At 61.5% G+C, this 46,315-nt stretch carries 37 protein-coding genes and 2 pseudogenes; 22 read left to right on the top strand and 17 right to left on the bottom strand.

The window, feature by feature from the left end:
* Nucleotides 1–360: 360 nt before the first annotated feature.
* Nucleotides 361–708 (bottom strand): hypothetical protein, encoded by a 348-nt coding sequence (locus AC1DFE_RS21475; RefSeq protein WP_476907882.1) that lies wholly within the window; start codon nucleotides 706–708, stop codon nucleotides 361–363.
* 797 nt (nucleotides 709–1,505) lie between these two features.
* Between AC1DFE_RS21475 and AC1DFE_RS21470 the strand changes: the two genes are divergently transcribed.
* Complete coding sequence (locus tag AC1DFE_RS21470) at nucleotides 1,506–1,946, top strand: hypothetical protein (RefSeq protein ID WP_476907881.1); 441 nt, start codon at nucleotides 1,506–1,508, stop codon at nucleotides 1,944–1,946.
* 620 nt (nucleotides 1,947–2,566) lie between these two features.
* Complete coding sequence (locus AC1DFE_RS21465; RefSeq protein ID WP_476907880.1) at nucleotides 2,567–3,454, top strand: hypothetical protein; 888 nt, start codon at nucleotides 2,567–2,569, stop codon at nucleotides 3,452–3,454.
* Between the two features lie 140 nt (nucleotides 3,455–3,594).
* Here the strand turns inward: AC1DFE_RS21465 and AC1DFE_RS21460 are convergent, their stop codons facing one another.
* Complete coding sequence (locus tag AC1DFE_RS21460) at nucleotides 3,595–4,089, bottom strand: hypothetical protein (protein ID WP_476907879.1); 495 nt, start codon at nucleotides 4,087–4,089, stop codon at nucleotides 3,595–3,597.
* 587 nt (nucleotides 4,090–4,676) lie between these two features.
* Nucleotides 4,677–4,919 carry a hypothetical protein gene (locus tag AC1DFE_RS21455; RefSeq protein ID WP_476907878.1) on the bottom strand — a complete coding sequence of 81 codons (243 nt, stop codon included), beginning with the start codon at nucleotides 4,917–4,919 and terminating at the stop codon, nucleotides 4,677–4,679.
* A 315-nt stretch (nucleotides 4,920–5,234) separates the two neighbouring features.
* On the opposite strand from AC1DFE_RS21455, the gene AC1DFE_RS21450 reads away from it, so the two are divergent.
* The 8 genes and pseudogenes from AC1DFE_RS21450 to AC1DFE_RS21415 all read left to right on the top strand — a co-directional run bounded on the left by AC1DFE_RS21450 (nucleotide 5,235) and on the right by AC1DFE_RS21415 (nucleotide 11,560).
* Complete coding sequence (locus tag AC1DFE_RS21450; RefSeq protein ID WP_476907877.1) at nucleotides 5,235–5,687, top strand: hypothetical protein; 453 nt, start codon at nucleotides 5,235–5,237, stop codon at nucleotides 5,685–5,687.
* Between the two features lie 119 nt (nucleotides 5,688–5,806).
* Nucleotides 5,807–7,236, top strand: a pseudogene (locus tag AC1DFE_RS21445) (IS1380 family transposase).
* A gap of 256 nt (nucleotides 7,237–7,492) precedes the next feature.
* Nucleotides 7,493–8,035, top strand: a complete 543-nt coding sequence (locus AC1DFE_RS21440; protein WP_476907876.1) for a hypothetical protein — start codon at nucleotides 7,493–7,495, stop codon at nucleotides 8,033–8,035.
* Nucleotides 8,036–8,280: 245 nt separating this feature from the next.
* A complete protein-coding gene (locus AC1DFE_RS21435) occupies nucleotides 8,281–8,907 on the top strand; it encodes a hypothetical protein (RefSeq protein ID WP_476907875.1) in 627 nt (208 codons plus the stop codon).
* A gap of 903 nt (nucleotides 8,908–9,810) precedes the next feature.
* Nucleotides 9,811–9,942, top strand: coding sequence for a hypothetical protein (locus tag AC1DFE_RS21430; protein ID WP_476907874.1), 132 nt, complete (start codon nucleotides 9,811–9,813; stop codon nucleotides 9,940–9,942).
* A 293-nt stretch (nucleotides 9,943–10,235) separates the two neighbouring features.
* Entirely contained in the window at nucleotides 10,236–10,472 is a 237-nt protein-coding gene (locus tag AC1DFE_RS21425) for a hypothetical protein (protein WP_476907873.1), read from the top strand.
* A 204-nt stretch (nucleotides 10,473–10,676) separates the two neighbouring features.
* A complete protein-coding gene (locus AC1DFE_RS21420) occupies nucleotides 10,677–10,802 on the top strand; it encodes a hypothetical protein (RefSeq protein WP_476907872.1) in 126 nt (41 codons plus the stop codon).
* Nucleotides 10,803–10,933: 131 nt separating this feature from the next.
* On the top strand, nucleotides 10,934–11,560 hold the full coding sequence (locus AC1DFE_RS21415) for a hypothetical protein (RefSeq protein WP_476907871.1): 627 nt from the start codon (nucleotides 10,934–10,936) through the stop codon (nucleotides 11,558–11,560).
* Nucleotides 11,561–11,685: 125 nt separating this feature from the next.
* Here AC1DFE_RS21415 and AC1DFE_RS21410 read toward each other — a convergent pair whose 3' ends face one another.
* A complete protein-coding gene (locus AC1DFE_RS21410; RefSeq protein WP_476907870.1) occupies nucleotides 11,686–12,219 on the bottom strand; it encodes a hypothetical protein in 534 nt (177 codons plus the stop codon).
* A gap of 151 nt (nucleotides 12,220–12,370) precedes the next feature.
* Here AC1DFE_RS21410 and AC1DFE_RS21405 point away from each other — a divergent pair, with 151 nt between their 5' ends.
* Both AC1DFE_RS21405 and AC1DFE_RS21400 read left to right on the top strand, forming a co-directional pair.
* On the top strand, nucleotides 12,371–12,808 hold the full coding sequence (locus AC1DFE_RS21405; RefSeq protein ID WP_476907869.1) for a hypothetical protein: 438 nt from the start codon (nucleotides 12,371–12,373) through the stop codon (nucleotides 12,806–12,808).
* A gap of 417 nt (nucleotides 12,809–13,225) precedes the next feature.
* Nucleotides 13,226–13,960, top strand: a complete 735-nt coding sequence (locus AC1DFE_RS21400) for a phosphotransferase enzyme family protein (protein WP_476907868.1) — start codon at nucleotides 13,226–13,228, stop codon at nucleotides 13,958–13,960.
* Nucleotides 13,961–15,029: 1,069 nt separating this feature from the next.
* On the opposite strand, the gene AC1DFE_RS21395 is transcribed toward AC1DFE_RS21400, so the two are convergent.
* Nucleotides 15,030–15,656 (bottom strand): hypothetical protein, encoded by a 627-nt coding sequence (locus tag AC1DFE_RS21395; protein WP_476907867.1) that lies wholly within the window; start codon nucleotides 15,654–15,656, stop codon nucleotides 15,030–15,032.
* 890 nt (nucleotides 15,657–16,546) lie between these two features.
* On the opposite strand from AC1DFE_RS21395, the gene AC1DFE_RS21390 reads away from it, so the two are divergent.
* Complete coding sequence (locus AC1DFE_RS21390; RefSeq protein WP_476907866.1) at nucleotides 16,547–18,034, top strand: peptidase M16 family protein; 1,488 nt, start codon at nucleotides 16,547–16,549, stop codon at nucleotides 18,032–18,034.
* Nucleotides 18,035–18,363: 329 nt separating this feature from the next.
* Here AC1DFE_RS21390 and AC1DFE_RS21385 read toward each other — a convergent pair whose 3' ends face one another.
* From AC1DFE_RS21385 to AC1DFE_RS21370, 4 genes are all read right to left on the bottom strand, one after another.
* Nucleotides 18,364–18,570, bottom strand: coding sequence for a hypothetical protein (locus AC1DFE_RS21385; RefSeq protein WP_476907865.1), 207 nt, complete (start codon nucleotides 18,568–18,570; stop codon nucleotides 18,364–18,366).
* A gap of 914 nt (nucleotides 18,571–19,484) precedes the next feature.
* Complete coding sequence (locus AC1DFE_RS21380; protein ID WP_476907864.1) at nucleotides 19,485–19,859, bottom strand: hypothetical protein; 375 nt, start codon at nucleotides 19,857–19,859, stop codon at nucleotides 19,485–19,487.
* Nucleotides 19,860–19,988: 129 nt separating this feature from the next.
* Nucleotides 19,989–23,369, bottom strand: coding sequence for a choice-of-anchor D domain-containing protein (locus AC1DFE_RS21375; RefSeq protein WP_476907863.1), 3,381 nt, complete (start codon nucleotides 23,367–23,369; stop codon nucleotides 19,989–19,991).
* 877 nt (nucleotides 23,370–24,246) lie between these two features.
* Nucleotides 24,247–24,441 carry a hypothetical protein gene (locus tag AC1DFE_RS21370; RefSeq protein ID WP_476907862.1) on the bottom strand — a complete coding sequence of 65 codons (195 nt, stop codon included), beginning with the start codon at nucleotides 24,439–24,441 and terminating at the stop codon, nucleotides 24,247–24,249.
* Nucleotides 24,442–24,533: 92 nt separating this feature from the next.
* Between AC1DFE_RS21370 and AC1DFE_RS21365 the strand changes: the two genes are divergently transcribed.
* On the top strand, nucleotides 24,534–24,665 hold the full coding sequence (locus AC1DFE_RS21365) for a hypothetical protein (RefSeq protein ID WP_476907861.1): 132 nt from the start codon (nucleotides 24,534–24,536) through the stop codon (nucleotides 24,663–24,665).
* Complete coding sequence (locus AC1DFE_RS21360; protein WP_476907860.1) at nucleotides 24,662–24,817, top strand: hypothetical protein; 156 nt, start codon at nucleotides 24,662–24,664, stop codon at nucleotides 24,815–24,817. Before AC1DFE_RS21365 ends, AC1DFE_RS21360 begins: the two co-directional genes overlap by 4 nt.
* Before the next feature lie 15 nt (nucleotides 24,818–24,832).
* Here the strand turns inward: AC1DFE_RS21360 and AC1DFE_RS21355 are convergent, their stop codons facing one another.
* Nucleotides 24,833–25,039, bottom strand: coding sequence for a hypothetical protein (locus tag AC1DFE_RS21355; protein WP_476907859.1), 207 nt, complete (start codon nucleotides 25,037–25,039; stop codon nucleotides 24,833–24,835).
* Nucleotides 25,040–25,325: 286 nt separating this feature from the next.
* On the opposite strand from AC1DFE_RS21355, the gene AC1DFE_RS21350 reads away from it, so the two are divergent.
* The 4 genes from AC1DFE_RS21350 to AC1DFE_RS21335 all read left to right on the top strand — a co-directional run bounded on the left by AC1DFE_RS21350 (nucleotide 25,326) and on the right by AC1DFE_RS21335 (nucleotide 32,181).
* Nucleotides 25,326–28,046, top strand: a complete 2,721-nt coding sequence (locus AC1DFE_RS21350; RefSeq protein ID WP_476907858.1) for a PEP/pyruvate-binding domain-containing protein — start codon at nucleotides 25,326–25,328, stop codon at nucleotides 28,044–28,046.
* A 99-nt stretch (nucleotides 28,047–28,145) separates the two neighbouring features.
* A complete protein-coding gene (locus tag AC1DFE_RS21345; RefSeq protein WP_476907857.1) occupies nucleotides 28,146–29,402 on the top strand; it encodes a hypothetical protein in 1,257 nt (418 codons plus the stop codon).
* A 299-nt stretch (nucleotides 29,403–29,701) separates the two neighbouring features.
* On the top strand, nucleotides 29,702–31,507 hold the full coding sequence (locus AC1DFE_RS21340) for a sensor histidine kinase (RefSeq protein WP_476907856.1): 1,806 nt from the start codon (nucleotides 29,702–29,704) through the stop codon (nucleotides 31,505–31,507).
* Nucleotides 31,504–32,181: a response regulator transcription factor gene (locus tag AC1DFE_RS21335; RefSeq protein WP_476907855.1), complete on the top strand. Its 678-nt coding sequence runs from the start codon at nucleotides 31,504–31,506 to the stop codon at nucleotides 32,179–32,181. The genes AC1DFE_RS21340 and AC1DFE_RS21335 overlap by 4 nt, the downstream gene beginning before the upstream one ends.
* 39 nt (nucleotides 32,182–32,220) lie before the next feature.
* On the opposite strand, the gene AC1DFE_RS21330 is transcribed toward AC1DFE_RS21335, so the two are convergent.
* A complete protein-coding gene (locus AC1DFE_RS21330; protein WP_476907854.1) occupies nucleotides 32,221–32,637 on the bottom strand; it encodes a hypothetical protein in 417 nt (138 codons plus the stop codon).
* Nucleotides 32,638–32,894: 257 nt separating this feature from the next.
* Between AC1DFE_RS21330 and AC1DFE_RS21325 the strand changes: the two genes are divergently transcribed.
* Together AC1DFE_RS21325 and AC1DFE_RS21320 are read left to right on the top strand one after the other, a co-directional pair.
* On the top strand, nucleotides 32,895–34,061 hold the full coding sequence (locus AC1DFE_RS21325; protein ID WP_476907853.1) for a patatin-like phospholipase family protein: 1,167 nt from the start codon (nucleotides 32,895–32,897) through the stop codon (nucleotides 34,059–34,061).
* Between the two features lie 16 nt (nucleotides 34,062–34,077).
* Nucleotides 34,078–34,467: a hypothetical protein gene (locus AC1DFE_RS21320; RefSeq protein WP_476907852.1), complete on the top strand. Its 390-nt coding sequence runs from the start codon at nucleotides 34,078–34,080 to the stop codon at nucleotides 34,465–34,467.
* 68 nt (nucleotides 34,468–34,535) lie between these two features.
* Here AC1DFE_RS21320 and AC1DFE_RS21315 read toward each other — a convergent pair whose 3' ends face one another.
* From AC1DFE_RS21315 to AC1DFE_RS21305, 3 genes are read right to left on the bottom strand one after another with little or no spacing between them, the layout of a single operon-like run.
* Nucleotides 34,536–36,767, bottom strand: coding sequence for an FHA domain-containing protein (locus AC1DFE_RS21315; protein ID WP_476907851.1), 2,232 nt, complete (start codon nucleotides 36,765–36,767; stop codon nucleotides 34,536–34,538).
* A 45-nt stretch (nucleotides 36,768–36,812) separates the two neighbouring features.
* A complete protein-coding gene (locus AC1DFE_RS21310) occupies nucleotides 36,813–38,417 on the bottom strand; it encodes a serine/threonine-protein kinase (protein WP_476907850.1) in 1,605 nt (534 codons plus the stop codon).
* Nucleotides 38,418–38,420: 3 nt separating this feature from the next.
* Complete coding sequence (locus AC1DFE_RS21305; protein ID WP_476907849.1) at nucleotides 38,421–40,079, bottom strand: hypothetical protein; 1,659 nt, start codon at nucleotides 40,077–40,079, stop codon at nucleotides 38,421–38,423.
* Between the two features lie 453 nt (nucleotides 40,080–40,532).
* Here AC1DFE_RS21305 and AC1DFE_RS21300 point away from each other — a divergent pair, with 453 nt between their 5' ends.
* Nucleotides 40,533–42,860: a toll/interleukin-1 receptor domain-containing protein gene (locus AC1DFE_RS21300; RefSeq protein WP_476907848.1), complete on the top strand. Its 2,328-nt coding sequence runs from the start codon at nucleotides 40,533–40,535 to the stop codon at nucleotides 42,858–42,860.
* On the opposite strand, the gene AC1DFE_RS21295 is transcribed toward AC1DFE_RS21300, so the two are convergent.
* From AC1DFE_RS21295 to AC1DFE_RS21285, 3 genes and pseudogenes are all read right to left on the bottom strand, one after another.
* Entirely contained in the window at nucleotides 42,857–44,722 is a 1,866-nt protein-coding gene (locus tag AC1DFE_RS21295) for a glycoside hydrolase family 15 protein (protein ID WP_476907847.1), read from the bottom strand. The genes AC1DFE_RS21300 and AC1DFE_RS21295 overlap by 4 nt on opposite strands.
* 358 nt (nucleotides 44,723–45,080) lie before the next feature.
* Nucleotides 45,081–45,368, bottom strand: coding sequence for a hypothetical protein (locus tag AC1DFE_RS21290; RefSeq protein ID WP_476907846.1), 288 nt, complete (start codon nucleotides 45,366–45,368; stop codon nucleotides 45,081–45,083).
* A pseudogene (locus AC1DFE_RS21285) lies at nucleotides 45,316–45,601 on the bottom strand (ISL3 family transposase); the annotation flags it as partial. The gene AC1DFE_RS21290 and the pseudogene AC1DFE_RS21285, both read right to left, overlap by 53 nt.
* Nucleotides 45,602–46,315: the final 714 nt, after the last annotated feature.

Raw genomic sequence — 46,315 nt, 5'->3', positions numbered from 1 at the left:
TTCCCCTCTATCAGAACGCACTTGCGACGCCTTGTAACGCGATCCTGAAAACACCCGTGAGCACCATCAACTTGGCTAAGCCGCTGGGCGACCGAGAGCTGCTGCACCTTGCCGACCACGGAACAATGCAGAATCCGACGCCCGCACCCTCCCGATGAACCTTTGCGCCAGCGCGGGCCTCTCGATTCCACCCTGACCCTGAGCGAAGAGGACGCCCGCTACGGTGGTCTCCTAGCCCTCCTAAGGTGCGGTCTCCAAAGCTAACCCTTCACGGCACAGTTCGCTAGGTCTAGTCCCCTCGGGAAGGCGAAGCGGTGCATTTCCCAGGCCAGGGTGACGTCGGTTCTTCCCTAGGCGCGATTAACCATTTATGGCTTCGACGACATCGTTGATTCGACGTTTTTCATTCTCCGATAATGGCCATTCGTCCTGGGCGACGGTTAAAAGCAGGCCCCCGGAGTAAATGTCGGGAGAGACACCTGTAACGAGGCCCTGCATGTCTGGGCGCTTGAGCAGCTTCCTACCGACGGTGAACAACTGGGAAATAGAAGCCGTGGTTGTACGGGTGATCACTTGCAGATCGGGAAACTTCGAAGCTACTTCTGCGATTTTTTGACGCACGCCGTCACCGGGCGAAACAACAAAAATCGCTGCTCCTTCGTAGTGCGGGCACAGCGCAACCCCCGTTGTCTGATCCCTGGTGCTCATCAGCGATGGCTTGAAGCGCGTTCCCCAAGGCGCTCACGCTAGGCTTTGCCTCGCCAAACCAAATTTGGCGGCTCGAGTCGTCCCGGATAAAGCAATCGGTTCCGTTCGTCCCACCAACTCCCGACATGCTTGCGGGAGTTGACGCTGCTTCCTTGGCATCCGATGCGGGTGCTTGAGCATTCCCGGCTGGGCCACAGCCCGCAAGTACACCCATGAGTGCAATCATCCAGGCGATTGCTCTCACATGGCGCCTGTTGACCCTGAGCAACTCGGGGGAGCGGTAACGGCGACTCATGTTCGGTTAGTCCCCTCGTACGATGGCCACACATGCCGGATGGCCGAGAAATGTATGCGGAGCATATCGCCAGCTGACACTCCGAACAAGAGTCCGCGTTGACTGCCGGGCGCGCCCGTCGCACAGCACGAGTGGGGCTCCAAGGTCCCTCGCGACCAACCTCAACCGGGCCAACTTGGAAGGTCCAGTCCAATGTGGAACGCTGACCCGGACATGATCTCGTCCGATGCCATGACAACTCCTGCCATTCGACTTAGGACAGTAGGACTACCATGTGGGAATGAAGACGCCGGCGCGATCAACTCTCCCTTCCTGGCTTTCTGAAATGCCCGGTGGAAATGCAAGAACTGAACTCACTGTGTCTGAATTCTTTCCATTGGACTTTCCGGCATTTTGCCGGGTCTTCAACCCTGCCCGCGCTACCGGAGTCGCCAGGAGGTGGACAGAAGTGGCTGGAACGGCCGCCACGATTACCGGTCGGACGCAATGGCAGGATGTAGCCATGCAGCCCAGACCCTCAGAACTGCCCCGCGTGGACCCGATAATGGGCGGCCTTGACTTGGAGGTAGCGACCACATTGGCCTCCATTCTGGGTGAACGCACCAAGACTCCAGATTCTGTCTATTTTCTTGCGTGGGAGGGTTACGCCGATCTGAACGATGCCTACCGCGGCGCGGGCACTATCCTTGGCCCGTACGGCAGGCAAATGCATGTGCGGCATGGTTCGCTTGCAGATGTGGGCGCAGTTGCAGCGGCTCGCGGGACGGACATGCCTCTCTGGTGGATCCCCGAGGACGGTTCCTGGGCAGTCGGCAACGACATCTATGCACGCAGCGTGTACGTAGGGGGATCTGCGGAGTGCATCGACGACATAATCCAGCAACGCGTGCTCGAAAGCATCCGAGTGTCAGCGAGCGATCAAGTCGTCGCCGAGGATTACTAAATTAGCGAGGGTTTGCTGCCCCGATGTCGGTCAGCGGCTCCGCTATGCGATTCGAGGAACGCTAAACGGGAGGCACGTTCCCGAATGTCTGGGTGCGTAGACAGTAGCTGCTTCTGGGGATAGCTTCAGGGCATGGGCGTCCTCTCGCGGCCAGTGAGAAAGCTGGCGGTAACGGCGGTGAGCGCCGTGATGGCGCTGACGGCTGCAGGCTGTACTGCGGAGCCGCCCTCTCCGTCCACGTCGGAAAGTGCGCTGCCGGGAAATATCCCGGCCAACCTTTGGAACCAGGGAACTCCGGACCCTCTTCCCCTCTATCAGAACGCACTTGCGACGCCTTGTAACGCGATCCTGAAAACACCCGTGAGCACCATCAACTTGGCTAAGCCGCTGGGCGACCGAGAGCTGCTGCACCTTGCCGACCACGGAACAATGCAGAATCCGACGCCCGCACCCCTCCAAATGACCCCCACCAGAGTGCTTGCCGGTTACTTTGTTTCCGTCGGTCGATGAGTCTGTGCACTATGGCGAGGAGCTTACCTGTCACGCCCGCCAGCTAACGTCTATCGGGTCATCTGCGGAGCCTTGAGAGCCTTGAGAGCCTTGCGGCCATAATTGCGATCATGGATGGAATTCTTTCGACGCTCGAACTCCGGGACGTGGTCCGGTACTGGTCTGTCCGTCAGTTTCCACGTTTTTGGCACCTCGAGCCGCAGTCATCATCCGTGCAGGAGTTCCTGATTGACGGACAGATCCTCTCGGATGTCTATGACTTGGATCAAGCAATGCCACCGGCGGAGGGAACGGCCCTTAGAACAGACAACCCTGGTCATGCCCTGGCTCAGGTACAACGTCTTTTGGGGCTTGCGGAACCTGATTTCAGCGACGGGCGGGTTGCGTTGCTGGTATGTCCTGGCTGCTTGGAAGCAGGATGCGGAGCGTTGAGCGTTGAGGTTCGCCGAACAGAAAACACGGTCATCTGGGCGGAAGCCGGCTGGCAGGATGACACCGGTGACGCCGATGACGTCAAGCCAGTTCGGGGCCCTCGGACCATCATGTTCGCCCGCAACCAGTACGAATCAGTCCTGGCACAGGCGCTGAGTCGCTGGCAAGGAATTGCAAGCCGTCAGGCCGGGGACAGCCCGGTGCCGGCGCTTATTTCCTACCCCGTATTGGCCGTCGACGAGGAAGGAGCAGTGCACTTCTTCAATGACCGGGAAACACTTGAAGACGTGGCTGAGATGTTCATCCATGGCGAGTTCACTCTGGTCGTTGACGCGCGGGGCATCGAGTACTCCTACGAGGAAGGCGACCTTCCATACATCGAATTGAAAAGTAGCAATCTGGCCAATGCAGCGGACGTGCTTCGGATAGTCGAAGAACGCATGGATTGCCTGCGCTCTCGTGGAGCCCTCCGTCATGCTCCATCCTCGCCGGCGCCACACGGCGATCCGATTAACAGTGATTTCTCGCAGGCCTTCCAACTCGCCCGGGAGTACAACTTGGGCTAGTCGAGGTGGTCCCGCCCTTAGTCGATCAGCTGCGAGACTCCCTCGAAGACGAAGCCAGCGTGGGCTCTAGCACTGTCCCCGCTGCGGGACAGTCCGGCGGGAGCGGCTTGTCCTTGCTGTGAATCCGGTGGTACGACGTGTTAAGGGACGGGTAAAAGCGCCGATTCGACGGCGACAATTTTCTCGCCGTAGCGTCGGTCCATCTTTTTCTGGATGCTCCCGTCGTCGTAAATGACCTTCAAAAAGACGTAGCCGTTTTCGGCTAGCACAGAAAGCCTTGTCGGCTCGGCGGAGTTCAACAGTTCATGCCGGATCTTCCTTAGCTGATCCGCTGTGCCAGCCCCTCGATGCGCTGCATCCCGGCGTGGGTCACTTGGCCCGCGGAGGACATATTCATTGAGGCCGAGCGGCCGTGGAGGTGTTTGCCCGAGTGTGAACGTTTTGCCGTCCCATGTTCCCTGCAGCAGGTAATCACCATGCGTGACCGTCCCCACGGTCGCCGATCCGCTGACCGAGTCCCAGTTCCAGCCGTCGATGACTGGACCCCTGCACGTGGGAGGATCAGACGCCGCTATGTAGCCCAAACAGAATTCGGGCTCTGCGGGTCGCCGTTGAAGCACCGTTCCCTGGCCCATGAGTTCCGCTCCTGCGGTCGAGGACTTCGACGCCTCGACAGTGCCGGTGGTACGGTCGCCTGGTTGAACGGTTGGGGTGCAGCCAGCAAGCACAACGGCGAGACCGCCAATTAACGCGCCTCTGGCAATTCCGCGCCTCCTCATGCCTAAAGTATCGCTCTTGTGGTCCTGAGGAACCACGGGGAGTGTACGGGTCGAAGGCCCACAAGCCGATCCCGTACCGGCCTGTGCTTCAGCCTCGCGAGTTGGCGGCTCGTCGGCCCTTGCGGGGAACGTCGACCGGTCCAGTCTTTGGCAGGGCCGCCCCTTCCGTTCGCGAGTGTCCTAGGAGCTAGGGCGTGGAAAGCTTGTCGAGCATGTCAACCGCCGGGCGCGCTGACTGAAGAGGCAAAAAGCGGGTCAAAGACTAGTCCGCAGAGAATTTTTTCATCCTCCACTCAGTGCCATCTGACAAGGGCACGCAGAGGTAGGTCCGGCGGAAGATGCGGCTCTTGCGCAGAGTGGCCTTCCTCCCACTCAGAAGGAACTCAACGATTTGATACGCGGTTGTTCTCGCGAACTCGAATTGATCTTCCAGCTCGCCCCGATCAACTTATCTCGCCGCCGATCAACTTATATTGAATGAACTGTTCGTCGTACACAATCTCAGGCGCTTCACTACCCAGTACCACCTCGAAAGCGGGCGAATCACGAACCTGAATTTCCATGTACACGTGACGTCCGCGTAGATCAACGGCGCCCTTCAAACCCGCCGGTAATTCCGCAATGATTCGCTGCACTTCGGACACCATCTCTAATAAAGCACCAGGTGCATCTTCCTTATCACTCATCGCCGCGGCCCCCTCCCCTCCGAACGGGTGCGCTTCAATCTCATGCCGCTCATCGTACTGGCGAGAAGTCGGACCACCGCACCGACCAGCGGTCGCCACACAGAGGCGGCCCCGCCTGCGTGGTGATTCACCGGGGTCCAGGTGGGGAACCCTTCATGGCACAGTTCCATAGGTCTAGTCCATAGTCCCCTCGGCGATGCGCCCATTGGGGCACGAGACGAGACCCCAGGGGGTGTCATGTGGCATTTTCGGCCTGCGCTGGGATCCTGTCGGTTATTGACAGCGATAGCGACGGCCGCATGGCAGAATCACCGTGTGGAAACCCCTGAATCCGTAATTGTGGACTGGCCGTCAATCCTTTTCGCGCTTATCGTCGATGCGCTCGTGGTTTGGGGACCGGCGCTTTCGATGTTCTTTCTTATACCAGTGCACCAGGGCTTTGCTGCCGTGGCCATGGTGCTTTTGTTGCTGGTGGCTAATTGGGTCCTATATGCCCGCGGAAACACTTTGGGCACCTATCTTGGCGGCTTCCGACTACAGACTCGACGCCGGCAAGCGCCAGGGCTGACCTATGGACTGGTCCTCACGCTGCTGAGCTTCGCACCCGTCCTCGCCCTTGGATTTCTGCTTGCTGTCAGCTTCACCCCGGGTAACAACGCTTCCGGTTATCTTGGCAGGCCGGACAGCCATCCCATCATCGGACTGCGAACGCATCCGCGGCGATTCCTGCAGGCCGCCGATAATTACTGGCAACGCTGGGCTGACTAGCCCGGGGTTTTCATGGCGCATCGCTTGGCGTGCGTGTTTAAGCAGGGAAAGGGTGCTCTGAACTGGGAAAATAGTGGTTGTCGAGACCGTTATTTGCCGAGCGAGGGAGCACCCTTTCGATGCAAAAGTCTACCCGTGTTTTTCCGTCCCTTCCGGTCACTTTCACCGGCCAGTCGCTGATCTCCCACGCCGGAGTCAGCGTCCTCACCGGGTTCATGGACGCCCTGGGATTCGGCAGGCTCTGCGACGAGCGCCTCGGCCAGTTCGTTCCCTCCGGCGCGAGGCATCGTTCCGGCAGGGTCATCGGATCTCTGGCCGCTATGCTCGCCGCCGGAGGCGAGCACGCCTCGGACCTGGACATCCTGCGTTCCTCACCCGCGGTCTTCGGGCAGCTGCCCTCGAATGCGACGGTGTCCCGGTTCTTTGAACGCACCGTGGCCAATCCGGAGCTGGTCAGCTACGGGTTTGAGACCCTCCCTCGGGAACTGCGCAGCAGGGTCTGGGACGCTGCCGGGGACCGGAACCCGGCCCTGTCCGCGACGGCGGCAGGACCCGCTCATCATCGACATCGACGCGACCCTTGGTGACCTCGCATTCCGATAAGGAGAACGTCGCCGGCACCTATAAAGGCGGTTACGGGTTCGCCCCGTTTATCGCGTCCTGTGATTACGGTGCCGGTCACGGGTCCGGGGAAATCCTCGCGACGGTGCTGCGCCCCGGGAACGCCGGGGCGAACAGCGCCGAGGACCACATCCGGGTCTTCCACACCGCCGCCGCCCAGCTGCCCGAAGGGTTCTTCAACGGCACCGGGGCGCTGGCCGGGGAGAAGGTCCTGGTCCGCACGGACAGTGCCGGGGCCTCACGGAAGTTCCTCTGGCACCTGCACAGCCTCGGCGTGCAGTTCTCCACCAGCTACACCCTCCCGTTCGGCAAAACCCACATGATCGACTGGATCACCAACAAGCAGTACTGGCAGCCGGCACTGGACCAGCACGGGACCGAACGCACCGACGCGTGGGTCATCAACGCCACCGACGTCATCCCGCTCACCGCCTACCCGCCCGGCACCAAACTGTTCCTCCGGGCCGAGCCGCTGCACCCCGGCGCGCAGCCCACGCTGCTCGATACCGACGGGCACCGGATCACCGCACTGCTGACCAACTCAGCGCGCTGGCACGGACCGTTCCTGGACGCCAGGCACCGAGCCCGCGGCAGGTGCGAGAACAGGATTAAGACCCTGAAAAACACCGGCCTGGGCAAGCTGCCGTTCTTCGATTTCGCCGCGAACCAGGCCTGGGCGGACATCGCCGCCCTCGCCTTCAACCTGGTCTCCTGGCTCCAGCTCGCCGCCCTCCCGGACGGCCACCACGCCAAAGCCTGGGACATCAAGCGCTGGCGCTACCGGCTCTTCGCAACAGCCGGGAAAATCATCACCCGCGCCCGCCGCAACCAGTTGCTTCTACCGGAATCAGCGCCCGAGAAAGACCTCCTGAAACTGCTCCTGGAAAACACCGGCCTCCTGAGAGAGCTCCTGCCCGCCCCCGGCTGAGCCCCCGCTGATCCTGTCCCGAGGAGAGCCCATCACCGGACGTGGAACCGGCGCCAACCCCGAAGCGAACCAACGGGCCACACCACACTGCCCGAAAACAGAAAACAACCACCGACCAACCCGCCAACCGCAACCAACGGCCATCACCCGACCTCATGAAAAATCGGGGCTAGGACCATCAACAGAACCTTGAGCGAGCACGACGAGCGGCCATCATTTCCTAGGGCAGAGGTGGCGGAGGGAGCTACTTACGTAAGTGTTTCTGCCCACCTACGCTGATGAGATGGTGGACTGGGAAACGGCCGGTCGAAAGAGCGACCAAAAGTTGTTGCGCGCAATGTTCTGGATTCAAGTCACGCTATGGATGCTGAGTCTTGTGGCCGTGGTTCTCATTTTCTATGGAGCCGACTCCAAGACAAGCGTGTGGGACTTTGCTCCAGGTGTTGGCACGTTGGTCCTGTTCACATTAATGCTGCCCTACACGTACAAACGGTGGCAGCAGGTACGCTTAGGTCCGGTAGATATTCAACCTGTCCGTGCCAGCCCGGAAGTCCAGCGGAGATTCCGCCGGCTCACTTACTACATGATGTTCTTCATGCCAATCGTGCTGGCCTTGAACTTACTGCCGTTCACCACCGAGCCGTGGATCTGGATCAAGGTTGCCATCCTCGGGGCCGGAGTCATCGTTTTGGGCGTTTGGGCCACCCGGTTTTCACTGTGGCAAAGGGACGAATACTGGCGCGAACAAGGCAAGGACCCCAAGCACCCTTGGCGCCCTGCCAAGCCGGACGCTCCATAGTCAAAACACAGTGCCGCGAGTTCGTGCCTTCGGGGAACCTCGGCTGGGACAGTTGGAGAGGTCTAGTCCATGTTGAGCCGCCACGTCGTCATTTGAAGAGATTCTTAAGCTGGGAAGCCGCCCTACTCCGGGCGACGTTTCATTGCGTTGACAACCAGCTGGGTCGGCTTGATACTGCGTTGTAAGCGCTGAATTTTGGCGGGAGCCGATCCGTTTTGCAAGGTTGCAAAGGAGGTCTCGTCGACATGCGGAATTTTTCGCCGCTCCTGGTAGCGGCGCTCGTCGGTTTGTCCCTGACCGGATGCTCTGAGCCGTACCTGACGAACACATCTGGCCACGAACAGGAACAACCGATTCAGACGAAGTCGGCGAAGGAACTGGGCATTCGACTCTATATAGAACCGTCGTACAAGGGACAAGCCAGTTCGCAATTGAATGTGATCAGTGACAAGATCCGCGACTACATCGCTAAGTATCCGGAGGTCTTTTCAGGAGGTTCCTTTTCGTCCGATTCCTCACAGGTAATGATTGGTGTATCGCAGCCTGATCATCCGGCGGCGTCAGGTTTTGAGGAGCTAGCCAATAAGCTGGACCCCGGACGGCAACGCGTGCTCACAAAGCCCGCGAAATGGTCTTGGTCTGAACTCGACGAACTGAAGAACATCCTGGTCCAGGAATACCTCGCGCAGAACAAGGGCGACATCCAATCCATCGGGCTCAACACTGCTCTAGACACGGTTGTAGTCACAGTGCGGAGCGAAGGTTTTCCTCTAGAAAGCAACCCGGCGGTGCTGAAAATCGCGCAGCAGTACGGAGAGATGGTCATGTTCCGGAAGTCGACCGGGGAGATAACGCTCTACTCCGGCGGCTGACAGCACCAACCCTTCACGGCACAAGTCGTTAGGTCTAGTCCATTCTCCTGCGGGAACCTTCACCGGGCGGAATATTGCCTCCGCCTCTGAATGCAACGGTCTGCGGAGACTCGACCGCCTTGAGGGCAACGACAACGAAGCCTAGACTCACCTCAATCCACATGGAGAGTGGGAGTGCACATGTCGCCCGGAACGATTTTCGGCTTGGCTCTGATCGCAACGGGCATCCTAGCCTTCCTCGTAGCTCGCCCTCTGACTAACGCGGCTGTAAATAGCCAAACGTACTTCCGTCCAAGCCTGGACAAGGAGGCCTGGAAGCGGAAGAACGTGCGAGGGGCGCGCATCATCGGGATGTCTTGGATTGTCCTAGGCATTCTTATTGCGGTTTACGGCATAGTGACAGGCCACTGACAATGAGGGCTGTCGCGATCATTTTCACTATCCTTGTAGGCGCTTTTTTCATTCTGGCTCGAGACTTCAGCGCCAGGTTCATGCTGTCCTTCGATTACCAACGGCCGGCAGTGCGGAAACGAGAGAAGACGTTTCTGCGTTGGTATGCGGTGGCATCTGTTTGTTTCGGTGTGGTGTGCATCGTTCTCGGTTCACTGATGGCCATGAATATCGCCTTCCCGTCGTGACGGGCCTTGGAGCCCTAACGTGGAGCACGTAAGCGCACCCTTGTTTATAACCAGATGCCGAAACGCAACCCTTCACGGCACAGTTCGCTAGGTCTAGTCCATATTTCTCCCTCGGGAAGCCGTAACGGGATGAAATCTGCGAAGAGACTACAACCGTCTCGGCCCTCGGGATTCTGAGAGCGCTCCCTTATAGAAGGTTTCAGTCGGGGGCTCTTGATGTAAAACGAACGCAAGGCCTAGACTCGCGCTCCAAGGGCTCATCGGCATGTTGATTATTGGAATCTACTTCGTTGTTACTCAGTCCAACTGGATCCTGGTCATCCTGGCACTGCTTGGCTTAGGATTCGTAGCCATGTTCTTCTTCAGTAGTGAACGAGAGCACCGCGGCGAACCGTAAACCGACGTGAATACTTATCCCCTAAGCTCCCTTGCCGAGTCGCTTAGGCATTGATTTGGGCCGGCTGCTGAACCCCTCACGGCACAAGTAAGTCGTTAGGTCTAGTCCATTCTCCTGCGGGAACGTTCTTTGGACGAAGCCGCGATACACCCGTTTCAATTGGGGCCGAATGAGAAAAGGCTCCGGAACAACCGCGCATCAAAGCTGTCGCATGGCCGCTCCGGAGAGACTAAATGGAACGGGAAATTCACCGTATCCTCGCCTTGGGATGAGAAGAGAGGTCTAGCTCACACATGGACGATGAGATGAAAGCCGGTCCCGAGAAGAAGCGGTGGTTTCCGTCCGTACCAGGCATCGTTGGCGGACTCATCCCCGGGGTAGCCGCACTGTTCAATGAATTCTCCTCGCCATTTTGGATCACCTTCAATATCGTCATAATCGTGGTGGCGCTTGGGTTTGCCACTGCCAACCTCATTGGTTTGGTTGTCCTCTGGTACCGCCTTAAGCCAAGGCGAAGCCGCCCAGAGTAGCCGCGTACCCTTCTAGACGTGTGGGTGGTAGCCCTCGCCATTCCCGAACGGGATTCATGGCCAAGGATCGCGGTATGTTCGAGCTGGACCTCACCCCATGAAGGAACGCTGAATGGCATAATGGCTCGCGAGATGCTCTGCCCATGCGCCCAGTGTGATCCAAAAGTAATGTCTGAGAGGCACACCTGAGATTAGGCTGTACCTATGAAGCCCCGGGGAGTCCTCGTCACGGCCCTGCTAATGGTGGTTGTTGTTGTCGCCATCATTGTCGCTTGGATGGTTTGGCGTCCGGAGGTAAGCGGAGCGATGGCCTTCTACATTCCCAGCTGATCGAGTACCTCGGCTTCGTTCATAACTAAAATCAATGTCGCCAACTGACATTGACTTCCTTGACATGGCCCTGTTGCCAGCGAAGAGTTCACTTAACGATTCAACGGTTATCGACTAGGGAATGGCGACAAGTGAAACGTGTTCTCAGGCCCTTGTTTGTGGGAATTCTTGGATTACTCATCTGCTTGTCGGGATGCGCAAACCAGGAGGGATACACAGGCTCGGGCGCAGGATCGCCCGAGGAAACGCCCGGAACGAAAAAGCCTGTCCGCATCTACACCGACCCTATCTACACCGGCCAGGCCAGTGGCGAGCTAAATGAGATCGGCAACACGATCAACGACTACGTCTCCGCCCATCCGGACACTTTCTCCGGCGGTTACTTCTCCGCCGACTCCTCCAAGATTTTCGTCGGCGTAGCGGAGCCAGGCGACAAGGCAGCCTCAGATTTCGAAAAACTGGCAGACAGACTTGATCCTGGGCGTAGGCAGGTTGTCACAACTGACGCCAAGTGGTGTTGGTCCGAGCTCGACGCACTCAAAGACACCTTGGCAGAGGAGTATCTCAAAGAGGCCAAAGGAGGAATCGATTCCGTCGGACTAGACACCTCTCGGGACACCGTGGTCGTCACCGTCCTGATAGAACCGGGGGACCCTCGCTTGGAAGACAACCCGACGGTTCTTGAAATCGCCCAGCGCTACGGTGACATGGTCATGTTTAGAAACTCACTCGGACCGGTTTCGCTCAACGGCAACTAGGCCTGCGTTGGCAGCAAAGGGCAGGGGCCGCTCGGAACCGCCGCGCGGCCATGCCGAATCGCAACTGCTCCGTTGGGAGAACGGCAACCGGAGCGATTCCGATGGACTAGCCCAACCGGAGCCGGTCACCCGAGCCCAGTTCCAGGCGTCGTCGCTCGGCGATCGAGGCGACTGGCCAGGATCACCCGGCCGCGGTCCAGGATCTCGCTGATAACACGCTGCTCATGGTCATCGAAATACGGGCCGTAGTGCTCACCTGGTGGAGTGATGCTGGGGAGATTATTGCCGTAGAAGAGTTTGTCGCAACACTTGTCCGCCTCCGGTCCGCGATCATCAAGCGATGCATTCACAATGCGTGCAATGTCGCCTAGGAGGTTCCACGCATTCAGGAGCTGCGCACAGGTGTCATCTGATGCCGGCAACTGCAGAAGGCCTTCGATCCCGTCAAGGTTCTGAGGTTCTTCGTTGCCTGCTTCCAAGGTGAGGTTGTGCAGGCGGGCCAACGAAAAATCCTCTTCGGTGCCGGCCCACACGATCTGGCCGTTGCAGACGAGAACGCCATCAGCACCGCCTTCGTCGCCAGCCACATCGTCCGTTTGCCATACGAGACCAATCCTCTGACCTTGAAACTGGACCCAGTGCGGGTACGACATCCTCATCCGCGAATCCTATCCATTGATTCGCATACTCTGGCGATCGGATTACCAGGAGCCGAACCTCTGCGGGGACGTTCCAGACCCGTGGTTGGGATGCCGGGTAAGCATTAGCTTTTAGTCGGGCTGTCTTTCAGGGCTGCTCTATATTCAAGACATGATTCCAGTGGATGGCAGTGCGCCAAGCGACTTCGAAGGCATCGACTATACGGCCTACTTCCGGGGCTCAGCCGTCTACGACGTTCAAGGACTCACCGATCGGGTTTTGGACATCATCGGTGATTTTCTGAAGAAGGAAGGGCTTTCTTCTAGGCGGTGCTTTCGATCCGGATTCGGTGCCGCAGCCGGCGGTCCGGCATTTCTTGAAACTCTGATCTGGGTTCAGGAGCACTGGGAGTTCCTAGCAGGCGCAGCCTCGGTCGTGTTGGCTCGGGTGGCCAATGTCCGTGAAAAATGGCGACGGCTGAAATGGCGCACGGAAGCCCAAATCCTGGATCCTATAAGCCTTCGTTCGTCGTTGAGCTGGGTGTGCGGACCAGAGGCGAGGGAGAAGACTCCCGACAGGAAGCCGCACGGTCCTTTCGTTCTCTACTGACACATGTCCCCGACCTTAGTGCGCTACTGAGGAGTGAGCTGCCGGATCAGAAATTCACTATCCGGGTTCTGACTACCGGCTCTTCGCCTGCATTCGCCTATGCATATTTCAGAGTGCCAGAAGTAAAGCGTTCTGATGTTGTGAGAATGATCCGGTTCTTGGAGAAGGAGCCACATCAGGACGGAATCTCCGCTGTGTCGCTCTACCGTCAGTTCGGCTTCATCACCCGTATTAAGGCAAGTGGAGACGGCGGAGATGTCATGCGCTTGACGATGCGCTGACAGGAGCACACAGAGCATCGATCTTGTCAGACCGGTGGCTTCTGCCTCATCCACTCGTCTGTAGAGGAGACGTTCCGTTCGAAGAACCCCACCGAACGCTGCGTTCGTGTGCGTGCGGGGCGGCTACGCTTTTCGAATGGGACAAATGCGCGAGGTCCGCATCAATAAGAACGTCGTCGAGCGACCGGCCAAGCCATGGACACCGACGGTACATGCCCTTCTCAAGCATTTGCACGCCTCCGGGTTGCCCGTTCCAGAACCCCTTTATATCTCCGCCGGGGTCGAGCATGTGAGGCTCATTCCCGGTGACGCTGGATCGGATGCATGGGCCCATCAGCTGGAAGTCGAGTCGGTTCGTTCAGCTGGTCAACTGCTGCGCAGAGTTCATGATGCAACAGTTGGCTGGGTGCCACCGACAGATGCGAACTGGGCGGTCCCTTTCTCACCAGGCGAGATAGTCTGCCATGGCGACCCGCAGCCTGCGAACTTCGCCTGGCGTGACGGTCTCGCCGTCGGCCTTTTCGATTGGGACGTTGCCCGGCCGGGCAACAGATTGAGCGATGTCGCATATGCCCTCGAGTGGTTCGCTCCGTTCGAGGATGACCCGACCGAGCTACGAAACCGCGGGTTCGACGAGACTTTGGACCGGCGGGCTCGGATCGAGGCATTCCTCGGCGGATACGGGTGGGAGGGGCCGCTCGATATGGTTGCGGCAGTCACAGCCCGGCAACAGACTGCCATTGATGAGGTGGTCTATCTCGGCGAACTCGGTCACCACCCCCAGGCGGAGTGGATAGCGGCAGGCTGGCCAGATCGGTGGCGTTCGAAGCTAGAAACGGCCCGCCGAGTCGGTGAGAAGCTGGGAGTCTAGCCGCCAACCTCATTCAGTAATTCAGTTGATGCAGCGACCTATGAAGGTTGGAATGGCCGATTTTTTCATAGGCTCAGTCCGGCGGTTCCATCGTCCCCGAAAGAAGAACCCCTCACGGCACAAGTCGTTAGGTCTAGTCCATTCTCCTGCGGGAACGCTGACCCCTGATCAACGTTCACCAAAGATTCCCGGGAGTGAAAGCCCGGACAGTGCAAAATAGGCAGACCACCCCAATGAGCCAGGGAAGGCCTTTTGCGCCGTATACGAAAAGCTTTGGGGCGTTCGCTCGAAACGGGCTTTCCCCTTTCCTGCGGTAAAACCAGATCAGCAATCCCCAGAACATGAGGAAGATGGGCAGACAACGGCAATGAAGACTTCTGCAACGCTAGCCGTCTCAGTGAAGTAGGTCATGTCCCAGAAATTCACTTGCAAACCGTGGTTATGTGGTGATTGCAGCGGCGGCGACCGCGCGCCTTGGTTGGGAACCTTCTAATCGAGCGTGATTCCTGGTACAGATACCGCGGTCAACCCTAATTAACAAACACTAAGGCTAGAAGCAACACTGCACCCGCCGTACAAACGAGCGCAATTTTCATGAATGTCCTTTTCCTGTCATCCGACGTATACGCCTCCGGTCCGCGCCGTGTGGCCCTAGCCAATAGCCAGCAGCTGACGGCCACAAGAATAATTCCCGGCCAGAACAGCAGGCCCTGCTGAAACGTTAAGGTCATGCCGTGAGTCTCTCCCGATAGCCGGGAGTGGAGCAAGACCGCGAGAGGTGGAGCTTATCCCATGTCCGGAACCCTTACCGGAACGGGATCAGGGGCCTTTGGCCGACCTTGGGACCAGAGGTGCAGCCGGTTGGAAGTCAGCGGCTCATGAAGTCAGCTGAACCTTGGTCTCCAGACTCGACTGGATCTGTCTCAAAACCTCTGCGCGGCGAGTTCAGGTGGTGAGCGCAACACCCTGAATTGGGGGTGTCATCGATGGGCAGGCCGTGGTAGCCGTTGAGTGTTCGTTTAGCGTTCTGGGAAAGGCTGGATGCCGGGCTGTCAGAACACTCTCAGGTTTATCTCTCTGACCCAACGGACCGGGACCAGCGGTCCCAATAGTAGGCGGCGGCTTGGAGGAACTCTTGGCTGTATGGCGATGGCGGCTCGTCGCCGTCAGGACGTATGGACCTCCACACCTCGCCCACCAGAGGCGTGCGCGGCTGATCGATGTCAGGCCACTCTTCCGGCGACAACCCCTTCTGGGCCTTCTTCAGTCGATTCCCGTGTTGACGGAGTAAGCGATCACGCTGTTTCCGGAACCGGGTGGATTCGTCCTCCGTCGCTTCCTTGTCCTTGAGGTACTGGTAGATTGACCCGTCTGTCTGCCAGAGAATCGGAGCCAGGTCCTTGAGTGTGGCAGGGGCGTTCTCATGTATCGAGGCGGCCGGAATTTGATCGGCGTGCTGACTGACAAGCGAGGCCAGTACGTTGGTCGGGGTCAGATGGTTGGTGGCAATGCTCTCTCTGATGCTTGGGTCAGAGTCCTGGGACAGGATGGCAATGACTTCCGGCGACAAGTCGTCGCGGCCGGCCAGATCCCACTTCTCGTGATGAGTGCCCGTTGTGGCGATCTTCTCGTGAAGTTCCTTTGGCTGCTCCGGCATGTACTGGGTGTCATAGGTGTACTCAAAGGAGAAATCCATGGCGTCAGCCTAACGCGGGCGGGAGTAATACCGTCTCGAATAGCTCGGAAGGCTCTTCACCTGCGCCGCCGGTAGCCGCAACGCCGCCGACTCGGGGATTAGGTACTTTTCTGGCAAACAACTCGATACAACCTGCCACGCCCGGGCCTATAGAAGGAACCCTTCATAGCACAGTTCCATAGGTCTAGTCCATAGTCCCCTCGGCGATGCGCCCATTGGGGCACGAGACGAGACCCCAGGGGGTGTCATGTGGCATTTTCGGCCTGCCCTGGGATCTTGTCAGTTATTGGCAGCGATGGCGACGGCCGCATGGCAGAATCACTGTGTGGAAACCCCTGAACCCGTAATTGTGGACTGGCCCTCACTCCTGTTCGCGCTTATCGTCGATGCGCTCGTGGTTTGTGGACCGGCGCTTTCGATGTTCTTTCTTATACCAGCGCACCAGGGCTTTGTTGCCATGGCCATGGTGCTTTTGTTGCTGGTGGCTAATTGGCTCCTATATGCCCCGCGGAAACACTTTGGGCACCTATCTTGGCGGCTTCCGACTACAGACTCGACGCCGGCACGCGCCAGGGCTGCCCTATGGACTGGTCCTCACGCTGCTGAGCTTCGCACCCGTCCTCGCCCTTGGATTTCTGCTTGCTGTCAGCTTCACCCCGGGTAACAACGCTTCCGGTTATCTTGGCAGGCCGGACAGCCATCCCATCATCGGACTGCGAACGCATCCACGGCGATTCCTGCAGGCCGCCGATAATTACTGGCAACGCTGGGCTGACTAGGACCATCAACGGAACCCGAATGGGACGGGTTGCCGTAGCGGCCCCAGGATCCGGGTCTATCGTTTTGCCCATTGATCCGGGGTCGTGGTCGTGTCTGCGAGACTGTGACTCATGAGGCAGATGGTGAGGAAGAGTTCGCACAAAGGCATTCCCTCGTATTCGGTGGACCGAGGCGGCATCTTCACCGGGTCACTCATGTTCGGCGTTGGGTTCCGCAACGAACCAGTGACGCTGGCTGGCATTACTCATCTGGTAGAGCACGCAGTTCTCCGTATGGTGCAACCGGTGACTTTGTGGCACGGCGGAGCGGTGCAGATGGATTCGGTTGAGTTCTACGCCTGTGGCGACGCCGATGCCGTTGCCGGCTATCTCAATGCCATCGCCGACGCCGTTTCCGGTTTTACGGCTGTGAGCGAGGAAGATCTCGCACTGGAAAAATCGATCATGGAAGCGGAGAACCCAAGAGGATTCAGTACGGTGTCCAGTGGCCTGCTGACCTGCCGGTTCGGAACGAACGGGCAGGGTGCCGGGCACTTTGGTTCCCCGACGATCACAGGCATCAGCCGGGGCGAAGCGATCGAATGGGCCCAGCGATGGTTCACGGCAGAGAACGCGGCCGTCGCCTTCACCGGACCGGTACCCGGCTCCCTGGACATTCGTCTTCCGCAGGGCACCCCCGTCACCCGGCACCAGCCTGAACCCGTCATCACAACGCCAACCCTGATCAGGTCGCAGAAGAGCGGAGTGGCACTGTCCTTCATGGTCCCGTCGAGGAATTCAACATTCCTTGGAGAGGCGCTGAGATATGAGCTGCTCGCACGGCTTCGGCACCCCAGCGGCCTCATCTACTCGGTCGTGATTCTCACAACGCAGCTCGATGATGACTGCTGCCAGCTCGACCTCATCCTCGACCCGGTCCCGGCCAACACCGCCGCAGCTTTGCAGGCCAGCGTCGCTGCTGTCCGTGACGTGGCCGCCGGGGGCTTCACCGACGACGCGCTTCAGGCCGCCCACCACGCACTCCAAGCATTGTTCACGTGGGACGATACCGTCGCTTCCGATTACCTCACCCAGATGGCAGTCAACGGCCTTCTCGGACGAGCCACTCCAACCAGGCAGGCACTGCTCGATACGGCCGCCTCGATAACCGGACCTGAATTGTCGGCCACACTGACGGCATCCCTGGAATCACTCATCGTTGCCGTCGACGAGAACACCAAGGTCCGCAAAGCCGACGCGGCTGCATTGAAACTAATTTTGGACCCCTATGAGATCTGGCAGCGCCACAACGGCACAGACGACCTAAAGCCGCAAGAATCCCCCGACGGGCATCAGAAATGGCGAAGCAAGACGTCTAAAGCCGCCTTAACGCTCACAGAAACCCACTTGCTGAAGCTCGAATCAGGCAAAACGAAGGCGATCAAGCTGGCCGACGTCATCCTCGTAGGTGACCGCAGCTGCGGCTGCATCTGCCTGATGGATCGGCGCGGAAGAAGCACCGAGGTCCACACCGATGACTGGAAAAACAGCAAGAAACTCAGACATAAATTGCTGAACGCCTTTTCCACCGACATTGTCCGCCAGTTCCCAGAAGAGTAAAGAAACAGGAAACTCCACTGCGGATGCTGTCAATGCAGCCCCAGACGGGAAGGCGCCGTGGGGCATCTCTAAGCTTCGGAAGCAGTTTGAGCTTTCTTTATCAGGTGATCTATTTCAGCTTCGAAAGTCTTGTCTGCTCCAAAGAACGTCTTGTCCGCGATCCTCCAGCCGAATCTGTCAAACGCGTATGCCCCCACTTCGGTGCCTTGCGAGCTGGGCCAAGGCTCTGGGGCGAGCTCATACCGTGGGGAAAGAATAATGCCCCCGTAGGTCTCAAATTGACCCTTCACAGTTGATTGAAAAGAAAGGGACAAAAGTCTCCGTATACATCAGACGGGAAAGGACGCTGCAGCCTTGACTTCGGCCATAGGCCAGCCAGGTCGCACCATCTCGTCGTCATAGCGGTGCAACTCGTCGTAGTGGTCTTCGCCGGAAACATGACGCAGTCGCACCGCCTCGCGCTCGTCAGCGAGTTCCTCGTCGGACAGCGGGCGAAGGCTACCTGATGCGCGTGCAACGACGTCAAAAATACCCATGCATAAATGCTGTCACACTCGGGGCTACCGACGCATGATCGTCGGTCAACACCGTTGCCAAGGCGCGGGAACATTAACGACACCACGATGATGACCGCCACGCTCGAGCAGATCCGCGCTCCTTCAACCAGGCCAAGCAATGGCGCGGGCGCGCCACCCGATACGACAAGCTCGCCATCGTCGATCGAGGAGCAGCCGTCCTGCACGCCATCACACTCTGGCTCAGACGGTTTGGAGACACGCCTAGTCCTATGCAGTCTAAGTAGGCCACCTGCGACTGCACGCTCTGATACGGCTCGACCTCGAAACTGACAGTGCCATTAACGGCAACGCCGCGAACAACTCCTCTCTCTTAGTCCTCGGTTTGGCCGGATGAATGGGCTTGGGTCTGGGCTAGCTGGTGGTTGTTTGCCATGTGCGGGAGATGCGGTTGCCACTTGGCTTTTGGGCGGCGCAGTCTCCTTCGGGCTGCTGCCGGGCGACGACGAGATGCTTGGTTCTGGAGTACTGAGTGACCGATGACCCTGCTCCGAGAGGGAAGCAGCCCAACGTGGACCGCGGCCCCTGTGGGCTTGTTCCGGGTGGCCATCGCGAATCCACTTAGGTCCGAAACTTGCTGTGGTGTAAGAGCCGAGGGCCGAGAAAAAGGTCAAGTACATTGGAACAGCGATGTCGTCGCGTGGTTGAGGAACCCGCGGAAACAGTGAGGTCAACAATGCGGAGTGATCCGAATAGCTTGGAATCTCACACCCGCACGGTATTCGTGCGGGGCCATTTCATTCGTCCATGATCAAACACGACGGCCTGCGACTGTTATTGCCGTGGAAGCACGCCGGTGTGAAAATGGACCTTCTCGCGCCGCCGGACAGGCAATGCCGCGTCTCTCGACGCGAGTTCGCCGCTGCGCCCCTTGGCTACCAGGTGAGCTTCTGCGCCTTGACCACGTAGTGGCCGTCGCTCCCGGTGAAGGTGGCGAGGTACCCGCGCTTGGCGCCGTTCACCCTCATTTGGCAATCGGTGTGGGTGCCCACCTTGATATTGGGGAAGTTCTTGCACTCCACGCCTGTGATCTTGATGTCGGCGGTCTTGGGGTGGGCGCGTGCCATGATCCGGGCCGCCAGGATTTTGCCGCTTGTGGCTGCCGTGAATTTCGGGGCTGCGGGCGTGGCCGCGGGTGCCGCGGTCACGGTAACGGTTGGCACCGGGGAGGGAGCTGACGGGGCGCAGCCGGCCACCGCCAAGGCTCCGAGTAGAGCCGCTGCCGACAAGGCAGTCCGTCTGATGTTCATCGCCATCCTTTCGATCCAATGTGGCTTGTGCCGGCCACTAGAAACTCTGCAGCGTATTCCTTGGGGAAAGGTTGCCGCGGGGGGACCAAGCCTTGTGGTTGAGCTAACTGGCGCTGGCGGCCTTGAACGCTATCCGGTCACTACTCCTGTCCGCGCCGTCCAGACCAGCCGACCGCTGCGGAAATCTGATTCCCGGCCGACGGGAACGGAATGCTCGTCCGTGACCGGATAACCGAGCCGGCCTTTCTCCCATCCCAGTGCCGCCCACCTGATCCGGATCGCACCGCGGATCTCGTGCGCGCCTGTCTTGGGCGACCAGTAGATCGAGCCTCCACCCGAACCGGAGAAGTGGTTGTACCGGCCGACCCGATCCGGCGTGATGCCCTCGTCTGTGACTGGGTAGCCGAGCGGGCCTTTCTCCCATCCCAGTGCCGCCCATTTGGTCCGGATCGCACCCTGGATCTCGTGCGCGCCTGTCTTGGGCGACCAGTAGATCGAGGCTCCACCCGAACCGGAGAAGTGGTTGTACCGGCCGACCCGATCCGGCGTCATTTTCTCGTCAGTGACTGGGTAGCCAAGCGGGCCCTTCTCCCCGCCCCGTGCCGCCCATTTGGTCCGGATGGCACCGTGGATCTCGTGCGCGCCTGTCTTGGGTGACCAGTAGATCGAGGCCCCGCCCGCACCGGAGAAGTGGTTGTAGCGGCCCACTCCATCTGCCGTGGTCATGACATCGGTGGTTGGGAAGCCGAGCATGCCCGCGGCGCCGCCGGCGGCCTTGTAGCTGATATAGGTCGGGCCATGGGACTCATGCGCCCCTGCCGCCGGCGACCAGCAGATCACCCCGTTGACGAAGTCCTGGCACTTTCCTCCCGCAACCGCGTACTGTCCGGTGAGAGCACGCCCGAGGGTCGAACCCGGGCGGCCGGCGCCGATCGTTTGCGCCTTGACCGCGATCGGGTCGTCGGTGCCGTTGCCGGTGAGCATCACCTTGAGCGCGCCTTGGCCGTCATTCGCGGTGATCAGGTAAAAGGTGTCTTGGGTGCCGGCCTGCCCGAGAGCCGTGGGCGTGAAGGTCACGCTCTGGAAGGCGGACTCGCCTGGCGGGATCGTGAGGCCCTCGGAGATGGGAGCGGCCGCCGAGAAGACACCCTGCGGCGCCTTCGCCTTGGTGATCGTCATCGGGATATTTCCGGTGTTGCTTATGGTGAAGTCAGCCGTGGCAGACGTCCCGACGGGGACGTCCCCAAAGTCCAGCGATGGCGGCATCTGCAGGTGCGCCATACCGGAAACGGCGGTTGCGGCAAGCGGCACTGTCACGGAACCAAGGTTGCTGACGATGACCAGTGAGTCGGTTACCGGGTCCGCCGTCGCGGGGCTGAAAGTCACTGACACCGGAACTGAGGCGAGGGGTTGGATCTGCTGTCCCACGGCCGGCAGCGTGGTCGCGTCCACGCTGATCTCCGCGTTGGCCGGCAGGGTGACGCCGGTGATCTCGACCACCGTGGCGCCGGTGTTGACGATGTTCACAGTTTGCCGGCTCTGTGTCGGGGTCGGAACGTCGGTGAACTGGAGCGCTGCCGGTGTGGCGCCCAGGCCATCCCTGATGGCGACGCCGTGAACGCCGAGGAGAACGGTCTCGCCGTCGACCGTCTTAACGGTCAGGGCACCGTCAGCCTGCCCGGGTGCAGTCGGCGAGAACGTCACCGGGACGGTTAGGCTGGCGCCACTCAGCAGCCTGGCAGGCAGTCCGGTCGAAGTTCCGATCCCGAACGGTGCCCCTGTTGTGATGGAGCTGACCGTCACGTCCCGGGAGGCCGTGATCGTCACATTGCCAGACTGGATGGCGCCCACTGCGGCCGTGCCCAGGTCGGTGTCCGTAGCACCGACGGCTGACGTTGTCGGGGAGCCGAAGCCAAGCACATGGCCGTCCCGGGTTCCGACGAACACCCGGCCGTTGTCAGTGGCCACCGAGGAGAACTTTGCTGCCGTACCTATCGGGGCGCTGAACACTTGTTGGATCGAGCCGGTGCTGTCCGGGAGGGCACGGTAGGCCCGCAGTTCCGCATTGACCCCGGTTCCTCCCGTGGAGTAAACCGCCCAGACAAGGGCGGATGACCCGTCCGTGCCGGAAGAGGTCGCCGTTGGCGCGCCAGACGTGTACCCGAACGTGCCCGCCGACGTCCCGATGGAGGCGAGTCTGATCCCGCCCGAGCTGTCCGGCACAAGCTTGAATGCGCGCAGAAAACCCCTGTTCTCGACGGTGTAGAGATAGCCGCCGTCACTCGTTCCGAGGAACGCGGGCCGTCCCCACACCCCGCTGTACGGTCCGGCTGCATCGAGGACTGCATCGGTTCCGTCTGGCCCCTGCGCCATGCCGCCCAGATTGTCCCGGTCCAGCAGGTAGACGAGCCCGTCCTTGCCGACTTGGGCCAGCAGGTGCGGGTGCTCGGCCGTGCCATAGCCGTCCGGGATGGCAACAGGGGCCCCGGAACCCAGGTCGGCGTCGTTCTGGTCCAGCTTGATGTTGGCGGCGGGGCTGAAGAAGTCGGTGGGGCTCAGGTTGCCGTCACTTCCAACCCGGAGCCGGACCACCGATTCCGCCAGCGTGCTGGGAGGCACACTGCCGGGGCCAGCCTTCGGGGAGATGCCGTTCCCGGTGGCGAACAGGATTTGACCGGGACCGTCGGATACCAGTCCTCCGCCGGACTGCCAGATTCCTCCCTCCGCGTTGGCGTTGCCTGACTCCGTGGCCCACATCGTGGTCTGCCGTCCGCTGGTGGACACGCCAATGACGTAGCCGACGAAGGGGGTGTAGTCGCAATGGCTGGCGAATCCCGCGTACACCACCCCGTTCATGAGCAGCAGTCCCGGCCGCTGCATGGCCGTCATTGCATTGAAAGGGCGGGTCGGGTCGTTGGTGGGGGCGCCGCTGATGAGGACGGGGAACCCGGCTCTCTCCGCTCCGGTCGCCGGATTGAGGGAGTGCATGTACCAGTGCGGGAGTTGCGGGCTCGCTCCGTCATTCGTTTTGGCCAGCAGGAAGACGCTGTTTGACGCCGGGTCGAAAACCGGAGTTGAGGTGATTCCAATGTTGGGCGTGAGGTCGCCGCAGCTCACGGTCGACGCCGGCCACGCCGGCCCGACGGTACGCTGCCACCTCGTCGCCCCCGTGGCACTGTCCAGGCCGTAAACAGCATTGTTCTCCGTCGCGGCAATAACGGTGCCGCCGATCACGAGTGGCTGGGCGTAAACCTGCCCGTCCACCGCCGTGGAGAAGAGTTTGCCGAAGTTCGCGGACGAGACGGACGACGGCGAGAGCGTGCTCTCGTTGCTATCCCATCCGGTCCGAAGCGTATCGTGGCCGATCGTCCCGACGTCTGCGACGCCGACGCCGCTGACGGACAGCCCGGCGAATGCAAGTACTGCCGACAGAAGGGCACTCCAGGCACGTCGTTGTAGCGGCAAAGAGCGCCCGGAGTCCTCTTTTCCTACGGTGGCTTCGTTAAGCATTGCTGGCCGCGAATGAGGAAACCGTGGGCGCGCAAGCGCCAGATGAAAAGCTTGTAGCCGAGGCGCGCGTGAACGCCCCAGTTTTTTGTTGACCGAGCATGACATTGAGACCTGTCTGTGACCGTCGTTGGACTTGGCGCCGTGTCCGGTGCAGCCAGGGGAATGCGTCGGGCCCGGTGGCCCTGAGTGGGCTTTTTCGAACCTCAGCTTCAGGACCATCCCACTGTCGGTGTCGAGCCCTAGGAAAAAGTGGGAGTCGACCCGCAAGAAAACTTGATTCTCACCTGCAAATGAGGGGTTGGTGCGATTCCACGGGGACGCGATAATTGGCGTCCCCAACGGATCGCCTCGTTCTTCCCGTTGAAGATACCGATCTGGAGCGGGCCGGCCGACAATGTCGGAGCGGGGGCGGCCGATGCCGAGCACGAAGTGTTCGGGGCCCCACCGAACAGCCAGTTGGTAGCCGGATCCAGCGCCGCTCGGATTCGGTGCCGGATCCGGCTACCCGTCCCGCGGCTCGTGCTGGCAGGTGCTTGCTGCGGGACATTCTTCATCATGCGGAAGAATGCTGGGAAAGATCTGAGCTGACGCCACAAAGTTGCCTTAAGCCACCAAAAGGGCTGGCGCCCCGCCTGTTTTTGGTGGATGAGGGCAACGGTCTCCGGCGGGGTCCCACTTTTTCCCAACCCCTCCCTGAGAGAGTCGAATAGCCCCGGGTAAAGGTTGCTGCAGACCGCCGGGGTAGGGCGGGGCCGGCCGACGGGTGCCTCTGAGACCGGGCATACCCAGACGTCGTCGGCCCCCGCCTGTCTGCCATCGAATCGCATCCGTACGGTTCCCACGGGCCGCAGCTGACGATATCCGCGCTTCCGTGGTCTCAATCCGTCATTCTTCGGTTCGAGGGGGAGCAGATTCCGTTGACGAGTGCTTCTCCTGCCGAAGCAACAGGCGTGTAGGTGCAACCCGACGGTTGTCCTTGGTGCCCGTGCCGGGCTTCCTGGTCCTGGGGTTCGTTGCCGGCGCCGCTGGCCTGCTGCTCCTGATCCCGGCGCTCGCCGGCTTCGACCCGCATCAGCAAGACCTTCGCCTATCTTGCCTGAAACTTTCGCTGATCTTGCCCGAGCGGAGTGAGCATTGATTCGAGCCTGAAGGGGGTGAAGATCAATGGCTGATGACAAAGAGCTGCTGGACTGGCTGTCTCCCCGCAAGCAGCGGGAAATCGACAACCAGGCCGCGTTCCTGCGTTACCTGCTGGAGCGTGAGGACTCTGCCGCTGCAGGGGGTGAGAAGACTTGAACGATTTTGTTCCCCGGCCCCAAGAGGAGTTGGACCCGCACTGGGTCATCAAGCATGACCTTGCGAATATCATCGCCAAATACACGGATAAGGGCGATCACGAGACCGCGGCTGTCTACGCTGAAGCCCTCGCGCGTTACAACCGGGAGTGAAGCCGACCCGGCCTGTCAATGGCTATCCGGCGTGTTGGCGGCCAGGAAGGCTTTGATCGTGCTGCCATAGCCGGCGCATGGGTCAGCGATCAGGGCTTCCCAGTTGATGCCGCCGGTGGGGATGCTGGTCTCGTCGGCGTGGATCGAGGGGTGCTGTACATCGACGACGGCGGTGTCAGCACCAGCCTCGGCGTTGCGGCGGGCATCGACTTTTGCCTTCATCTGCTCCGCAAGGACCACGGCGCGGAGGCTGCGAACCGCATTGCCCGGCCGATGGTCGTGGCACCTCACACTGAGGGCGGGCAGGCACGGCAAATTTCCGGCTCCACTTTATGCGCGAACTCACCACCACCCCTTCCAGCTACCGCCGCCTCTACCAGGGCCGGAACCGCCAGGTGACCCGGGAACCCCTAGCCGGGAATAGCAGCTCCGCCGGGCGTTGAATCCATGCCCGGACGGGCCTAGAGTCGCAGCAACCATTTTCGAGCGTCCGGCAACGGGGTCAACGATGGATAATGCAGAGTCGCGTGCCGCACATACGGAAAATATCGTCGTCGATCTGACCGATGTCGACGCGGGCATGGCGCCAGAAGTCGGCGGCAAAGCCGCAAACCTCGGCGTGCTCCTGGCGGCAGGATTTCCGGTCCCGGCAGGCTTCTGCATCACCACCGCAGCCTACCGGCGGGTAACGGCCGGGGCGGCCCTGAGCACGGAATCGGGGACGGGACCTGATTTGGCCGCTCTGGCGGAGCTGGCGCGCGCGAAGCTGGAGGCCATCCCGGTGCCCGAGGACATCGTCGAAGCCATCCTTGCCGCCTATGCCCGTCTGGGTGAGGACACCCCGGTGGCCGTACGATCCTCCGCCACAGCTGAGGATCTGCCTGGGGCCAGCTTCGCCGGCCAGCTGAACACGTACCTCAACGTCGTCGGACCCAGCGCGCTCTTGGACGCCGTCCGCCGGTGCTGGGCCTCCCTGTGGACGGAACGGGCAGTGGCCTACCGTGGCGATCACTGGATTGACCAGCGTTTGGTGGGCATCGCCGTCGTTGTTCAGGAAATGGTCGACGCCGACGTGGCCGGTGTGATCTTCACGGCCAACCCGCTGACCGGCCGGCGCAGGGAAACCGTGATCAACGCAGCGCCCGGACTCGGCGAGGCGCTGGTCAGCGGCGCCGTGAATCCGGACCAGTTCCGGGTCGATGGCACGACCGGGGGGATCCTTGAGCGCCGGCTGGGGGACAAACGCATCGAAATCCAGGCCGCCCCGGGCGGCGGCACCCGGCGTCTGCAGCGGGAGGACGGCGCGCAACAGGCGTGCCTGACCGATGAGCAGGTCCGCGCCCTGGCCAGGCTCGGCGCCCTGGCGGAAGAACACTACGGCGAGCCGCAGGATCTGGAGTGGGCCATAGAAGCGGACGGCGTGATCCGCGTGGTGCAGTCCCGCCCGATCACCACGCTGTATCCGCTGCCGGAGCCGAAAAACCACGACGACGGCGCCCGCGCCTACCTGTGCGGCAGTTTGATGCAGGGACTGACCCGGCCGCTGACGCCCATGGGCCTGGCATCCTTCGCGCTGATGAGCAGGGGCTACCGGCCGGCAGACTCAGGCTATGGACCGGGAACATACAGGTCCGTCCAGATCGGGATGCGCATGTTTGTCGACGTCACCTCCCTGCTGCGCAGCAAGGGCGGCCGGCGCGGCATTCTGAGGATGGTGAAACTGGCTGATGCCAGGTCCGTGGATGCGCTCGCATACCTCGCGGGCGACCCCCGGTTCTCCCTCGCCAGGACCCCGGGCTTGCCGTCGCTGAAATCGACGCTGCAGGCTTTGCCGCAGCTGGGCCTGTTCGTCGGTGCCCTCCGCGCGATGATCAATCCCGGCGCCGCGCTGGCACGCCTCGGGCTATGGAACCGTGAGTTGGACCACATGCTGGCGCTGCCGGAACCGGCGTCGGGCGACCGGCGGCTGGAATTCGTGGAACGCGTTCTGGCTAAGGACATCACCCCCGCCCTGCTGCGAGAAGTGGCTCCGCCGGCCGCCGGCTACATCTGGCTGGGACTGGCCCGTCTGCTGCTGGGCCGGCTCGCGCAGGCCGGCGAGCTGCAGACTGTGCTTCGCGGCTTGCCGCACAACGTGACCACGGAGATGGATTTGGAGCTCTGGCGCACGGCCACTTCCATCAGGGAAGACCCCGAGTCAGTCCGCACACTCACCGAGGAAAATCCTGATGACCTTGCCCGCCGTTACCGTGAAGGGTCGCTGCCGGCCGCCTGCCAGGAAGGACTGCGCCACTTCCTTGCCAGGTACGGCCACCGTGCCGTGGCAGAGATTGACATCGGCATTCCCCGCTGGTCCGAAGACCCCGCCCACATTATTAACGTCCTGACCAACTACCTCAGGCAGCGGGATCCGGAGCTCGAGCCGGACCGGCTCTTCGAGCAGGCCGCAGGGAGGGCCGAAGCCAAGGCCGCCGAACTGAGCGCACGGGCCGGTGCCAGCTCCAGGCTGCGCGGGAGCATCGTTGCCCACAGCCTCCGGCGGGCACGCGAAACGGCCGGCATGCGCGAAGCCCCCAAGTTCCGGCTCATTGCTACCCTTGCCAGCCTCCGCCGCCAGCTTCAGCTGGTGGGTGAAGAATTAGCCGACGCCGGCCGGGTCGCCGCGCCGGACGACATCTTCTTCCTGGACGTGGACGAAGCACGGGTCGCGCTGCGTGGTGCCGATCTGCGCGGACCTGTCGCCGAACGCCGCCGGACCTACCAGCGTGAATTGCGGCGCAGGCACATCCCCCGCCTGCTGCTTTCCGACGGCACCGACGTCGAAGCCGCCATGGCCGCGCAGGCCCAGGCGGGATCTGGGGCCGGCCGGCAGCAGCCGGGAACGCTGACGGGGGCGGGGGCCTCCGCGGGCACGGTGACAGGCAAAGCCAGAGTCATCCTGGACCCGGCCGGCGCACACCTCGAGCCGGGAGAAATCCTGGTTGCCCCGTCGACGGACCCGGGATGGACGCCCCTGTTCATGACCGCCGGGGCACTGGTCATGGAAATGGGCGGACCTATTTCCCACGGAGCCGTGGTGGCCCGCGAATACGGAATCCCCGCGGTCGTCGGCGTCCCGGATGCGACTCTGCGGATTAGAACCGGCGACACCGTCTCCGTGGACGGCGCCGCGGGGACTGTGATCGTGGACCCGGAAGATTGGCCGTTGGATGAGCGGCCGGATCGGTAGGCTGGTGTGTGGCGGCCTGGCACTGGCCCGCAAAGGGGCGCGGCGCCCGAAAGCCCAGTACCGTCGTCGTACTAGCAAGCGCAATCAGTCAGGGGCAGCATGAGCAAGAACGGCAGAAACCGGAATAAGGGCAAGAGTCCCGCTGGCACGGGAAGTCCGGGCGCGCGGGGCGCTGCGCCCGCTTCGCTCAGTTCGTTCCGGGCCGGACGCGCCGTTGACTCACTCGCACCGGCCTTTGTCAGGTGGTTCGACGACGGCACCCCCGGCGCCGCTGCGGCCGCTTTGGACTGCCTGGCGGCCATAGAAAGTGTCATGGGCCGGTACATGGATCGGGTGGCGGCTGCCGACCTGACGCAGCTTGATCCTGTGGCACTGGCGGAAGCTCTCGCCGCCGATCTACCTGCCGCGGCCGAAGGGGAGGACGACGACGACCGCGCTGAGTTTGCTATCGCCGCCGTCCACGGGTTCGTCAACTTTCTCGCGGACACTGACCGGTGGTCGGGTTCAGCGGAACAGCTCGCCGACGTCCTGGAACTTCTCAATGCGCTTCTCGGGGAGAGCGATGACTGGGGACTCGTCGACGTGCCGGTCATTTCCGACGAGGACGCCTTGACCGTCTTTTCGGAGCTCCCGCTCATCCAGCGGACCACCACCCTTCTTCAGTGGATCGGCGACGGCAAGCCGGTTACCGGAACCGGTGCACTCCGGATAAAGGACATCGAAGCTGCGGCTGCGTGCCTGGGGCTCAGCGTCAGGGGTGGATCCAAGCAGGCCGGAGCCGCGCCGGCCGGAAGCGGCGGTTCGGAAGTGCCTGTGCCTACGGTCCGCAGCATGTATGAAGTGCCGCTGCTGGCGCAGGTGTGGGAGGCGCTGGCCAGCACTCAACTGATCACTATCGGCTCAACGAAAGCGGCGCCGTCGCTGGCCTCCGCCGTTTTCCTGGCAGGCAGCACGTCGGACCGGCTGGAGGAGCTGGTGTTCTTTGTTGACCAGTTCCTCTCGGCCTCCGTGCTCGGCTATGACCCAGAGGAGCCGTGGGAAGTCCTCGTTGCCGCGACGGTGGCATCGATCCTGCTGGCAGCGGCAACGGATGACCCTCCGCGGAGGGACACCGTGCTCGCCCCCCGGACGGGTGCGTCGCCGGAAGAAAGGGCCACGGTCGGGGCGTTGAAAGGCGTGGCACTGAGCCAACTCGAAGGCCTCGCCGGGCAGGGGATCCTGACGCTGGACACGCATTTCCGGGTGCCGCCTGCCTTGGTCCGGTGCATTGCGAACACCTATGAGGACGCAGCGGTGCTGGAGGATTTGGGGCTGCTGGACCTCCCGGACTTCGATCTGGATTCGGAGGACGCGTAGGTGTATTGCAGAGCCTGACTCCCGATGGTACAACGGAGTCACCGCGGACTAGGTTGGCCGCGTTACATCGCTGCTACCCGGGCTCTGAAGAGGACCCGTGAAAACTAGGGAGTTGGCTTGCTCCCTCCGCTATTTCAACTAACAATAAGTCTTCTCTTAGCAGACCCCTTTGAGAGGAATCTCAACAGGGAGATTGGCTGAGAGGCCAGAGACCTGGTCTTCACCATAATGCATCCGCCCCTAGGCCAGGTTCGAGGGGAAGTGCAATGACTCCACGGCAGCTCATCAGTGTATTTGGGGTGACAGCGGGCGTCCTCGTCCTTGTCCTGGTTTGTGTTGACTGGTCGCCCACGGCACTTCAAGATCCCGCACGAACCTTGGGCCTGAATGCCCAAGGCGTGGTCCGGTGGGGCGAGCACCCGAACCGGGCTCCCTTTTCGGTTCTTGAGCTGACGTTGTTTTTGGGCGTGGGACTTGCTTTCGTTGTGGCCGGAATCACCGCCTGGCGGAGCCTGCCAGCCCGGAACCCGGGCGTGCTGTTGTGCACTGCGGGGTGGCTGTGGCTGGCGGCGGGTGTTCGTCGCTCTAGCGACCCATTGGCTTTCACGCTCGGAGTGAGCCTCACGCTCATGTATCAGCCGCCTTTGCTGCATCTGGCGCTCAGCTTTCCCTTGGGAGTGCTCCGCACCAGAATGGAGAAGGCCGCGGTTGGTTTCTTCTTCGGTTCCTGGCTGGTGGCCACCGTTCTAGGCTGGGCGTTCTTTGACCCGCGATTGCACGTCTCGGTGGGGCAGTCCACCTCGCGGAACCTGTTGCTTCTCTGGGACAGCCCGGAGCTCATGACCACACTTGGTAATGCGATCCGCACGTTCCAGATCGCGGTGGGAGCTGCGATCGTGGTGGTTCTCGTCGGCCGGTGGCGGGCAGGCACGAAGGCATACAGGTCCTCATTCCTGCCACTTTGGCTTGCAGTCATCATAAAGACGGCGGCTACCGTCTGGGTGTCCCTTGCAGTGATACAGCTGTTTGGGTCTCTGTCCACCGAGGCGCTGCTCTGGCAATATCCGGCAACCGCAATCGTGCCGCTCGCAGTTCTCTTCGGGCTCTGGCGTTACCGGTTTGCTCGGGGCACTCTGGGTGATCTGATGGTCGAAGTGGGCTCCGCCCCGATGAGTGACAGGCTGGTGGCCGCGCTTCGTCGATCCGTTCATGACCCCAGTCTCACGCTGCTCCGTTGGGTCCCGGACCAGGCGTCTTTTGTCGACGGAGGGGGAGTTCCCCAGCCCTTGCCGGAAACTTCCAGCGGGCGCGCCTCCATGGTCTTGGAACGCCACGGAACACCGGTAGGGGCATTGGTTTTTGACGGCGCCCTCAGGGACCAGCCGCAATTGCTTGCAGCCGTCCGTAGCGCGACTTCACTGGCACTGGAAAACCAGCAGATGGAACAACAGCTCAGGGACCAGCTCGTTGAGGTCCGTCGGTCCAGGGAGCGGATTGTCACGGCGGGCGACTCCCGGCGTCGTCAGCTTGAACGGGATCTTCATGACGGAGCCCAGCAACGACTGGTGGCGGTGTCCATGGAGCTCGCGCGGGCCAAACGCGCGACAGATCCTCACGAAATAGAGTGCCTCGTGGTGCAGGCAAGTACTGAGCTTTCGGAAGCGATTGACGAACTGCGCGAGTTGGCAAGGGGTGTGTATCCTCCTTCGCTGCGGGAAAGGGGTTTGGCGGGCTCCATCACGGCGCTGGCGGAGCGGTCGACATTGCCGGTGGAAGTGGATCTCGGGTCATGCAACGGGCTGCCGGCCCACGTGGAGTTGGCTGCGTACTTCATCTGTGCCGAAGCCGTCACCAATGCCACCAAGTACGCGGAGGCGTCCTCGGTGCGAATCTGCATCGACGGAAACGAACGAGAGATGCGAATGGAGATCGTTGACGACGGAATTGGTGGTGCGCAGCCGGGCCCCGACGGCGGACTGCTGGGGGTTGCCGACCGGGCAGCGGCGCTCGGCGGAACGTTGTCAATCGACAGTCCTGAAGGTAAAGGAACGACGATACGCGCCATTCTTCCTTTCTCCACAGACCCGGAACGTGACGTGCCATGACACTGCGTGTTGCCATTGCTGATGATTCGGCTTTGCTGCGGCGAGGACTGTCCGCCCTGCTGCAGTCGGAGGGACTGGAAGTCGTGGGCGAGGCTTCTGATGGAGCGAAGTTGCTGGAACTTATTGAAGAACACGGAGCCGATGTCGCCGTCGTGGACATCCGCATGCCTCCCAGTTACACCGTTGAGGGCATCCAGACCGCTGAGACCATAAAAAGCAGGTACCCCGAGACCGGCGTTCTCCTGTTGTCCCAGTACGTGGAAACGGAAAACGCGATGTCACTCCTGAAGAACGGAGCCAAAGGCCTGGGCTACCTGCTCAAGGAACGCGTGTCTGATGTTGACGAATTCATTGACGCACTGCAGCGCGTTTCTGCCGGAGGCACGGCCATCGACCCAGACCTTGTGACACGACTCGTGACCCGCCCACATGCAGGCCACGCTCCGGGAGATGACCTCACGAGCCGGGAGAGGAGCGTCCTTGAACTTATGGCCGAAGGGCGCACCAACCAAGCAATAGGAAAGTCACTTTTCCTGGGGGAGCGAACCGTCGAGGCCCATATCCGAAGTATCTTCCTTAAACTCGATTTGAGGCCCGAGCCGGAGGACCACAGGCGCGTGCTTGCCGTCCTCACGTACCTTCGGGGTGGCGGGCTGCGCCGCGGTGTCGAATAGTCGGCCGGGGCCGCGGCACCGGCGTCGGAAATGCCGCTATCAGGCAGCGAACTCCACTTCCGCTGAAACGTTGTCGGTGGCTTCCCTGACCATCTCGGCCGCCCTGAGCGGGGCCAGGAGGAGGGACAGCTGGGTTGCGGACAGTGCATGGGGCAGCGCCAGTGCCAGATGTGCCAGGTGCAGCGCGGCCACGATGTAATGCGTGCCCGCAGCGCCTCCGAGTGATCGCACCACGCTGGCCCTGATCCGTTCGAGGCTCGAGGAATTCCCGTGATTGGCCAGAGCCATCCGGGCGAGCATGTGCTGCGGGTGCCTCTGGACGCGCTTGTCCATCTCGGCCAAAGCCTGCAGCTGTCGCGCGGTCCAGTCACGGTCAAGGGGTAAAGCGTGATCCTCCGCAGCCGTGCAAAGCGCCAAATGGATCGCGCTGACTGCTGCGGGTGTTGTGGACAACATTGACGTACTCCTTCGGACTGCTGAGGGCTGGCAATGGAACCTGTCGGTAAATCCTTGCCGTTCGGCATGTCGATATTGCCTTCGGACGGGCCGGGTCAGCATCCGTGCCAGTACGCATTTTGGCCGGAAAGAGATTGAACGTCTCGTTCTGTGCGCCGCCGTCGCGCCGAAGAAGGCGGCGCCAATGGCAGCGCTGGTTGGCAAACTATGTCCGGCTAGCATGGTGTTACGCGGCTCGACAAGAGAAGAGGCGTCAGATGCCCTACCAAATACTGACCCGGGACCAGCATTTCCTCAGTGATGGTACGCCGAAGCGCATTCTTTCACTCGACGGCGGCGGGCTGAGGGGCATTTTGAGCCTCGGCATTTTGGAGAAGATTGAGGGCCTGCTGCGTGAACGCCATGGCGCCGGCGATGACTTCCGTCTTTGCCACTACTTTGACCTGATTGCAGGCACATCCACTGGGGCGATCATAGCGGCAGCCCTTGCCCAGGGCTGGAGCGTCGGCGAACTCACCGAAAAGTACTTCAGTCTCGGGCGGCGAGTGTTTGAACGAAGCCTTTTCCGTCAAATTCTTCTGCGGGCCAAGTACGACGAGCAGTCCCTGGTTGCCGAGTTGAAGGATGTCTTCGGCGCGGATACGGCTTTGGGCGGCCCCGAGCTGCTGACCGGCTTGCTGATAGTCATCAAACGCTTGGACAGCGGCAGCCCCTGGCCGGTGTCCAACAACCCCCGCGGCAGGTACTTCGTGGCTGCCAACAACGGCAGGATGGGAAACGGAGAATATCCGCTCTGGCAGGTTGTCCGGGCCTCCACCGCCGCGCCGTCCTATTTCGAACCGGAAACCATCTCCATCACGGGCGGACGAAATGCGAGCCCCGTGACTGGCAGTTTCGTCGATGGTGGGGTCAGTCCTTTCAACAACCCTGCACTTCAGGCGCTCATGTACGCCATTCTGGAAGGTTACCGAGTGGGCTGGGAGACCGGTTCAGACAAGCTGCTGCTCGTATCGGTTGGTACAGGTGCGGCCGATCCCGCCGTCAGTAAGGCCAAACTGACGGCAAGCCACGCCCTGCGGGCGCTGAAATCTGTGCTGCAGGACTGCGCGGTTCTGCAGGAAACAATGCTCCAGTGGATGTCCGCCAGCCCAACCGCAAGGATCATCGATCGGGAACTAGGCGGGCTGGAGGGCGATCTGCTAAATGGTGCGCCAGTAATGAGTTATCTACGCTATAACGTGGACCTGCGGCCGGAGAGTGTCCGGAGGCTGGACGGAACCCTTGCCGCGATGGACACCACCGCGCTTAGCGCCATGGATGCCCCGGGCAATATGGAGGTCCTGCACCGGCTGGGCAGGCTGGCCGCGGCACAGGATGTGCGGGACACTGATTTTGGTACGGTTTTTGACCTGCCACCGGCGTAAACGGAAGGGACCACTCATGAGCGAGCTCCGCCGCTACAGACGCCTACCCGACCAGTACGTCGTTGCAATTCCCTTGCGCCTGGACACAGATGGGTTCAGCTACCGCAAGTGGGGCGGCGAGCAGCAGTGCAAGCCCGGGGACTGGCTGGTGGACGACGACGGCGAAATCCACACAGTCGACGCGGACGTCTTCGCTGCCACCTACCGCCAGATCCGCCGAGGTGCATACGTTAAATCCACTCCCGTTTGGGCCGAAGTTGCCCAGGAAGCGGGCAGTGTGGCCACCAAGGAAGGCCGCACCAGCTACAACAGGGGCGACGTCGTCGTGTTTAACAACGAAGACGGGACCGACGGCTACGCCATGACCGTCGAAAGATTCAATTCACGCTACGAACCGGACCAATGACGTTACACGGCAGGTTAGCCGGTCAGCAGAACAGCTAAAACAAAACGTCGGGACGTGTCAGCTGCAACTCATTTCCATGCATTCCGGGTTACTGAGCGTTGCAGTGCCCAGGCCGCCAATGCGAGGAATGCCAAGGCCTGGAGGCCTAGGAAGGCAATGTCGATGAGCCACTGCTGGGCCGTTGGGTCGTACAGCTGGTCTGCTTCGGGTACGGGCGCCGTCTGGAGGCCTGTTGTCGCGGCTGTGGCGGCGTACCCAAAGCGTGCAGGCAGCAGCCACGACATTTGTTCCAAGCCGACACGTCCGGATAGTGCAAACAGCCCACCGCACAGAACAAGCTGCGCCAAGACCAAGGCGAGGAGTGCCGGCATGGTTTGCGCCCTCGACGTGGCAGCGGCTGAGACGACAAGGCCGGCTAGTGTCATGGTGATGCCAACTGCCGCCACCGCCACTGCAATTTCGATGTGTCCGTTACCCAACACGAGGGCGCCGTCCGGACCTGGGCGTCCAAGAAGCGCCAGCATGGTGAAGGCCGCGCACTGGCAGGCGACCAGCACTCCGAGAACCAAGACTTTGCTGAGCAGATATGCGCTAGGAGACAGGCCGGCTGCCAGCTCCCGCCGGTAGATGGGCCGTTCTGCCACCAACTCCCGTCCTGCGAGCGCCGCACCCATGAGAACGGCCCCGACGACGAGCACGATGAGCCGCTGTTGAATCTGGTTGAAATCGCCCCTGGCCTCGTTGACCGAGAGTCCCGCCTCGCCAGGAAAAGCAAGAGCCATCAGGCCCAGCACCATTGGCATGCCAATGAGAAGAACGACGAAAAGCCGGTCAGCTGCAACGACCGCCGCATTGCGGCGGATCAGCGTCCATAGCTGGCGTCCAGGAGCGGCACGTGGCGGCGCGGGCGAGTCACCCGCAGGAAGCGCAACCGCTGCGGACGTGGTACGCGCCAGGTAAGCGTCCCGGGCAGGCGACAGCGCATAACGGCCTGCCCACGTCTGGTCCTCCAACGCCGCCAAGGCTTCGGCGTAGTTGTTCACGCCGAAGAACCGGGGCACTTCAGCGGGTGGCCCGAAAAATGCTACTCGTCCGCCCCGGGCAAGAACCAGGACACGGTCGCACACGTCCAAGGCTGGGACGCTGTGAGTCACCACCAGCACGACTCGGCTGGCGTCCGCGATTGCGCGGAGGCTGCCGATGACTTGCTTGTCGAGTTCGGGATCGAGTCCGGAGGTGGGTTCGTCCAGGAACAGGAGCTGGGGGGCGGTGAGCATCTCCAAAGCGATCGCCGTCCGCTTGCGCTGACCTTCGGACAGAGAGTCGATCCGCTGATTCATGTGCTGTGTAAGGTCCACCTCTTTAAGGACCTGGCTAACCCGCTCCTCCAACTCCGTCGCGCTCGTGTCGGGCGGCAGGCGCAGTTGAGCCGCGAAATGCAGGGCGCGCCTAACCGTGAGCTGACGGTGAAGGATGTCCTCCTGCGGCACCAGTCCCACGAGAAAGCGCATTTGTGCGTACCCCCCGTAGAGATCTCGACCATTCCATGTCACGTGTCCGCGGGATGCTTGCTGCAGTCCTGTCACGGCGCCCAGAAGAGCCGATTTTTCTGGGGCGGAGGGGCCGATAACGGCGACCAGTGTGCCCGCGGCCACACTCATTGACACGTCGTCCAGTAGAGGGTCGCCTGCACTCGTGGTGACTTCCAGATGGCGGGCGCTGAAGATTGGACGCTGAGGCGAAGGCTTAGCAATCTGCACGCCATTCCAGACCAGTGTGCTGGAACCCACGCCGATTTGGTCGCCAACCCGGAGTGTCGCTTCGCCGTCAACACGGTCCCCGTTTAGGAAAGTCCCGTTGAAGCTGCCTTCGTCGCGTAGAACTGCTTGTTCGCTGATCGCTATCGTGGCATGTCGTCGAGACACCAGCGGGTCATGTACAACGACGTCAGAAGATCGCGAGCGCCCTACGCTGAGGACACGCTGCTTTCCAGGCTCGTGCAGCGGTTCCGAGGTGAGAAGCAGTTCAGGTCCGTCCAGCGCGCCAAGGCGCAACCGCAGGCCCTCGGGACGAAGCGGTACGGGCCGGTCGAGGGCCTGCTCCGCGCCGACAATCCAGGTACCGTTTCGGCTGGTCTGGTCGGCCACCCACCAACCATCTGTGTTGTGCCATATGCGAACATGCCCGTGGCTGACGCGTTCGTCATTGAGGCGCACATCGGCGTGGTGGCCCCTACCCACTTCAATTTCCTGTGAAGGCGGAAAGCTCCAGTCGTGCCCGTCCATGCGGATGTGGAGCAAGGGTTCGCTCCTGGATGGAGTCGAGCGCTCTGTCATGGCTTTGCCTCATTTTGTCCGACGCAGGGAACCGGCGACCTTATCGAAAATCTCTGTGTTCTTCTCGTAGAGCGAAGACGGCGCGAAGAACACGAGGAGTTGGCTGGTATCGGTGTCCAAAACACAGACACGCACCTGCAGGAGCACAGAGGACGACAGGGGAAGCGTCCCTTCCATGACCTGCCCCTTGACCTCGCCGATGGTGGCGGTCCCGCGGTCAACCAACCGGGCGTCCGTGCCGGGAAGAAGTGCTTCGGCGGCACTGACCCGGGCAGACGGAGACTGCGCGCTTAGCACTGCGGCCTGGTGGTAGACGGTCAGCCCCACGACGCTGGCCGGGTCCTGGGCTACGGTTCGGGCAGCAGTTGCCGGGCCGTCTGGCTCGTCAGCGAATAGTGCCGTGACGTCTGCAGGAGACAGCACGCTGACCGAACTGTCACCCCCCGCTCCGCTGCGGGGTGTCCAGCTTTTGGGGACTTGGAGCGTGTAAGGGACGCCCTTGGCGCTGAAGGTCACTCGCTCGTCGGCGGAGGGCAACTGCGGGAGAACCAGCACGGCTGCGAAGATCAGGACGAGCACGGCCACCAACGAGCCAAGTATCCACGCGCGCCCCCGCCTTGCGGACCGGACGAGTAGCCGCCTCTGGACCAGCCCTCGATGGCGTGCGGACGGTGCTTTAGTGGGCCGTGCCACCGCGGCGTGCTGTACTTCCGGTGAGCCGGCAGGGACGCTGCGCGCGTCGAGGGGCTCCCATGCTGGCAGACTTCGAAGGGTATCCATGGCGTCGATGAGGGCGCCGCACGAGGCAGGCCGTTCTTCCCGGTTTTTTGCCATGCCAGCCTGAATAGCGAGTCCGATCACTGTGGGGACCTCCGGCCGCTCCGCGCAGAGTAGCGGTGGCTCCTCCGTCATGTGGGCCCACAGCTGGGCGGAGTCGTCATCGTAATCAAACGGGGGGTGGCCAGCCAGCAATGCATATGCCACGCAGGCCAGGGCGTAAACGTCTGCTCTGCCGTCAACGTCCTCACCCCGGATCTGCTCGGGAGCGACGTAGTCCAACGTACCAAGGAAGTGGCCTGCTGTTGTTACACCCGTGGCGGACGACGCGCGCTTCGTTAGGCCAAAATCGGTTAGGTAGACATGCCGGTGGCCATACACTTGATCGTCGGAAAGCAGTATATTTCCTGGTTTGATGTCCCGGTGCACGAGCCCCGCATCGTGTGCGGCGTCCAGGGCGGAGGCCGTGTCTGCGAGGACGCGCATCACTTCGGCCAGTGGAAGTGCGCCCCGGGTGTCCAGTTCCTCCTTTAGATCCGTGCCGTGGACGTATCGCATGGCAATGTACAACAACCCAGATGATTCCCCCGCCCCGTATATAGGAAGAATGTTGGGGTGATCGACGGACGCCGCTAGCCGGGATTCGCGGACGAAGCGTTGCCTGAACTTGTCGTTCGCCGCAAGTTCTGGTGCCAGGAGCTTAAGGGCAACGGGGCGGTTGAGTTGGACATCGAACGCTCTGTACACAACACCCATGCCGCCACGGGCGATCATCGACTCAATCCGGTAGCCGGCCAGTTCCGTTCCTGGATCGAGGTAATTGGCCTTCAAATCCATGGTTCATCCGATCCGTTGACCACAACCGACGCAGAATTGCCATTCCGGCTGAAGCTGCCGGCCGCACCTGAAGCAGAACGACGCCGGTACCTCCCTCACGGCACGAGGTGCCAGAGGCCCCGCAAAGCGCGTTCCGCCCGCGCCCGGACGTGCGCTGTCGTTGGCGTTATGACCCGATTCCGGGGCGGGCGGTGTAGCGAAATGCATGGCCGCCGGCGACTGCGGTGGCCTGAAATGCTCTCCCGCGTCAGTTCGACCCGAGTGGTACTTACCCGGCCCGGCCCGCTTGTCATTGTCCCCGACTTTTGTCAGCTCGGTCCGCTCGACGCTCGCTCGGGAATGGCTCGGATCTAGCGGCCCAGTCCTCAAAGGCCTCGAGACTGGAGCGCCCGAGGCCACGGGAGGGCTACCGCCGGCGCCCGGGGCAGTGGCGAAAGCAGCCCTCCGCCGCATTAGGACCACCCCTACCCCGATGACTGCCAGAATCACGGCGCCCGCGAGGACGGCTAGAAGCGGCCCGGGCAGCGAGGCCGCCGAGGCGGCGTCCTCTGGCGTCTGAGCCTGGCTCGCCGGAGCGCGCGTGGCGTCTTGGGCGCTGGCCTCGGCGAGGCGGTTCCTTGCCAAGGCGGAGTCGAAATACGTCAAGGACTCCTGAAGCGCACTTTCTGCTGACCCGCCCTGGTTGCCTGCCGCGAGATGGTCGATGCCCCGACGGAAAACGGCGTCAAACCGCGAAGGCGATACCTGAATTCCCGCCTTCGCTAACGCGGCCTTGATGGCCGCGGCCGGCACGAGTGTGGCCTTTCCATCAGGTTGGCGCGAACCCGCCAGACCGAGAACCTGTCCTGTCGCCCGATCGACTACCGGACCTCCGGCCACGCCGTCCCTCAGTGGCCTGGCGAGATCCGTCGCGAACTGGATGCGGTTTCCGGCCGTGTCAACCGTAGCTGGAAACTCAGCCGGAGAAACCGCTGCCAAGGGACGCTTTGTGAAGCCCAGCAGAACGCCGCTGATTTTGGCCGCGGCGGTTGTAGCCAGCGCGGCGGTTGGTGCCGCACCACCTCCGCTTATTCGAAGAAGCGCGACGTCGTTTGGCTTGGAGGGAGCGTTCAGCAACTCGGCAATGACGTCTCCTGGCTTGGACGTGTACGTGTGCACGTGGTACTGGGCCACCCGGAAGAGGATGCAGTGACTCACCTGCTTGTAGCAGTGTTGAAGGTGCCGCCCCCAGTGGGGGTCGGGCGTGGAGCCCCGAATCGCCGGGTTCCCGTTGTTGCCGACAATAGGTACGTGAATCACGTTGGCAAACAACTCGTTAGCGGAGTAGACAGCGACAGCGTCCTCGTCGACAGTGAGGCTCTCCCAAGTGGTGGCCACGATCCCGTCAGCAGATAGCAGTACCCCCGTGGTGGACTGCAGCGGCACGACGGACCGGCCCCGGGAAATCATCGCTACTCCAGTGGAAGCGTCGATGTGCGCGATCTCCGCCACTGCCACCAGTTCGATCCGTACCAGGGCTGCCTTTGATCCCTCCATGCCGCTTTGGAGGGTGGCGGTTGGCGAAGGAGCGGGACTGCTGGCCCCCGTCACGCCGGCCGCGACGACGATGGCAAGCAGGACCTTGAGCAGCGAGACCAGGGAAGGCACAATGCCGAGTCTCACCTCGGTTTCTCTGTTGAAGACCACAGTTCCCATTGCCGCTAGCCCCGTTCCATTGCCGGTCAGGGTTACCCAGACCGTATGGTGAGACCGTATGCATGAAACTATATGGGTGAGGCTAACACGCACCGCGACACATCGGAAGACACCGATTGGCTCGCAAGATGCTGCCGCCCATCATTGCAGTGGAGTGCTCCCGGGTGCACCATTGACGCCATGGGAAGGCCTGCGCTCTGCTGCCTGTGGAGGATCGACGCTGTGCCTCCTGGTCGGAGGAGGTACTCGGCGCCGTAGCCCCCGCCTGCTGACCTGCAGCGCCGTGCTCTGAATTATTGGTGTCCGTGGGCGAAACGCAGCGGCCGTCGGATTTCTAGGCAAGGTTGGAGCCTGGCTTCCCCTTGTTGACGGAAAAGGGTTGCTGCTGCGCGCAGACAAATGCCGAAGTGGGGCGATCGCATGTCACGCATCTTCCTGAGCCATTCGAGCCGGGACACTCTTCAGGCCATCGCGCTGAAGCGGTGGCTGGTCGAGCAGGACGCTGGCCTAACGGACGAGATATTCCTCGATCTGGATCCCGTAACCGGGATCCAGCCCGGCGAGCGGTGGAAGGAAGCACTCCGACGCTCCAACGCACGGTGCGAGGCCGTGATTTGCCTGCTCTCCCGGCACTGGGAGGCATCAGCCGAATGCAGGACCGAGTTCAGGACGGCTGAGTCCCTGAACAAACTCATCCTGTGCGCCCGGCTCGAGCCTTCGACGGAAGTGGGTGTTACTGGAGAATGGCAGCGCTGCGATCTTTTCGGAGACGGCCCCAGCACACAAATCCCGGTGGAAGGCGCCGGCCGGTTTGTCACATTCGAGACGGAGGGTTTGCAGCGGCTGCGCCGAGGTCTCCAGAGGGCGGGCATCGGAGCGGAACACTTTGTGTGGCCACCAAAAAATGATCCGAACCGCGCGCCTTACCGGGGCTGGCAGCCGCTGGAGGAAACGGACGCTGCCGTGTTCTTTGGCCGTGACGGGCAGATTGTCCGGGCTTTAGATGAGCTGCGGGGGATGCGCAGTTCCGGTATCGAGTCGCTGTTCATGATTCTGGGTCCTTCGGGCGCCGGGAAGTCGTCGTTCCTGCGGGCCGGTTTGCTGCCCCGCCTAAAACGGGACGACCGACACTTTGTGGTGTCTGAGATCATGCGCCCAGAGCGCAACGCGCTGACTGGAGAGCAGGGTTTCGCCCACTCGATTCATGCGTTGCGACGCGGTTTGGGATTGAACCAGCCTTCACTGGCCGAAATCAAGGATGCGTGCATTCTCAACGACGCAGAACGGCTCCGGGAGTGGTTGGCGGAGGCGAGAGAGACGGCAGCCTCCCACCTGCCCATGGAGACGGGCGAACCGCCCCAGCCCACCCTGGTGTTGCCGTTGGATCAGGCCGAGGAGCTTTTCAATGTGGACGCCGGACCCCAGGCCACCCAGTTTCTGGAACTCCTGGGACTGTTACTTGGCGGTGACGACGGTCCCGGGCCCGCATTATTTGTTGCTGGCACTATCCGGGCGGATCGGTACGAGATGATGCAAACTGTGCCGGAACTGGCGAATTTCGGCGCCCGTGTTTTCGATGAACTCAGACCGATGCCCGTGGCCCAGTTCAAGGAGGTCATCCTGGGACCAGCCGCACGGGCCACCGCGGCCGGCCGGCCCTTGAGGGTGCAGCCCGGTTTGGTCGACCGGCTTCTTGCTGAGTCAGCGGAGGGTGCGGACACTCTGCCGTTACTCTCACTAACTCTTGCCCGACTGTATGCCGACTTCGAAGGGACCGGGGAACTGACCTTGAACGGGTATGAGGCCATTGGCGGCATGAACAGTGTTGTGCAGACAGAAATAGACGCGGTGATCGCGCGTGATCCCATCGAGCGTCAGGCCCAGCTCGAGCAACTGCACACGGCATTTATTCCATGGCTGGCGACCATCAACCCGGACAATGACCAGCCCATGCGCCGCGTCGCGCGCCTGACGGATCTTCCGGCGCGGGCCCGGTGGCTGATTGATCTGTTGGTGGCCAGACGCTTGCTGGTCAAAGACATTCGTGGTGGCGAGGCAGTCGTTGAAGTGGCTCTCGAAAGCTTGCTGCGCCAGTGGAAGGAACTGGCTGGCTGGCTGGCCAACGAACGACAGGACCTTAAGGAGGCGGACAATATTGAACGCGCCGCGGCGGCATGGGAAAACAGCCGCCGTGGAAACGCCTGGTTGCTGGAGGGTGCCAGGCTGACTGGTGCAGAGGTGCTGGCCTCGAAGCCGGCATTCCGCCACCGCCTGAAGACTGCCCGGGATTTCCTGATCGCCTCCAGAAGGCGGGAGAACGAACGAATTGTCGCGGCGAAACGAGCCGAGCTTCAGGCCGCTAGAGAGAAGCAAGAGGCCGCAGAGATGCAAGCGAGGGTACTGCGGAAGAGCGCCCGCGTGCTGAAAGCGGTCCTCATTGCTGTGATTCTGGTAGCGGCAGTTGCCGTTACCGGCTTCGTGCGTGCCACTATCGCAGCAGGAGAGGCCTCGGCTCGCACCTGCGGGTCAAGCGCCCTACGGCTGCCAACTGAGACACGCGGGATGCAACAGATCCTGGCCCCGCAAGCTCTCACGGAACGCGTGGTTAACCGGTTGCCGGGGTATCAGGGTGCACTGAACAGCGCTGACTTCCACCTGGACGGCTGGCGGCTCGTCTCCAATCGCGCCGAACGGACGGTCTGGTTTTGGGATGTGGGAGCCGGGGTCCCTCGGGAAACCGGCCACTAGGACGGAAGATCCGAAGGCCCCGCGCTCTCATGTGATTGCCTGGACCCTTTCGCATCCGCCCCCACGGTGGCTCCGTTCAGAGCGTCGGCAGCCCTGATCAGGGTTAGGTGCGAGAATGCCTGCGGATAATTTCCTGCCATTCGGCTGCCAGTCGTATCGTATTCCTCACTCAGCAGCCCCAGGTCACTGCTGCAACCGATGAGCCTGTCCATAAGCGTCTTTGCCTCCGGAACCCGGCCCGACCGGGCGTACTGCTCAACGAGCCAGAAGGAGCAGGCAAGGAACGGGTATTCCCCTGGCGCGAGCCCATCGGGGCAGGCTTCCGTTCGATAGCGAACCAGCAGGCCGCTCCCGTCAAGCAGGTCGTGTTCCAGACGGGACACCGTGCCGAGCATTCTTTCGTCCTCGTAGGCCAGAAAGCCTACCTGCGGCAGAACCAAGAGGGACGCGTCCACTTCGGTGTCCCCATAGGTCTGCGTGAAGGAGTTTATTTCAGTGTTAAAACCCTGTTTCATGACCTCCGCGCGGAGCTGCTCCCGGATCTCCGACCACCGCGTGGCCGGGCCTTCAAGCCCGTGCTCCTCTACAGCCTTCACCCCACAATCCATTGCGGCCCACATCATGACACGGGAATGAGTGAAGAACCGCTGCTCGCCGCGCATTTCCCAGATGCCGTGGTCCATACGGTCGATGTTGTTTTCGACGAACCCAAGCATGTTTCGCTGGAGCGGCCAGGAGAAATGATCCTCATGGACGCCACGCTCGCGGAGTTTCGCCAGGGCAACCATGACTTCACCGACAACGTCGCCTTGGTATTGGTAGACCGCCCGATTGCCGATCCGCACTGGGCCGGATCCCTCGTAACCTGGCAGGTGACCCAGGACCCGCTCCGGCAGCTCCCGCTCGCCGCCTATGCCATACATGATTTGCAGATCGCGCGGGTCCCCGGCCACTGCACGCAGCAGCCAGTTCCTCCAGTACAGTGCCTCCTGTTGGAAGCCATGGGTCATCATGGCTTCCAAGGTCAACGCGGCACCACGTAGCCAGCAATAACGGTAGTCCCAGTTGCGTTGGCCGCCGAACTGTTCAGGTAGCGATGTGGTCGGGGCAGCCACAATGCCCCCGGTCCTCTCGTGCGTCAGCGCGCGCAAGACGAGCAGCGAGCGTTGTACTTCCTCGTCGTAGTTACCTTGTGAAAGGTAGTTGCTGGACCAGCTTCTCCAGTAGGTGCCGGTCGTCTGCAGCGCCAGGCCTACGTCGACTACCGCCGGCGGAACCTCGTGGGACGAGAAAGCATGCAGCTGCAGATCGATGGTCTGACCAGCTTCCACAGTGAACGTCCCCACGTGCGAATAATCGGAGGCGGCGCGGGGGAGAACTTCCGCCCTCAGCATGACAGCCTGGGGCCCGGCCACGGCCAGCAGCGCCTCTCCGTCGTCGTCGTATATTCGATGGACCCAGGGCAGAATCTTTCCGTACCCGAACCGCAGTTGCAGTTCCTGGCGCATCAGAACGCAACCCTCAAGCCCTTGAATTCTGCGAACCAAGGTAGTGCCACTTCCACCGATCGTCATGAATTCTGTGACCAAAACTTCACCGCTGCCGGTTTTCCACCGAGTCTCTAAAATAAACGTGGAGGGCCTGTACCGGCGCGCTACGTCCGCTGACCCTTCGGTCCGCTCCTCGCCGCCAGAGGGTGCGAGGAGCCAGCGACCATGGTTTTCGGTTCCGACCAAAGCACCGAAAACCGATTCAGAATCGAACCTCGGCAGACAGAGCCAGTCAACGCTGCCCTTTCGGGAAATCAGCGCCCCGGTGCGACGATCGGATATGAAGCCGTATTCCTCGATCGGTGAGGTCATGTCCCTAACTCAACCACAACCGACGGTACAACGCGGCCAAGTTCCCGGCCGCAATCTGGGAGCGATAGCGGAAATCTTGGCCGCCCGCGGTCGGCCAGCCGCCCGGCGGTCAGGTCGCTCGATTTCTTCGTCGGCGAACGGCCGCCTTGGCGGAGGCGTTGTGGGAACACCTTCGCTCCGCCTACGGTGACTCACCGGGTCATTACGTTGCAGTGCGCGGCAATGCGCTTGACTGGCAGTTCCTTGCCGTAGCCAGCTACTTTTCCTATGACACCTTTGAAAAACGATCCGAAGTCGCGCGTGCGGACGCGGAATGGCGCGCTGCCGCGTTCCGCCACAATGCTGGTGCGGCGGTAATTCAGTTCGTTTGGTTCGCAAGAACGCCATTCTGGTAGATCTTGGCGTTGAAATTTACGACAAGGACATAGTGGATCCATTGCCCCGGGCGGACTTTCTCTTGGAAGCAAGAACCCGCGCCGTTGCCGCCGGAGGCGTTGAAGAGATACCCGGAGATGCGGTTGACGCGGTGCTCTGAGTAGTGTGGCCGTCTTTGGATCCCCGAAAAACTTGCCTGCATGGCCACGCCCGGATGCGGCCTTGGCGGCCGGGTCGCGGAAGAACCGCACTGACCGGTATTGGTGTTCATCAATGCCGAGCATCCGCGGTGCCAGGGCATCGACACCCGGCAGGGTCGGCGCCGCGGATTCCGCTGGACCAGCCACCAAGAGACACCGCACAAGGAGGCAGCCTCCGCCGCCGCCCGTCCTGAACCGATTGCGGCCAACCATCAGCGCGTCGCGGAGCCGGTGGTGTGGACCGTGCCCGGTGCGGGACCTGGGCGGTCTCCTAGGTGAAGGTCCTGCGAGGACACAAGTACTCCCAAGGCCAATAATCGATGATCCCCTGGCCTCAACAGGGGGTTGCCTAAGAGATACAAGTCCCCAAACCGTGCCAGCACGGAAGCGCGCACCACAGCACGACGACACTATTGATTTACCGGATCAAAGGACAGATTCGGCACATAAGGCCCACAAGAAAGATCGCCACAAGATGACGGGCGCCGGGTCTGACAAAGTCGAATATCACCTTTCAAGATTGGAAATTCCAGTGTTTCAGAATCGCACTCCTGCAACAGGAACACCTTCCCCTGCCAAACCTCGCCAACTGATTACCAAAATGGCTGCAGGTGCCTCTCCCTAGGTGTCGGAGCGCTATCCGCCATGGCGGCAGCCCCTGCCGCTCAAGCGGCGACGTCGGCCACCAACGGCCATTGCCGTGGCCGCGGTGTTCGTGCCGCCCTGCGCGGCTCTTCTTGAAAAGTGAATCTGGTCCGGACGCAGATGTCCGCCACCCTTCACACACAACCACCCTTTACACACAAGCTGGCAGGGACATCCCCACCCCTGACCAAGCTCATGGCAGGGGAACGAGGAAGAACATGCCAATTATCAAGGATCCGCACCTGTTCAACGAGCAGAGCCTGTTCGTCGACCTGGAAGGGGTGTTGGGCTGCCGCCTCTATCTGAAGATCGAGGGGTTCAATTTCGCCGGTTCAATCAAGCTCAAGCCCGCGCGGGAGATGGTTGAGCGCGC

The sequence above is a fragment of the Arthrobacter sp. 05T423 genome (genome assembly GCF_056396245.1).
Note: the sequence above shows the minus strand (reverse complement) of the source record. Positions and strands in the feature narration are given on the sequence as shown.

Bases quoted from the DNA above. Each gene is read 5' to 3' on its own strand.
- AC1DFE_RS21475 (WP_476907882.1), bottom strand. From the start codon at position 708: ATGAGCACCAGGGATCAGACAACGGGGGTTGCGCTGTGCCCGCACTAC.
- AC1DFE_RS21470 (WP_476907881.1), top strand. From the start codon at position 1,506: ATGCAGCCCAGACCCTCAGAACTGCCCCGCGTGGACCCGATAATGGGC.
- AC1DFE_RS21465 (WP_476907880.1), top strand. From the start codon at position 2,567: ATGGATGGAATTCTTTCGACGCTCGAACTCCGGGACGTGGTCCGGTAC.
- AC1DFE_RS21460 (WP_476907879.1), bottom strand. From the start codon at position 4,089: ATGGGCCAGGGAACGGTGCTTCAACGGCGACCCGCAGAGCCCGAATTC.
- AC1DFE_RS21455 (WP_476907878.1), bottom strand. From the start codon at position 4,919: ATGAGTGATAAGGAAGATGCACCTGGTGCTTTATTAGAGATGGTGTCC.
- AC1DFE_RS21435 (WP_476907875.1), top strand. From the start codon at position 8,281: ATGCGGAATTTTTCGCCGCTCCTGGTAGCGGCGCTCGTCGGTTTGTCC.
- AC1DFE_RS21430 (WP_476907874.1), top strand. From the start codon at position 9,811: ATGTTGATTATTGGAATCTACTTCGTTGTTACTCAGTCCAACTGGATC.
- AC1DFE_RS21425 (WP_476907873.1), top strand. From the start codon at position 10,236: ATGGACGATGAGATGAAAGCCGGTCCCGAGAAGAAGCGGTGGTTTCCG.
- AC1DFE_RS21420 (WP_476907872.1), top strand. From the start codon at position 10,677: ATGAAGCCCCGGGGAGTCCTCGTCACGGCCCTGCTAATGGTGGTTGTT.
- AC1DFE_RS21410 (WP_476907870.1), bottom strand. From the start codon at position 12,219: ATGAGGATGTCGTACCCGCACTGGGTCCAGTTTCAAGGTCAGAGGATT.
- AC1DFE_RS21405 (WP_476907869.1), top strand. From the start codon at position 12,371: ATGATTCCAGTGGATGGCAGTGCGCCAAGCGACTTCGAAGGCATCGAC.
- AC1DFE_RS21400 (WP_476907868.1), top strand. From the start codon at position 13,226: ATGGGACAAATGCGCGAGGTCCGCATCAATAAGAACGTCGTCGAGCGA.
- AC1DFE_RS21395 (WP_476907867.1), bottom strand. From the start codon at position 15,656: ATGGATTTCTCCTTTGAGTACACCTATGACACCCAGTACATGCCGGAG.
- AC1DFE_RS21390 (WP_476907866.1), top strand. From the start codon at position 16,547: ATGAGGCAGATGGTGAGGAAGAGTTCGCACAAAGGCATTCCCTCGTAT.
- AC1DFE_RS21385 (WP_476907865.1), bottom strand. From the start codon at position 18,570: ATGGGTATTTTTGACGTCGTTGCACGCGCATCAGGTAGCCTTCGCCCG.
- AC1DFE_RS21380 (WP_476907864.1), bottom strand. From the start codon at position 19,859: ATGAACATCAGACGGACTGCCTTGTCGGCAGCGGCTCTACTCGGAGCC.
- AC1DFE_RS21375 (WP_476907863.1), bottom strand. From the start codon at position 23,369: ATGCTTAACGAAGCCACCGTAGGAAAAGAGGACTCCGGGCGCTCTTTG.
- AC1DFE_RS21370 (WP_476907862.1), bottom strand. From the start codon at position 24,441: ATGCGGGTCGAAGCCGGCGAGCGCCGGGATCAGGAGCAGCAGGCCAGC.
- AC1DFE_RS21365 (WP_476907861.1), top strand. From the start codon at position 24,534: ATGGCTGATGACAAAGAGCTGCTGGACTGGCTGTCTCCCCGCAAGCAG.
- AC1DFE_RS21355 (WP_476907859.1), bottom strand. From the start codon at position 25,039: ATGAAGGCAAAAGTCGATGCCCGCCGCAACGCCGAGGCTGGTGCTGAC.
- AC1DFE_RS21350 (WP_476907858.1), top strand. From the start codon at position 25,326: ATGGATAATGCAGAGTCGCGTGCCGCACATACGGAAAATATCGTCGTC.
- AC1DFE_RS21345 (WP_476907857.1), top strand. From the start codon at position 28,146: ATGAGCAAGAACGGCAGAAACCGGAATAAGGGCAAGAGTCCCGCTGGC.
- AC1DFE_RS21335 (WP_476907855.1), top strand. From the start codon at position 31,504: ATGACACTGCGTGTTGCCATTGCTGATGATTCGGCTTTGCTGCGGCGA.
- AC1DFE_RS21330 (WP_476907854.1), bottom strand. From the start codon at position 32,637: ATGTTGTCCACAACACCCGCAGCAGTCAGCGCGATCCATTTGGCGCTT.
- AC1DFE_RS21325 (WP_476907853.1), top strand. From the start codon at position 32,895: ATGCCCTACCAAATACTGACCCGGGACCAGCATTTCCTCAGTGATGGT.
- AC1DFE_RS21320 (WP_476907852.1), top strand. From the start codon at position 34,078: ATGAGCGAGCTCCGCCGCTACAGACGCCTACCCGACCAGTACGTCGTT.
- AC1DFE_RS21310 (WP_476907850.1), bottom strand. From the start codon at position 38,417: ATGGATTTGAAGGCCAATTACCTCGATCCAGGAACGGAACTGGCCGGC.
- AC1DFE_RS21300 (WP_476907848.1), top strand. From the start codon at position 40,533: ATGTCACGCATCTTCCTGAGCCATTCGAGCCGGGACACTCTTCAGGCC.
- AC1DFE_RS21295 (WP_476907847.1), bottom strand. From the start codon at position 44,722: ATGACCTCACCGATCGAGGAATACGGCTTCATATCCGATCGTCGCACC.
- AC1DFE_RS21290 (WP_476907846.1), bottom strand. From the start codon at position 45,368: ATGAACACCAATACCGGTCAGTGCGGTTCTTCCGCGACCCGGCCGCCA.